Below are 56,108 nucleotides of genomic sequence, written 5' to 3'. Positions count from 1 at the left end.
GCTTGGCCGCTTGGCCGCTTGGCCGCTTGGCCGCTTGGCCGCTTGGCGCTCGGCGCTTAAATCACACTCCCCAGCTCGAAGATCGGCAGATACATCGAGATCACCAGGCCGCCGACCAGCACGCCCAGCACCACGATGATGAAGGGCTCGAGCAGCGAGGTGAGGGTATCCACCTTGTTGTCGACCTCCTCCTCGTAGTAGTCCGCCACCCGGTTGAGCATGGCATCCAGCGAGCCGGCCTCCTCGCCGATGCCCACCATCTGCACCGCCAGCGCCGGGAACTGGTCCGTCATGCGCATCGCGAAGTTGAGCTGCTGGCCGGTGGCCACGTCCTCGCGGATCTGGGCGATGGCGCGCTCGTAGACCATGTTGCCCGCCGCACCTTCGGCCGTTTCCAGCGCCTCCACCAGCGGCACGCCGGCGCCGAAGGTGGTGGCCAGGGTGCGTGAATAGCGCGCCACCGAGGATTTATCCAGAATGTCGCCGATCACCGGCACGCGCAGCGAGAGCGCATGCATGCGATAGCGAAAGGCCTCGGAGCGCTTCATGGCGGCGCGCAGCAGGAAGATGAAGGCCGCCAGGCCCAGCACCCCCCACCACCAGTACTGCTGGGCAAACTCCGACATGGCGATGGTCATGCGGGTCATGGCCGGCAACTCGGCGCCGAAGCCCTGGAAGAGGCTCTCGAACTGCGGCACCACCTTGATCAACAGCAGGGCGGTGACGCCGATGCCCACGGCGATCACCGCCGCCGGGTACCAGAGCGCCTTCTTGACGCGGCCCTTGAGCGATTCGATCTTCTCCTTGTAAGCCGCCACCCGCTCGAGCATGCTGTCCAGCGAACCGGACTGCTCCCCGGCCTCCACCAGATTGGCGAACAGCCGGTCGAACTGTTGGGGATGTCGCCTGAGTGCCTCTGAGAAGCTGGAGCCGGCCGCCACGTCGTTCATCAGCTCCTGCACCAGGGCACTCATCGCCGGCTTCTTGAGACTCTCCGCCACCACCTGGAAGGCCTGCAGCACCGGTACGCCGGCGCGGATCATGGTCGCCATCTGGCGGGCGAAGAGCATGATGTCCTTGGGCTTGATCGAACCCATGCCGCCGCCGATGGCACTCTTGCGGCGGATATTCTTGATCGCGATGCTCTGGCCCTTGAGCAGCTTTTCCACCTCGCCGCGCTTGGGCGCGATCATCTCGCCACCCATCTTGCGGCCATTGGGCCCCAGCCCCGTCCACCGCCAGCGGTAGAGCTTGGTCTTCTGCGGCTTGCGCATGGTTCTCGTTGCCATCTTCGTCGTCCCTGTCCCTGCGTTTTGGTGATTGGAGCTGTTTTTGTGGTCTGTGCTCCTAAAGCCTCGGTGCTGCTGTAGCCATTGTGGGAGCTGTCGGTTCGACGCTTCGACTTGCACGGCAATTTTGTGCTCTCCGCCTTTCGCGGTGCGAGCACCGCTCCCACAATAATATTGGCCGCTTGGCCGCTTGGCCGCTTGTCAGTCCTTGGTTATCCGGTTGATCTCGGCCAGGCTGGTCAGTCCCTGCATCACCTTCAGGATCCCGCTGCGGCGCAGGTCCGGGTGGCCCTCCTTGCGCGCCTGGGTGTCGAAGTCGCGGGAGTTGCCTTCGGTCATGATCAGGTGGCTCATGTCGTCACTGATCGGCACCACTTCGTAGATGCCCACCCGCCCCTTGAAGCCCTGGGTGCATTTCTTGCATCCCACCGGCTCGTAGATGGTGGCATTGGCCACTTCGTCGTCGGTGAAGCCCTGCTGGCGCAGTACCTCGTGCGGGATGTCCGCCGGCTGCTTGCACTGCTTGCAAAGCCGCCGCGCCAGGCGCTGGGCGATGATCAGGCTCACCGAACTGGCGATATTGAACGGCGCCACGCCCATGTTGGCCAGGCGGCTCAGCGTCTCCGCCGCCGAGTTGGTGTGCACGGTGCTGAGCACCAGGTGACCGGTCTGGGAGGCCTTGACGGCGATCTCGGCGGTCTCCAGGTCGCGGATCTCGCCGACCATCACCACGTCCGGATCCTGGCGCAGGAAGGCGCGCAGGGCGCTGGCGAAGGTCAGGCCGATCTTGGGCAGCACGTTCACCTGGTTGACTCCCGGCACCTTGATCTCCACCGGATCCTCGGCGGTGCAGATGTTGCGTTCCACCTGGTTGAGAATATTGATGCCGGTGTAGAGGGTTACCGTCTTGCCGCTGCCGGTGGGGCCGGTGACGAGGATCATGCCCTGGGGGTCGTCGAGCACGCTCTCGTACATGGCGCGCTGCTCGGGCGTGAAGCCCAGCTGTTCGATGCCCATCTGCGCCGAGCTGGGGTCGAGGATGCGCAGCACCACCTTCTCGCCGTATACGGTGGGCAGCGAGTTGACGCGAAAGTCGATGGAGCGGGTGGTGGAGAGCTTGAGCTTGATGGCGCCGTCCTGGGGCAGGCGGCGTTCCGAGATATCCAGCCTCGACATCACCTTGAGGCGCGCCGAGATGCGCGTGCGCATGGCAAAGGGCGGGTGGGCCACGTCGTGGAGAATGCCGTCGATGCGAAAGCGCACCCGGTAGCTGGTCTCGTAGGGCTCGAAGTGGATATCCGAGGCGCCGCGATGGATCGCATCCAGCAGGATCTTGTTGACGAACTTGACGATGGGGGCGTCGTCGCCGGCCGCGGCCACCGCCGCCTGCTCGTCGCTGGCGTCGACCACGCCCTCATCAAAGGCCAGCTGACCCACGGCCTCGTCGACATCGCCCAGGGCATCGAGCATGCTCTTCTCGCTGTTGGCGAGATAGCTCTCCAATACCGGGCCGAGCTGGTCCACCGGGGCGAGAATGCCCTCCGGCGTCAGGCCGGTGGCAAACTGCAACTCGTCGAGCAGGGCCAGCGTGGAGGGGTAGGGCACGGCCACGGTCAGCTGATGCGCGTGGCGCACCAGCGGCAGCACGCCCAGCCGGCGCAGGATCTTGTCCGGGTACTCCTTGGCGGGCGGCAGGCTTTCCAGGCGGATGGCGTCCAGGTCGATGATCGGCAGGCCATACTCCCGGGCCGCGGTTAGCGTGGCCAGGCGGGCCGGCACCATGCCCGCCTCGATCAGATGCTGCAGCAGCGACATCTCGCCCTCGCGAGCCTCTGTCTCGGCGCGCACAGCGGCTGCCTCGCTCATCCGGCCATCGCTGACCATGCGCCGCGCCAGGCCACGCAGCCCGCTGCGATGAGTGGCGCCATGCAGCGCCGAAGTCGCGGGCTCAGGCGGCGGTGGGGGCTTCTCGGGAGAGGGGGGGCGGTAGTCGTTCATGGCGCCTCATGAAGTAGCAGCAGTTCGACAGCTCCGCTGATTCTAGCCCCTCAGGCCACCCCCCGCCCAGCGCTGTACCACGGCCTTTCAACCCTTTGCCTGCCCGGGACCTCAACCGGCCGTATGAGAAATGGCACGACTCGCCCAGTGCAGGTAGCAGATCGTCGGTAAAAATTCTTGCAGCGTTGCAAAGCGTAAAGTAATGTAAGTGTAGGGTCGGCCCCGGAATCATGCCGATCCAGCGCAAGAACGTACAGAAATGGTGGTAGGGCAAAGGGCCCTTGTGGGAGCGCTCGGTTCGACGTATCGACTTGCAGCTCGATGATCATGCCCCCTAGGATGATCAGGGCACCTAGACTCAGCCACCCAACGAAACACCGCAACGGCCACACGCAACCCAGAGCAGACGGCCAGCGGCAACCAGCAAGGGGCACCATCATGAAGAAACAAGGCATGCAGAAGTATGTGAAGACCGGGCAGGGCGGTTTTACCCTGATCGAGCTGATGATCGTCGTGGCGATTATCGGTATCTTGGCGGCGATTGCGATTCCCGCTTATCAGGACTATATTACAAGAGCTAGGGTGACGGAGGGCCTAAGCTTAGCAGCCTCAGCAAAAACAACTGTTGCCGAAAATGCTTTTTCAGGTGAGACATATAGCCAAGGCTTTACAGCGCCAAGTGCTACAGATTATGTTACATCTGTAGCAATTAGCGATACAACTGGTGAGATTACGATTACATATACAACCACTGTTGCCGAATCTGGTAGTAACGTGCTTTACCTTACTCCTACTCAGGCAAGCGGTTCAACTGCATCCGCTTTGCCTGATTCTAGTAGCACCTATACTCCACCCAAAGGCCGTATCGCGTGGGAGTGTAGAGCTGCTGGTTCATCAGGTGTTGGAACCGTAGGAACTTTGCCAGCTGCGGCGGCTCCTGCAGAATGTCGATAAGCTAATCGCGATTTGACCTATCTCGCCTGATTCATCCAGCGGCCGGCACAATGTCGACTGCTGGATTTTTTATTTGATAAAAATCACTGGTTCAATCAGATCGTCATTTATCATTTTTAGTGTTATTTTTTTCGATAGTCTGATTGGAAATATTGATCTCGGGAAATAAATATTTCACCCTTTTGGCTACTATTTTTTCTTGGCTTTTATAGAAACTCTCGGCTTCGAGTAGATTAAGGTAGAGTTCGGGTCCAGGTACCATCCTTGCCTCCTCTTCTGCCCACTCCTGATAGTCCTGCACCGCCCCTCCCATTCTTAGTGCTCGTGCCGCGGCGAGCTGTTGCGTCATGACGAGAAACTCTAGATCATGTGGAATACCGAAAGGGTTGATTACCCGATTCAAGGCGCCTGTATTTTTTCCTTGTGTTTCCAAAACAGATTTCACCTGCCATAGCGTATGCAGGTGCGTCGCCATGAAAACGCCTAGTACTGGCACTGCCAAACAAGCTACTACCCGGATCCCGAAGGTATAACGGTTGTGCTTCTCTTTCGTCTGCCAACAAAGGTTTACCACCATGCCCAGCAACAACAGAAATGCCAACCAGTGCCCTAATGAGTGGTAGAACGGCAGCTCCGTCATGCTATGCAGCCCAAGCGGCAGCAGCAGGGCGGTGAGCATCAACCTTTCTCCTCGCGGGCCATGTACCCTTAAACGCCAGGCCACCCAACCCGCGAAGGCCAGTATTGCCAACATCGGCAGCAGCCCGCCCTCAATCCCCCAGTAGAGCAACTCGTTATGCGGGTGGCTGTAGTGCTCCTTGAGGGTTGCACGGCCTTCCTCGGCGGTGCGCCAGTCTGCATGGCTGTGCAGGAAATCATGCTGAAACCGGCCATAGCCCCAGCCGGTGATGGGCTTCTCGGCGATCATGCGCAGGCTGTGTTCATAGACCTGAGGGCGGTAGCCTTGGGACGAAATCGATTCGGCACTTCGTCCGCCTTTATCTTCGCCAGGGCTGAACATGACGACCATTGCCAGCAGGCAGCCTGCGGCCAAGGTGCCTGCCCAGGCCCTGAAACGGGAGCGGTCAAGGTGCCAAAGGTGCAGGAGTACCATGGGTACCGCGATGAATGCCGCCAGCCAGCCCGCACGTGAAGCAATCACCAGTATCAGGGCCGGCATGAAGAGTGGGGCCAGCAGGATGACGCCGCGCTCAAGCTTGTTGTCGCGCGCTTCCCCGAAGAGCCAGGCCGAGACCACCAGGCCCGTCACGAGGAAGCTGGCCATCACATTGACCTGCTGGAAGATGCCATAGGGTCTGCCAGTCGCCGGGTTGTACCCCAGCCAGTTGCCTTGCTCGAGCAGGTAGAACTGTACATAGCCCAGTGCAGTTTCCAGCAGGGCTCCAAGCAGCATCGCGATGCCCAGCCACCACCAGTCGCGGCGGGTCAGTTGCAACTGGGCGAGCCCCAGCAGCAGGATGGCCCCGGCGGTGACGGTGAGCATCCGCGGCAGGGCAATCAGCGAGGCCTCGTTCCAGGTCCACAGGAAGGGCAGCCATAGGGCCAGCAGCAGCAACCCGAGCCCGATATGGAACTTGCTGTAGCGGATCACCCCGCGAGTGGCGGGCCACATGGAGAGCGCCATCATCAGGCCGACGCCCATCCAGACGGTGGCATTGAAGGGCAGGCGTAACCCCGAGCCACCCATATTGGGGAAGGTGATATGCAGCAGCACGGTAAAGGTGAAGATCGCCGTGCCGATGAACCACTTGATCAGGCGGCGGTTGGGGGCGGTGTCGGTGGTCATGGCAGTCCCTGCGGCCCGAAGGGCTTAGTTTTCTCATACCGATTCGTATCGGAATGTAAGCCGCCAGTGTCGCGGGGCAGGCAATCGATGTAAAGCGCAGCACGATGCGGTGCCGGCGTTTTAGCCTTCTGCTTGCCCCTTGCCCCTTGCCCCTTGCCCCTTTCTCTTCCGCCCTGAATGTTGCACTGCACCAAAATGCCTGTTATTGTGCACTGCATCAGAGCGGGGATCTCCCGCTCCATGTCATCCAGAACCAGGAGGTTCCCTCATGACCAACGCATTCGCTTTTGACACCAAGCAGTTTGACACCGCTCAGCTCGAGTCCATGTTCTTCGCTCCAGCACGCGCCTTCGCTTCTCTCTCCGTCGATTACACCGAGAAGCTGGTCAACGCCCAACTCGAGGCCACCAAGGCCTACACCGACACCAGCCTGGCGCAGCTGCGCAGCCTGGTGGACGTCAAGGACGCCGAAGGCCTGAAAAGCTACATGGAAGGCCAGCAGAAGGTCGCCCAAGAGCTGACCGAGCGCATGAAGGGCGATGCCGAGAAGGCCGTGGCCCTGCAGCAGGAGTTCGTCGAGGAAAGCCAGAAGCTGACCGAGAGCAGCGTCAAGCAAGCTCAGGAAAGCACCAAGGAAGCCACCGAGACCGCCACCAAGGCCGTCAAGGAAGCTGCTCCCAAGGCTGCCAAGTAAGCGTTAGATCCCCGGCCTTCGGGCCTGGACATCGCAAGACTCAAGCACGCCGCCGATCGATGATCGGCGGCGTGCTTGTGTGGGCGAGGACAAGGGGGGTATTTCCAGTTAGTGCGGGGGTTTGTCCTTGATTTCCTCAAAGGGGGCCGTTCAGAACCCCCAGCGCACCCGGAACGACAGACCCACCACCACGAACAGCACCGAGAGCACGGTGACGGCGAGGATATGCCAGCCCATCAGCGGCAGGGTGGCGGGCGAGAGGCGCGGGATGACCCGGAAGCGGGCGTGGGCCGCCACCAGGGCGGTGAGGCCGAGCAGCACGAGTTTTGCCTGGATCAGCTGCGCCACTGGGCCACCTTCGGCCGAGAACCACAGCGCCAGGGAGGGCATCTTCTGCCACGCCAGCCATAGCCCGGTGATGATCTGGACTACCAGCGCCGGCATGCCGAGCTTCTCGTAGCCCTCCTCGAACCAGTGAAGCGCCGCTACGTCACGCCCGCGCAGCACCCGCGGCAGGATGGTTATCGCCAGTATCAGGTGGCCGCCGGTCCAGATGGTGGCGCCCAGTAGGTGCAGCAACAGTAGAATGGCGGTCATGGCGGCTTCCGAGTTCCTTTACTCCGCGAGAGGCCAGGCCATCAGATACGGCGCTTACAGATAGAAGCGCGGCATGCGGGCCACGTGGCGGCTCCGGGTGCTCAGGGAGCGTTCGGTGCTGCGGCGGCGCTTCGCCGAGCGTAGCGGGCTCGCGGGGAGGGGCTGGTCCCAGATGGTAGCGATCTGCTTGACGTGCACCGTGACTCTCCGGGGCTCTGACGGCCCTGTTGGTTATGAACGGCTGGATGTGAGCGTGTTGGCCATTATACCGGAGGTCAAACGCTTGTCTACGACTAAGGTCGAAGGTCGAAGGTCGAAGGTCGAAGTGATCTTACCCAGCAATTGTGGACACCGATCTAAGCGATCATTCGGGCCTCGAAGGCCTCTGGGCTGATCATCCCAATCGCACTGTGCCGGCGCTGCCGGTTGTAGTCCAGCTCGATGAACTCGAACACCTGTCGCCGCATGGCTTCCCTGGTTTCGAAGCTCTCTCCATGGATCGCCTCGACCTTGAGGCTATGGAAAAAGCTCTCGGCACAGGCGTTGTCGTAACAGTTGCCCTTGGCACTCATGCTGCAACGCAGCTCGTGCCGGGTCAGCAGGGACTGGTATAGCGTCGAACAATACTGGCTGCCACGGTCACTATGCACGATCACGTTCTTGGGCATCTTGCGACTCCACAGGGCCATCTGGAGGGCATCGCCGACAAGGTCAGCGGTCATGCGCTCGCTCATCGCCCAGCCGATCACCTTGCGCGAGTAGAGGTCGATCAGCACCGCCAGATAAAGCCATCCTTCCCCGGTCGCAAGATACGTGATGTCGCCGACCCACTTTTGGTTCGGTGACACTGCGGTGAAGTCCTGCTGCAGCAAGTTGGGTGCCACCGGCAGCGAGTGCCGGGAGTTCGTAGTGGCCTTGAACTTCCGTGCCGCCTTGGCTCGCAGGCCTTGCCGTTGGAGGCTGGCGGCGACCGTCTTGGGGTTCAAGGGCAGGCCCTCGTCGTGTAGATCCAATGCCAGTCTGGGGGCGCCGGAGCGCCCCTTCCGGTAGTGGTAGGCAAGGGCCACCCGCTGGTTGATCTCGGTCTGCCGTTGGCGACGAGCCGAGGGGATGTTGTCGCTCTTCAACCAGGCGTAGTAGCCGCTGCGGGCAACACCAAGGACCGAGCACATGCGCTGGATACTGAACACCTCGCGGTGCTGGCGGATGAAGGTGTACTTCACTTCAGGTTCTTCGCAAAGTACACTGCCTTTTTTGTGATCGCTAATTCCTCCGATATTTCAGCTAGTTGGCGTTTGAGTCGAGCATTCTCTTCGGCCAAGGCTTGCTCACGTTCAGAGGCGTTCTGCTTTTGCTGGACCTTGGCCCGCCACTGGTAGAGCTGGCTGGGCTGAAGGCCAAGATCACGGGCGGCGGCTGTGACACCGACGCGATCAGCAAGAGCCAAAGCCTCCTCACGGTAGGCATCGGAGTGTCGTGCGCGGGTCTTCTTCATCGGGGTAGCTTGCTTCGCCATGGGTCACCTCGTTGCAGTGTACTGCGTTAACGGGGTGTCCACTGCTACTGGGTAGGATCACTAGGCCGAGATTATTTGGGTGATTGAGGGTTGATGTTGTGGGAGCTGTGCTTGCACGGCGAAAAGCGGCTGGCAGAGAATCGCCGTGCAAGCACAGCTCCCACAATACCCCCATGACTCCCACAATACTTCCAGGACTCCCACAATAGCGCCATGGCTAAAGCGCCTACTCCCAACTGCGGTCGTAGTCGTCCCAATAGCGGCCGAGGTCGCGTTCCTCGGTGAGGTCGTAGAGCTGGTAGCGGCGGTTCAGGCGGGCGCCACCGTCGCGGGTGAGGGGCTGCCAGGCGATACTGGCGCGGTTGCGGCTGGAGCGCACGAAGAAGGCGTCCAGGGGGATGGAGAGGTACAGCGCCTTGTCGAAGCTGCCCTCGCCGAAGGCATCGCCGGCATCGGTGAAGGTGGCCCAGGCGCCGATGCGCACGCCGTTGTCGAATTCCCGGGAAAGGTCCAGGGTGGTGCCGACATCGCCGGCGAGGTAGCGCCCTACGCTGATCTTGGCCAGCACGTCCTCGATGCCGGTTTCCAGGTAAGCGCTCAGGTGGCCGGTCCAGGCGTCATAGTCGCGTAGGCCGAACTGCTGGTCGAACTCGCGCTGGCGCACCCAGTTGAGGTCCGCGCCTAGGGCCAGCGGACTATTGAAGGGCCGGTAGAGCAGCTCGCCTCCGGCACCGGCATACATCATTTCCAGCAGCCCCGCATAGCCCATGGCGTACCAGTCATCGCCGAGCTGGGCGGTGCGGGTGTACTGCAGGTTGCTGATACCCACATCGGCGTCGGCCAGGTAGTCGCCTAGATAGGTGCGTACCCGCGGCAGGTCGGAGTCGGCGATGTAGTCGTAGTCGTCGAGGTTGTCGGCGAGTGTCGCAGTCAGGCTCCCGGAGAACCAGCCATTGGGGTCGGTGGTGACCTCCGCCGCTGCATAGGCCGAGAGGCGGTACAGATAGCCGTCCGGGCCGCCAAAGTTCTGTTCGATGGCGGGCCCGGCCTGCCAGCTGAAGCGCCGGGGCTCGGCCTGGTAGAGCAGTTCTCCGCCAGGCTTGTCCAGATGGGCGTGTGCATAGAGGCCGTAGCGGTGGTTGTCCGCCTGTTCGCTCGACGCCGCTGCAGCAGTGAAGGCTGCCCGGTCGTGGACGTCCTCGCGGAGGTCGAGTCCGCGGTTCTGCCAGCGGTAGCGGAAGGTCTCCACCGCCTCCTCGGTATTGGCGTCGAGGATTCGGCCGGCGCGTGCCTCGCTCTTCGCCAGGTTGCGATAGGTGGTGGCTTCGCCGGTCACGGTCAGGTCGTCACCCTGCTGGCGGATCTCACGCACGAGGATGCCGGCGTTATCCCGCAGGCGGCTCGCCACCGCTGGCCAGTCTGCCTCGGGCGAGGCATCGAGCGGCTGGGGTGGCGGGTCACGCTTCACCTGGGCGAGCCCCGCCAGGTTGGTGGAGAAGCTCACCCCGGCCATGGCGGTATTGCCGCGCTGCCAGCCGGCACGCAATTCGATATTGTCAGTGAGCCGGTAGCGAGCTCCCAGGTTGATGCGTGAATTCTGGGCCTGGTCGTTGCGCTGCGGCTCACTGGCGTAGTCGTTGCCTTCCACCTCCAGCTGCAGCACCAGGGGCTCCCAGGGAGTCTGGTACTCCACGCCTCCGAAGAATGCCATCGGGCCGCGGAACAGCTGGTCCAGGGCGAACTCGCCGCCTTGGTCGCCGCCGGCATCGGCAGGGCGCTCATCAAAGCGCTCGTCCAGCCAGCCCAAAGGAGACCCGACGTCACCGGCATTACCCAGGTACCCCCATCCCAGGCCCAGCGTGACATCGAGGTCATACCAGCGCTTGCTGGCCACCAGGTATTCTGCGCCGAACTGCGTGGTGCCACCGGCATCGCGCAGGCCCACGGCCAACTGCGGCCAGTAGCGGCTCTCCTCGCGCAGCCGAAACTTGGCGTCGATACCCTTGTCGAGGTAATCCCGTTCCCCGGCAATGCTCGGGCCGAAGAGGCGGTTCTCCACCGAGACATAGCGGAAGCCCGCTTCCAGCCATTCGGTGGGTTGCACGAACACCGAATAGCGGCGATACGGGGCAGTCCGACTCCAACTCGCCGCGAAATGGCCGGGCTCGCTCATGCGCGCGCTGGGCGTCTGCATCAGCCCGACGCCGCCGAAGTCGCTCTGGCCGAGTCCCAATCGCTCGGGACTGCCAGCGCCAAGCGCGGGAGCTGCCGCGACGGTAAGAGGGAGGAAAGTAAAAAGGAGAAAGTGAAAAGTGGGCTGTCGCACCTTGCTTCCTTGTTTGCCTTGTTCTTTTTTCAACATCTAAAGCCCCTTTGTACTTTCACCTTTCTTGCTTTCTACTTTCCCTTTTCTACGCATTCCCTTGACCCCTTGCCCCTTGATCACTTGCCGCCTGGGAGCTTGTAGCTTGCGGCTAGCCCCCTCGCTCCCTGCATGCCTTCGGCTCATTTCACCTCCCACTGGGTGCAGTCGTCGCCGGGGAGGCGGCTGGCGAGCCAGGCGACGAGTTCGCGGTTGATGAGGTCGCCTTCGCGGGTGCCGCCAAGGCCCCGGTCAGGGAGTTGAATGACGACCCTGGCACCAGGCGCCAGCGGGGCGGTCTGGTGGTTCCAGGCGGCAATGCCGCGCTCGTGCTGTTCGCCAGTGGGCGCGATGACCACGGCGGTGTCGATTCCCCCGGTAGCCTCGGGGGGCAGGGCGTCCAGGACATTATCCAGTGTCATGCCCGGTTGCCAGTCCAACCGCTCGACCCCGTGCCGTGTCCAGGCTTCGATCCAGCCTGGTGGCGTGCAGGTGCCGAGCAGGGTGATGTCCGCCATCGCGGGATTGTGGCGCAAGTCACTCGCCAACTCGGGCAGGCCCAATGGCTCAGGGGAGCGAGCGGGCAGGGCTTCGTATTCGGCCAGTGCCTGGCCCCAGACTGCTAGCCACCGGCCCGTAGGTCGGTCGCCGTGGGCCGTCACCACCGCTGCCAGCCCCGTTAACTCGGCCTCGAGGCGCGCCTGACGAGCCTCCAGGTCAGCGGCATCGCTGTCGCGCAGTGCATAGCTGTAGGCCCAGTCGAAGGGCGGCTGGTCGTGGCTCTGGCGCGCTTCCTGCCAGGCCAGCCAGGCCTCCACCAGAGAGGGCGGTACCATCGCCGGCTGGGCCTGGGAAACTAAAGGGAGCGTGGCCAGAACGGCGGCCAGTAACAGGTTTCTGCACATGGAAAAGGCTGCCTTGGGAATTACCACCAGTGACGGGCGACCTGCCACTGCATTGTCGGGGCGCCGGGCCAGGGCGACTCACGTACTGCCCAGAGATGGCGGCTGACCGGGTCACGCCAGAAGGTCGAAGAGGTCGTCTTGCCACTGGGCCAGGTGAGGGACGCTTCGCAGCGCTCAAGCGCCCGTTTCCCCAAGGGGAGCTCGACCCTCTCGGCGTCTGCGCAGCGCATCTCGCCACTTGCCTCGCCTCGCCGTACCTCTCCGCCGCTATCGCGCCAGTGGCGTACCAGCGTGAACGGATAGGGGGCGTCCTGGCGCCAGGGCAAAGCGTCGCCATAGTGGGTGCCCAGGAGATCTTCGGGTAGTCCTGCGGTGGCATGCAGGCCGCCATCATGCAGCTCGAGAACGCCGCCGCCGCGAGAGGGCCAGTAGCTGATATCGCCCACCTGGGCGCCCATCACCAGCAGGCCCTGAACATCGCCCAGACGGGCCGACAGCGTGGCGTGGGGAACTGATGCGGCCTGTTCACTTATGCGGTCGTCAGTCGGCCACAGCGCCTGAAGTGAGGCCCCCAGTGGCGTTGCCCCCGAGCTGGCACAGCCGACCAGCAGCAGCGGCAGGGCGCAAAGCAAGACCGCCCGCAGGCGGTCTCGATAGTTACCTGTTTTCGACCTTCGGTACATGATCAGTTGGTACCAGTGGTCCCCGTGGTGCCGGAGCTGCCATCGTCACCGCCGCCACCCGCAGCACTGACGCCGACTCCCACCGCCACGGCCCCAGCGACGGCCAGGCCGGTGAGGGCCGCGGTGGAAAGGCCGGTAGCGGCAGCCAGGCCGGCCAGGCCGCCGGAGGTGGCAGCACCGCCAGCGGCGACGCCGGTCGCGGAAGCCGCGCCAGCTCCCGCACCCGCACTTGCCCCAGCGCCCGTACCGGTTCCGGCACCCGTCGCGGTGCCAGTTTCCGACTGGGCCATGGCCAGCGGCGACGCCAACATCCCGGTGATAGCGATCAATGCAGTGGTTTTCTTGAACATCGTGTCTTCCCCTCGTGTTGCGTAAAGCAGCTAATACGATTTGGCTGCCAATCCTGACATCTCAGCGTGAGTCATGGTAAGTCCTTAACACGATGATGTCTTGGCTGTATTGGAAAAAATAGGCATGACATGCTTCAGAAATGGGGGCTGCAGGTGCCCTTTTGTAGGAGATCTCGTACATTACGCCGTTTGCCATCCTCGGACATTGCAAATCTCCTACCGCCGCATGTAGAGTCCTCACCTTCTCAGACACCACTACTCAACAGCTAATTTCTATTATTAGCTGTTCGTAACTAATGTTTACACGACGTCGAACAGCGACCGGCCGCGGGGATACGCCACACCCTGGGGCGGTAGCGTGCTCGAACGCTCTGGTCATCCCCTATCACAGGCTTCCCCTTATTTTTATGCGCCGTTCATCGTTCATCAATCTGCTGCTGGCACTGAGTGGTGCCATCCTCCTGTCCGGCTGCGCCTATTCGCCAGGTAGCCATTTCCAATCCCGCACCGAGAGCGCCCCTGTCGACGATCTCGTCGATATTGAGCCCATCACCCTTGGGCTGATCAATGCCCAGCGTCCGGCGCTGGATGCCGATCGGCTCAGTGAGGTCAGCAAGGAGCAGCGCGCGCAGATCGAGGCCTATGACTACCGCATCGGCAAGGGCGACGTGCTGAGCATCATCGTCTACGACCATCCGGAGCTGACGATCCCCACCGGCAGCGAGCGCAGTGCAGCGGAGGCCGGCAACACCGTCCATCAGGATGGCACCATCTTCTATCCCTTCATTGGGGACGTCGATGTGGTGGGACGGACCGTCACGGAGGTGCGTGACGAGATCGCGCGGCGTCTCGATCCCTTTATCGCCGAGCCACAGGTCGAGGTGAAGATCGCCGCCTTCAATTCGCAGGAGGTCAAGGTCACAGGGGAGGTCAGCGAGCCCGGGCGCTTGCCGATCACCAATGTGCCGATGACCGTGCTGGATGCCATCAGCTTGGCCGGCGGGCTCGCCCCAGGGGCCAACTGGCATGACGTTATCCTGCTGCGCGACGGCAACCGGCGCTCGCTGTCGCTCTACGACATGCTCAACGAGGGCGACCTCAGCGAGGATCTGCTGCTGGGTGACGGCGACGTTCTGCATGTGCCGGACCTGGGCAGCCAGCAGGTCTTCGTGATGGGGGAGGTGGGTGAGCCACAGGCCCTGCCCATGGGGCGTTCGCGCATCAGCTTGACCGAGGCGCTCAGCCGCGCCGGGAGCTTCGACGAGGCGCAAGCCGACGCCAGCGGCATCTTCGTCTTCCGGCGCCACGCGGGGCGCAGCGACAAACTGGCGACCGTCTATCAGCTGGACGCGCGTAATGCCGCCGCCATGGTGCTGGGTACCGAGTTCCTTCTCGAGCCGACCGACGTCGTCTACGTCACCACGACGTCACTGGGCCGCTGGAACCGCGTGATCAATCAGCTGCTGCCAACGGTCACCGCCGTTTACCAGGTCACTCGGACAACGCGTGATGTCAACGACCTGCGAGATGATATCTGATGTTCCAGCACATTCTGGTCGTCTGCACCGGTAACATCTGCCGGAGTCCGGTGGCTTCAGCCATGTTGGCCGCGGCTATGCCCGGCCGGCGGGTCACGTCCGCCGGGCTGGGTGCCCTGGTTGGCCACGGCGTCGAGCCCATGGCTCGAAAGCTCGCCGAGGCCGACGGACTGTTCGTGGCCGACCACCAGGCTCGCCAACTCACCGGCGAGATGTTGACCGAGGCCGACATGATTCTCGTGATGAGCGAAGGCCAGCGCCACGCCGTCGCCGACCTGGCCCCGCAAGCCCTGGGCAAGACCCTGCTGCTCGGTAAGTGGCTCGACGGTGGCAAGGGCCGCGAGATCCCCGACCCCTATCGCAAGAGCCGCAAGGCGTTTGAGCACGTCCATCAGCTGCTCAAGGACGCGACTACTGCCTGGGCCAATAGGCTGTAGGAACAAACCTCCCCCATCTTCTTGACTCCTTGCTCTCTTTCAAAGTGCTCCCATGACAGACACACCAGCCTCACCTCAGCGCTCGGCTCCTGCCTTGGCCGATGACGAAATCGACCTTGGCCGCCTCTTCGGCATCCTGCTGGACCACAAGTGGTGGATCATCGGCATTACCTTCCTGTTTGCTTTGGGGGGGGGGGCCTATGCCTTGCTTTCCACGCCGATCTACCGGGCGGATGCGCTGGTTCAGGTGGAAAACAAGGCAGGCATGAGCAACCCGCTTGAAGATGTGCGTGCCATGCTCGGCGAGGAGCCGAGCGCCGATGCGCAATTGGGCATCCTACGTTCCCGACTGGTGCTGGGGCGCGCGGTGGACCAGGAGCGTCTTGATCTGGTGGTCAAGCCGCAACGCGTGCCGGTCATCGGTGATTTTCTGGTGCGCCTGGGCATCGAGCGGCCAGGCTTCGCCGAGAGCAGCGTGTGGGCAGAGGAAGCGATCAACATTGGCGATTTCCAGGTAGATTCGCCGCTACTCGGCCGGGCATTCACGCTGACGACGGGCAAGGAGGGGCACTATCGGCTCAGCATGGAGGGCGAGCCACTGGGTGAGGGCGAGGTTGGCGTCGATAGTCGCTTCCTGAATGGCCAGATCATGCTGCGGGTGGCCGAGATCGTTGCGTCGCCAGGGGCCGAGTTCACCTTGGTCAAACGCTCCCGCCTGGCCGCCATCAATGACCTGCGCTCACGTTTCAGCGTCAGCCAGCAGGGCAAGGATAGTGGCCTGCTCGACCTGACGCTGACCGACCCCGACGCCCAGCGAGCCGTGCGTTCCCTGGATGCCATCACTCAGGTGTATCTGACGCAGAACATCCAACGACAGAGCGCCGAGGCCGAGCAGAGCCTGGATTTCCTCGAGGGCCAGGAGCCGGAAATCCGCGCACAGTTGCGTGCCGCCGAAGACGAGTTGAACGACTATCGTACCGAACGCGATAGCGTCGACCTCTCGCTGGAGACCCAGTCGATTCTGGAACGCCTGGTCAACCTGGAGGCGCAACTCAACGAACTGGAGTTCACTGAGTCGGAGGTGTCCCGTCGCTTCTCTCCCAGCCACCCGACCTACTCGGCCCTGATGGAGAAGAAGCAGCAGCTGATCAATGAGCGCGAGCGGCTCAACGAGCGCATCGATAGGCTACCGGAAACCCAGCAACAGGTTCTGCGCCATACCCGCGACGTGGAACTCAATCAGGAAATCTACCTGCAACTGCGCAACAAGATCCAGGAGATGAAGATTGCCAAGGCCAGCACCGTGGGCAACGTGCGCATTCTCGATCCGGCGGTGGTCCAACCCGCCCCGGTCGAGCCGAAGAAGCCCCTGATAGTGGTGCTGGCGACATTGCTGGGTGGCATGCTCTCGGTGGGTATCGTACTGGTGCGGGGGATGCTGCGCCGTGGCGTGGAGTCTCCGGATCAGATCGAGGATGTCGGTTTGCCGGTCTATGCCAGCGTACCGCTCTCCGATGAGCAGCAGAAACTGGTTCAGCGGGTGAAACGCCGTCATGCGCGTCATGGCCACGATATCGTCACCGGTATCCTGGCTGAGCGCGCCCCCGCCGACACTGCCGTGGAGGCGCTGAGGGGGCTGCGCACCAGCCTGCACTTCGCCATGCTGGAAGCCGGAAACAATCGCCTGATGATTACCGGGCCGAGCCCCGGGATCGGCAAGAGCTTCCTCGCGGTCAACCTGGCCACTGTGTGTGCGATGGGTGGCCAGAAGGTGCTGGTCGTGGACGCGGACATGCGCAAGGGCCATATCCACCATGCCTTCGGGGCCAGCAGCGAGAGCGGGCTTTCGGAACTGCTTTCCGGGAAGACGAACTGGGATCAGGTGGTACGCGACAGTGGCATCGAAAACCTGAGTTATGTCACGCGTGGTACGGCGCCCCCCAACCCTGCCGAGCTGTTCATGCACGCCAGCTTCACCGCTTTCCTCGAACAGGCCAGCAGCGAATTCGACCTGGTGATCCTCGACACGCCCCCGGTGCTGGCCGTGACCGATGCTTCTCTGGTTGGCAAGCAGTGTGGCACCAGCTTGATGGTCGCTCGCTTCCAGTTGAACCCGGCCAAGGAACTAGAGATTGCCACGCGCCGCCTCGAGACTGCCGGCGTTACCGTCAAGGGCGCCATCCTGAACGCCGTGGAGCGCAAGGCCGCCACCCGCTACGGCTATGGCTACTACAACTACGCGTACAAGTAGGAGCAAGAAGCAAGGAGCAATAGACGGCAGTAATAGCAGCACACGTTTTGACGCCTCGACGTGCTGCGCGATTGGCAGCGGGGGCCCGTAGCCACTGCACCTGTATCGATAAAACAACGGGGAGCCTTCAAGTAAAAAACGTCGGTCGAGGGAAAGGCTCAGCCAAGAACATTAGGGATATACAGATGCCCGTGGAGCGGGCGAGGGAACATCATGGACACCATCCTAGCCCCACAGAGGCGGCACTCCCGTTTCTTCGAGCGCTTGCTGCTCAACCGCAAGTTCCAGCTGCTGCTGGGTTTCACTATCGTGATTCTGTTCCCCACGCTCTTTGCCTGGGGGTGGAGTTTTCAAGGCACGCCCTCTCGCTGGGCCACTCTGTTGGCCATGCTGATGGCATACTGGTTCGCGTTGACTACTGTGCAACGCATGAGCCGACTGCCGGGCACCCGTGCCTATTTGCTCAGTATTCCTGTCACCTCGGTTTGCTTTGCCGTCGCGTTCCTCATGCTTCAATTCACGAACATCGAGCCGGATACCGACCTCTACTTCACCAGCTTCCTGCTTACCACGCTCTTTTGCACCGCCGGCTACTGGGTTGGCGGGCGCTATCGCGTGCTCAAACTGGCAGTAGTGCCCTTCGGGAAAGCTCCCGAACTATGCCATAACCACGGCGTGGATTGGCGGCGACTCAGTGAACCAAGCCTGGATAGCGTTCGAGTGGACGGTGTGGTCGCCGATCTGCGCGCCCAGCTTCCTGCCGAGTGGGAGCGCTTCCTGGCCGACTGTACCCTCAACCGTATTCCCGTCTATCATTCCACTACCGCTTACGAACAGCTTACCGGCCGCGTGCAACTCAGCCACCTCTACGAGAATCGCTATGGCAGCCTGCAGCCCGACGAAGGCTATGAACTGCTGAAACGCATGCTCGACTTCCTCGCGGTAATTGCGCTATTGCCGTTAGCGCTCCCCTTGATGGCCGCAACCGCCATCGCTATCCGTCTGGAAAGCCCCGGATCCGTGCTGTTTACGCAGCAGCGTATGGGATTTCACTGCCGACCGTTTACTGTCTATAAATTTCGCAGCATGTATATCGGCCACGAAGGGAGGGGCTTTACGGAAGACAGCGAAGACTCCCGCATCACTCGGGTCGGCCGAGTGGTCCGCAAGTACCGCCTGGACGAGCTTCCCCAGTTATTCAATGTATTGAAAGGCGACATGAGCCTGATCGGTCCGCGACCGGAATCCATGGAACTGGCAGCATGGTACCAACACGATGTTGCATTCTTTCATTATCGCCATGTCGTCCGGCCAGGGATCTCGGGCTGGGCGCAGGTCGAGCAGGGTTACGCGGCCGAGGTTGACGGCATGAATCGCAAGCTGGAATATGATTTTTACTATATCAAAAACTTCTCTTTCTGGCTGGATGCGCTGATCGCGATCAGGACCGTCAAGACAGTGTTGACGGGCTTTGGTAGTCGATAAACGGTTTATAGCACTTGAGTTTTTATGTTTTCTTTTTTATTAATATTTTTTATAAATTAGTGAATAAAGCTTTTGATAACCCCGACTTATAGATAGGGCTCCAGGCGTATGGCACAGGAGACAATTGTGAAAAGCCCGATTCATCGAAGTAATAGAGCTCGTGTTCACCCAGGTCTTCCCGCTGCTGGAGCACCTTGAGGAAGCCCTGTGTGTTGCGGAAATCCATTCCGTCACGCCGTGCCTTCAATGAATGCCGAATACGTTTGAAGCTGAGCCTATTTTTTTCAGCGCCCTGCGGAGCGTCACCATGCTGATGTTTTCCCCGTCTCTTCCTGAAAGTGGGCATGCAAGGAGCGGAGCTGATGTGGCTGTTCGGCGACCAGTTACTGCAGTCGCCGGTGGTCGTTGTAATCCAAGACCGGCGTGCGGCCACTGCGCGGCTTGTCGATCAACCCATCGAGCCCCGCCGCTTCCCACTGTTTAAGCCATCGAGATACGGCATCACGGCGGACCTGCAAGATCTCACTGATCTGGCCGATGGTATGGCCTTGATCACTCAGCAAGATGGCATGCGCACGTCGGCGTAGGGCGCGCTTCTCACCATGGTGATAGGCGGAAGACAACATCTGCTGCTTGGGTTCAGTGAGAGTGGCAACGAAGCGCCTTGCCATGGTTACGTCCGTGTCAGGTATTCTACACACATTATTCACGAAAACTTTAGATTAGGCACTTAGCATATTAATATCATTTAGGTGGCTATTTAAAGTTCAGTTTTATTTATATTATATTCGCTACTACTTTAATGTCTAGCCATAATCAATCGAAATACTTGATGTATTATATAAATAGTAAGCTACAGTAAGTTGGCTATGCAAGATGTTGGTAAATTCGTGACCTGGTACAATGGATACTGAAATTATTGAACTTCTGACTGATGGAAATTCATGAAACTCCTTATCACCGGCGGTGCGGGCTTTATCGGCTCGGCCCTTATACGCCACATCATTGCCAACACCAACGACCGCGTGGTCAACGTCGACAAGCTGACCTACGCTGGCAACCTGGAATCCCTGGCCGAGGTGAGCGACAGTTCTCGCTACGCCTTCGAGCAGGTAGACATCTGCGACCGCACAGAACTTGAGCGCGTATTTGTCGAGCACCAGCCGGATGCGGTGATGCACCTTGCAGCCGAGAGCCACGTGGACCGCTCCATCGATGGTCCCGCCGCCTTTATCGAGACCAACATCGTCGGTACTTACACCCTGTTGGAAGTCACCCGGGCCTACTGGAATTGCCTGGATGCCAAGCGCAGCGATGTGTTTCGCTTTCACCATATCTCCACTGACGAGGTCTATGGTGACCTAGAAGGCCCCGAGGGGCTGTTTACCGAAGAGACCTCCTACGCGCCAAGTTCACCCTACTCGGCCAGCAAGGCCGGCTCGGACCACCTCGTACGCTCCTGGCAGCGCACCTACGGCCTGCCGACGGTGATTACCAACTGCTCCAACAACTACGGCCCCTATCACTTCCCCGAGAAGCTGATTCCACTGGTGATCCTAAACGCCTTGGAAGGCAAGGTGCTGCCTGTCTACGGCAAAGGGGAGCAGATCCGCGACTGGCTCTATGTGGAAGACCACGCTCGTGCCCTCTACAAGGTGGTGACTGAAGGCGAGGTAGGGGAGACCTACAATATCGGCGGCCACAACGAGAAGCAGAACATTGAGGTGGTGAATACCATTTGTGTGCTGCTAGATGAGCTGGCTCCGTCGCACCACGCCCCCTATGCCAACCTGATCACCCATGTGACGGATCGGCCCGGCCACGACCTGCGCTATGCCATCGACGCCGGCAAGATCGAGCGCGACCTCGGCTGGCGCCCGGAAGAGACCTTCGAAACCGGCATTCGCAAAACCGTGCAGTGGTACCTCGATAACCTGGAATGGTGCCGCCGCGTGCAAGACGGTAGCTACCAGCGCGAGCGGCTGGGCGTTGCCCAGTAGGCCGCGGATCATACCCAAAGTTTCTGCCAAGGTAGCGACTCGCTGGTCAGACCCCGGCGGCGGGCTGTTCGGTTGGTAATGACCGTTCTGCGATCCTGATGGCACAAGCGGGGTCTGACCCAAGGGACTACGTCAGCGCTCTGAGATGCAGCTTGGTCGCGGTTCTGACCGAAAGGCGGACAGTACTCAGCTAATACGCAATATACGGCTCTTCGTCGTTGGGTGTGGAATTCGCCCCCTGAGCTGGGCCAGGATATGACCTCCACGACGACGGGAGGCATGGCATGGATGGCACCCAGATTCTGACCCTCGGCCTGGGCCTGGAAGCGCCCTGGATCCTCAAGGACCAGCACCTGGACACCTCCGTGTCACCCCACCGTCTGGATATCTATGTCGAGGCCGAGCGCGGCAGCCTCTACCCCTGCCCGGAGTGCGGCGAGGCCTGCCCGGCCCATGACTTCGCCGAGAAGACTTGGCGGCACCTGAACTTCTTCCAGCACCACTGTTACCTGCATGCCCGCGTGCCTCGTACCAAATGCCCCGAGCATGGCGTCAAGCGCATCGAGGTGCCCTGGGCCCGGCCGGGCAGCGACTTCACCCTGCTGTTCGAGCAGGCCGCCATGTCACTGGTCAATGAGATGCCGGTGCTGGCGGTCTCCCGGCAACTGGAGATCTCTGACAAGCGCCGGTGGCGCATCGTGCACCATTACGTGGGCCGCATGCTGGGTGAGCTGGATCTGTCCAACGTGGCCACTGTCGGCGTGGACGAAACGGCCTCACGACGGGGGCAGCGCTACGTCACGGTGTTCCTCGACATGCAGCGCAAGCAGGCGCCGGTGATCTTCGCTGTGCCCGGGCATGGCAAGGCCGCTATCACGGCCTTCAGCGCCTTCCTGGCGTCGCATGGCGGCGACCCGGATAATGTGTGTCGAGGTGGTTTGCGACATGTCTCAGGCCTGTCTGAGCGGCGTTGCCGAGAACCTCCCCAACGCCGAGGTGACGGTCGACTGGTTCCATATCATGCAGACCTTCACCAAAGCGCTGGACGAGGTTCGTAAGAAAGAGCGCCGTGAGAAGGGGCACCCCAAAGCCCTCCGGTGGGCGGTCTTGAAGAACCTGGATAACGGCAACCTGACGGCCAACCAGATCACCGCCCTCCAGGAGCTGGTGGCCGACCAAGGGGCCACCGGCGATGCCTGGGTGAGCTGCGCTGGATTCAGAAGGCGCCGACGCCGCGCGCCGCCCGGTGGCGTATCACGAACTACCTCAAGGTCATGCGCGAGGCAGTCACCAATCAGCCACTGCTCACGCCGATAGCGAAGGCCTTGACGACGCTGGAACGCCACGCAGAGCAGGTGGTAAGGCGCTGGATCTCCGACCTGACAAACGCCCGTCTGGAAGGCATGAACGGCTTGTTTCACGCGGCCCGATCACGCGCACGCGGCTACCGGAACGAGGCCAACTTCATCGCGATGATCTACCTGATCGGCAGCCCCGTGGGGCGCCTGCTTGATCAGGCCAAATCCACATGAAACGACGAAGAACCCAATATACCGGTGACCTGACAAGGAAGACATCACTATGGCACGTAAAGGCATCATCCTCGCCGGTGGCTCCGGCACCAGGTTGTACCCCCTCACTATGGGGGTCTCAAAGCAGCTGCTGCCGATCTACGACAAGCCGATGATCTACTACCCGCTGTCAGTGCTGATGCTGACCGGTATCCGCGAAGTGCTGATCATCACCACGCCGGAAGACATTGACAGCTTCGAGCGTCTGCTAGGCGACGGCAGCCAGTTTGGTATCGAGCTCAGTTATGTCAAGCAGCCCAGTCCTGATGGCCTTGCCCAAGCCTTTATCATCGGTGAGGACTTTATTGGCAGCGACAGCGTTTGCCTGATGCTGGGCGACAATATCTTCTACGGTCAAGGCTTTACGCCTAAATTGCTGCAAGCGACGAGCCAGCAGAGCGGTGCCACGGTGTTCGGCTACCAGGTCAAGGATCCTGAGCGTTTTGGTGTCGTTGAGTTTGATGAACAGCAGCGTGCCATCTCTATTGAGGAGAAACCGGCCAAGCCCAGATCACACTTTGCGGTCACAGGGCTCTACTTCTACGACAATGATGTGATCGAGATCGCGAAGCGTGTCGAGCCATCGCACCGCGGTGAGCTGGAAATCACCAGCATTAACCAGGCCTATCTGGAACGCGGCGACATCAACGTCGAGCTGCTGGGCCGCGGGTTCGCGTGGCTGGATACCGGCACTCACGAGAGCTTGCTGGAAGCCGCCCAGTTCGTCGAAACCATAGAGAAGAGGCAGGGCTACAAGATCGCCTGCTTGGAAGAGATAGCCTGGCGCAACGGCTGGATGAGTAAGGCCAAGTTGATGGCCGCAGGCGAGCGCCTGGCCAAGAATGGCTATGGGCAGTATCTGCTCTCCCTGATTGAAGACGAATAAGTCTTTCCCCGATTTCCCCTTGTCGAAGGTTTACTCCTCCATGATTCCAGTGACCAAGCCCTACCTGCCCAGCCGTGAAAAGCTGGACCGCTATATTGACGGCATCTATGAGCGTCAGTTGCTGACGAACAACGGCCCACTGGTAGAGGAACTGACGCGGCGCCTGGAGGAGCACCTGGAGGTCGAGAACCTGCTGCTGGTTTCCAACGGTACCCTGGCGTTGCAGATCGCCTATCGAGCGCTGGGAATCAGCGGCGGTGAAGCATCTGCCGAAGCGATCACGACCCCCTTTACCTTTGTGGCCACAGCCAGCTCGCTGAAGTGGGAAGGGGTGGATCCGGTTTTCGTGGATATCGACGCAGATACCTGGTGCCTGGATCCTGAGCTGGTTGAGTCAGCCATTTCGCCCCGCACCCGCGCCATTGTGCCGGTTCACGTTTTTGGCAACGCCTGTGACGTGGAATCCATCGATGATATTGGCCGCTTGCACGGATTGAAGGTGGTTTACGACGCCTCCCACGCGTTCGGCGTGGACTACAAAGGCGAAAGTCTTCTCAAACACGGCGATGCCGCCACCCTCAGCTTTCACGCCACTAAGCTGTTCCACACAGGCGAGGGTGGTGCCATTATCTTCAAGCGCAAGGAAGACTTAGAGCGCGCCAAGAAAATGATCAACTTCGGCATCACCGGGCCGGAGAGTATTGAAGAGCTGGGCATTAACGCCAAGATGAACGAATTGCAGGCGGCGATGGGTTTGTGCGTGCTGGATGAAATGGAAACTAACATGGCCGCGCGGCACGCAGTTTGGGAAACCTACGAACGTGAACTTGCTGCATCAGTACAACTGCAAAAGCAGAGTAGTAACCTGACCTACAATTCAGCCTACTTTCCCGCAGTATTCGAGAGTGAGTCGGTGGCAGTGCAGATGGCAGATTTTCTGAAAGAAAACGGAATTCTGGCCCGCCGTTACTTCTTCCCCTCGCTGGAAACAGTAGATATTTTAGGTCACAAGGATCGTCAGCCAGTTTCCAGTGACATAGCCGGGAGAATCCTCTGTCTGCCTATCTACTCAGAGCTCACATCCACAGAGCAAAGGAGAATCGTTACTCTGGTTCGCAGGTGCGGGTGACCAATACTGTGAATGTTTCTGAGTGGTTAGAAGAACGAGCTAATTTCAAGACCATATAAGTACTCGCCCTAGCTTTAGGTTAACGCGGCTTATTCATGAGGGCGACCTGAAAACGAAGATAAGTGGCTATTCAAAATTAATCGCGTGGTCAGATCCGTAGCCACCGAGTAGGCGATAGACCTCGTTGCAGAGACGATCAAACGAGAGGTAGGCACTTAACGGCAGCCATGCGTATTTCATCTGCCGCCACAGAATCTCAATCAGATTCAGCTCTGGCGAGTAAGCCGATAGGTAGACCAGGTGCACGCGATGCGACATCCACTCCACTATCTTCTGTCTGAAGGCCTTGGAGCGATGCATGCTGGCATTATCGAGCACCACGACGGCGAAGGTATCGGGGTCTTTCTGGGACACAAACTGGTCAAATGCTTCGATGACCGTCTCGGTCGTCACCGGTTCCGTGGTGGTGTGGTAGACCAGCTTCCCTGCTCGGCTGAGGAACCCCAGGACGTTCAGCCTTCGGCTATGAGAGTAGGCGGTCACTTCGAAGGGCTGACCAATGGGACTCCACGCGTATGGAACCGACGAAGATTGTGAAAAGTCCAACTCATCAAAGTAGTAAAGCTCGTGTTCGCCTTGGTCTTCCCGCTGCTTAAGCACCTCGAGGAGGCCTTGAGTGTTGCGGAAATCCGCTTCGTCACGCCGTGCCTTCAGGGAATGCCGAATGCGCTTGAAGCTGAGATCATTTTTTTTTCAACGCCCGGCGAAGGGTCACCGTGCTGACCGTCTTGCCGGTCTCTTCTTGAAAGCGAGCCTGTAAGGATCGAATCTGGTGAGGCTGCTCGGCGACCATCTCCTGTAGTCGCTGGTGGTCGTGCTCATCCAGGATTGGTGTGCGACCACTGCGGGGCTTGTCGATGAGCCCGTCGAGCCCCGACGCCTCCCACTGTTTGAGCCATCGAGATACGGCATCGCGTCGGACCTGCAGTATCTCACTGATCTGGTCGATGGTATGGCCTTGATCACTCAGCAGGATGGCATGCGCTCGTCGACGTAGGGCACGCTTCTCACCATGATGATAGGCGGAGGTCAGCGTCTGCTGTTCAGATTCAGTAAGAGGGGCAACGAAGCGCCTTGCCATGGTTCCGTCCGTGTCAGATATCCTTACGCGCATTATACACGAAAACTTTAGACTAGGCACTTAGCGGATGGTATCCTCCTGAAAAATCAGTGTGTTCCGCCAAGAACCTGATCCAAGAGAACCATCCGCTATGGGTGAAAGCCTATCCACCTGGACGCCCTCCTGCAACGGCTCTGTCCGTGTCGAGCTGAGCGGCCATCGAACCACCAGCGACAGCGGCGCTCTGCTGCTGCGTGAAGCCCTCGACAACAGCGGCGTGATTGAGGCGCTCGAAGACAACCTGGTCGATCCGCGCCATCCGCTGCGCATCCGCCACTCGCTGGCCAGCCAGCTGCGTACCCTGGTGCTGCAACGCGCCATGGGTTGGATCGACCTCAGCGATACCGACGCGCTGCGGCGTGACCTGCTCTGGCAGCTGGCCTGCAGCGATGCACGAGGGATGACGCCCCTGGCCCAGGACCGGCCCTCTCAAGCCACGTTGTCGCGGCTGCTGACCTGCCTCGGGCGTAACGACAATATCGATGCCGTGCACGAAGGCCTGCTGCGACTGGTGGTCTGGCGCCTGACCTCGCTGAAGAACGGCGAGCGCCCCGAGCAGCTGACCTTGGACATCGACGGCCTGCCGATCGAGGTCCACGGGCATCAGGGCGGCTCGGCGTTTCACGGGCTTTACGGGGCACGGATCTACTCGCCGCTGGTCGCCTCGCTAGCTGAAACCGGCGACATGGTGGGCGGCCTGCTGCGGGAGGGCAACGCCGGCCCGGCCGAGAATGCCGATACCTGGATCCCGCACCTTGTACGGCGGCTCAACGAGAGTACCGGGGCCCGGGTACGGGTACGCATCGACGCCGGTTTCACCGACAACGCGACGCTGGAGGCCCTGGAAGAGCGCAACATCGAGTACTTGGGGCGGCTGCGCAGTCACTCGGGCCTCCAGAAGCTGGCGGCACCGTACCTGAAACGGCCTCGAGGCCGCCCGCCCGAGCAACCTCGGGAGTGGTGCCACGACCTGGAGTACCAAGCCGGTTCCTGGCCAGCGCCACGGCGCGTGGTGCTGGTGGTGCAGGAACGTCCCGATGATCTGCTGCTGCATGCCTTCTTCCTGGTCACCAACCTCGGCAAGTTCGACTGGCCGCCGGAGAAGGTCCTGGCGCTCTACCGCAAACGCGGCAGCGCCGAGGCCCACATGGGCGAGGTGAAGTCGGCGCTCGACGTACACCTCTCATCGACGGATCGGGGTGCCTCCACCGTCCAGAACGTGATGGCCCGCAACGAGGTAAATCTGCTGCTGAACCTCTATGCCTACCAGGTCCTGCATGGGCTGCGGCGCTTGCTGGAGAGCCGCACGCACCAGGGATGGAGCCTGAGCCGGATGCGCGAACAGGTGCTCAAGGTCGCCGCCACGCTATCGCTGCATGCCCGGCGCATTACCGTTCACCTCGGCGATGCCGCCGACAAATGGTGGCCCACCTTGCTGAAGGGGCTGCCTCGGCTGACGGCGCTGGTCTGACACTCGACCTCACCGTGATCCAATCAGCCACAGAGCGGCCACCATGGAGGCCGACGATCACGGCTGCGCCGGCGTCAGATATCTATTCTCAATAGTTATGAAGTGACTGCCCATAAGCCGAATGGGGAATAAGTCAACCGGCTACTCAGTCGCCTGATGACATCGAAGCGGGCCGATACTGGCAGCCTCTCGGTTCAGCACCCTCTTTCGGCACCCTGATGAATGAGGCGGGGTTAACTCAATGAAAGTTTTTTTTCTTACTGATAATAAAATTTGGTTCGATTTTCTAGAAGCTTGGAAAAAAAAACGGCGGGAGAATATTCTGATTTACTGTTCTCCGGCCGGTGCACAGATATTTTCAGAGGAGATTGATTCCAGTCGGATATCGATACTTGATGTTAAAAATAGCTTTGATGAAGTAAAGGTTGAGTTTGATATAGGCTTTTCATGCCACTGCAAGCAAATTTTCCCGAAATCCTTGGTCGAAATCATTCCTTGTTTTAATTTCCACCCAGGCCTGAATCCTTATAATAGGGGTTGGTTTCCGCAAGTTTTCTCTATCATCAACGGAATGCCGGTTGGTGCTACTTTGCATAAAATGGATTCCAAGATTGACCATGGGCCGGTGATCGCACAGAGAGCTATCTCTATTAATTCGTGGGATACATCAAAGTCTGTTTATGAGCGAGTACTAGATGCAGAGTTTGAGTTATTCGATATTTGGATCGAACGTCTTCTGACAGGAGATTTTGAGGAAATAGAGCTGAACGACGAGGGGAACTACAATTCTATATCAGACTTCAATGACCTTTGTGAAATAGACCTAGATCGTAAAGTTAGCCTAAGAGAGGCAATTGACTTCTTTCGAGCAATGTCTTTTGAAGGATACGATAATGCATATTTTTATGATGAAGATGGCCGAAAAGTGTTTGTATCATTAAGCCTGAAAGTTGTTCAATGAAAATCCTTCACTTAGCCACAGACGAAAAGTTTCTGGACCACGCTATCCCCGTGTTCGAAAAAGTGTATCCGGGCGCAAATGACGTTTACGTCTTTGCTGAAAAAACTCCACTAAAGTATGTGAAGCTTAATCCTGATTATATAGAAACAAAAAGAAGTCGTTTTTTTTATAAGAAGCCAAAGTTGGACAAAAAAGCATACACAAAATATGATTTGATCATATTTCATTCTTTAGGGGTTTCTACCTATCCGGAGCTGAAGAATGTTCCAGACGATACGCCAACGGTCTGGCTCGGCTGGGGGTTTGATTACTATAATGAATTGCTAAAAAATTTCCCACTGCATCTTGATGCCACACAGAAAATATATAGTCGTCTGTTAGCAAGTAACAAAAAGCGTAGAGTCGCTGCGTTGGTCAAAGACTTTTTGCATTTTTTTTGGTCACGAAACGACAAAATTCGAGCGGTTGAGAAAATATCAGTATTTTCCCCGGTTCTCCCAGAAGAGTACGAGTTAGTAAAAAAATCTAGAGATTGGAAATGTTTTCCAAAATACGCTTCTTGGAATTACGGCACGATGGAAGACAATCTCGTTAAAGGATTTGAAGGCGAAACCGTTACCGGTAATGCCATTCTCGTCGGTAATAGCGCTACATACACAGGGAATCACGCGGATGTTTTCGACTTACTCCAAAAGTTAAAGGTTAACGATAGGAAAGTAGTTGCGCCGCTGAGTTACGGTGATCCTCAACTGGCGAAAGAATTGACTTGTATGGGTCGGGAGTATTTTTCAATTCACTTTGAGCCACTGATAGATTTCATGCCCATTGAAGACTACGTCTCCATCATCAAAAAGTGCGGCTATGTGATTATGAATCACATCCGCCAACAGGCGGTTGGCAATATAGTGATTATGCTTTACCTAGGCGCACGAGTGTTCGTGAGACATGAAAACCCTGTATATGACTTCTTCAAGAAATCCGGTGTGGTAATCTCCACCGTTCAAGAGCTGGAGGCGGATCCGGGGCTACTGAACCAGCCGCTGACAGAAGACGAGCGGCGCTGCAATAAGGTATTTGTTAGTGATTACTGGTCTCGTGATAAAGCTTATGAGCGGACACGAGAACTTGTAGAGATGGCACTTATCAAAGGTAGTGTTGCAAGTCCAGCTGTTTTGAGTGATACAGTAAAGTGACCCCTAGGAAAATCGCCGCCTTCGCCATCGGCCCTATCGGCGGAGCTCTGCTTGGGCTAATTTCGCTACCGATCATTACGTGGTTCTTCTCCCAAGAAGATGTGGGAAGAATGGCCATGCTACAGGTGACCATCGGTTTCAGTACGCTCCTTTTTAGTCTGGGTCTCGATCAGGCCTATGTGCGCGAGTTTCATGAGGTTATTGATAAGTCATCACTGCTGAAAGGGGCTTTGTTTCCGGGCCTCATCTTGCTCGTCACCGCACTGACGACATTGTTGGTGTTTGGCGGTACCTTAGCCAGCTGGCTATTTGAGATCCCAGAGTGGCATCTCAGCTTACTGGCATCAACTGCATTGCTGGCGGCATTCATCTCTCGCTTTCTGTCCTTGGTATTGAGAATGAATGAGCAGGGCTTGGCCTATTCGATGAGCCAGCTACTTCCCAAGCTTCTACTGCTAGCTGTGATTGGCACTTATGTGGTGATAGGCGCTAAAAAGTCCCTTACCAATCTTGTCATTGCCAATACGTCTGCTCTGGTTTTTGTTTGCATAGTGTTTGCCTACAATACGCGGCGTGAATTGCTAGCCAGCGTGACGGCGTCCCTGGATATCGAGCATCTGAAGCATATGCTCCGCTTCGGTTTGCCATTGATACTGGGCGGCATCGCGTTTTGGGGGCTCACCGCTATCGATAAAATATTTCTGCGCACTCTTGCTAGCTTTGAAGAGCTTGGCTTGTACTCGGTGGCTGTAAGTTTCGCTGCAGCAGCCACCATCCTGCAAAGCGTGTTTTCGACCATTTGGGCACCTACCGTATATAAATGGGCGAGCAAAGGTGAAGGGTTAGAAAATGTTCACAAGGTGATTCGCTATATTCTAGCCCTTGTGGTAATTGGTTTCTGCTTGGCAGGATTGCTTTCTTGGGTTATCACTTTCTTTCTGCCCCCTAAATATGATGCCGTACAATGGATCGTCGTATCCTGTTTAGGATTTCCTTTGCTTTATACGCTCTCCGAAACCACCGTGGTGGGAATTGGAATTTCTAGACGCAGCAGTTTTGGCATGGTAGCGGCGATTTTAAGTTTTGCTATAAATCTATTCGGCAACTGGCTTTTGATCCCTCATTTTGGAGCCGCTGGAGCAGCGGTTAGCACCTGCATTTCTTTTTGGGTGTTTTTCGTTCTTAGGACTGAATTTTCTATCTACCTTTGGAAAAGCTTGCCTAGGCTGCTGCTCTATGCCTTTACTCTGGCCTGCGTTTCCGGAGCCGCGATGTTCACCCTTTGGGGAAAGCCACTTAGCAGCTTGATGGCGGCATACTGGATACTTCTCCTGTGTGCTGCAGTCTATACTTTCATGAGTGAAATAAGAAATGCTGCGGCATATGTTTTTGAAAAGTGTAAGGCGAGAAAAGTCATTTGCAGATTATAGTTCAATTTATTTATTTCTTTTTAGGTTGGCGATAAACCTCCTTGTCGGACCTTGAAGAGGCCGCCGCGATCACCTTTCGGCGCACCACCTGGCTCGCCCTGTATGACTGCCTCTTTGCGCTCCAGCGCTTTATCCCTCATCTGACGAGGTCGAGCCTGCATCGGCTGTATTGGCGCCACGGCATCAGCCGGCTACCTCGTCAGACCGATGAGGCAACGGACAAGCCGTCATTCAAACACTACCCGATCGGCTACCTGCATATGGACATCTGCGAGGTCCGCACCGGGGAGGGCAAGCCGTATCTGTTCGTGGCCGTCGACCGCACCTCCAAGTTTGTGTATGCCCGGCTCTATCGCAAGGCACAGCGGGAACAGGCGGCTGAGTTCCTCGAAGACGTGCTGCAACAGCTGCCGTATCGGGTTCACACCGTACTGACAGATAACGGGCTACCTGCGGTTGCCGTGGCATCATGGACAAAAAGATCCTTGCCGATGTCAGCATAGCTCAGACATCAGCAAGGTAAATCATTCCTGGCAGCCCGCCATATCCGTATCGGTGGCTCACCATAGTGACAGGAGTCCGAACCAAGGTGTTCGGCTCGACAGGGCTTAACAGAGGCTCATGGCATCCTGGCGGGCGGGCTCAACCATTATCTACGGGGTCCTTGCGGCCCTACGGCTTTGTAGAGAAGTCCCGCCGCCAGGAATGCAGTACTCATGATAGCCGCGATAGTCGACGTCATGCTTGATCAGGGCATGTGCCACCCGGGCCATCTTCACCGCCACGGCCGTTAGCGCTTTCCGCCTAAGGTCTCCATTGGAGGGATCTGTCCCGATGTAGCGGTCGAATTTGGTGCGAAAGCTGTTTTCTCGCATCCGGAGGCGACTGTCGCCGCGAGCCAGTAGGCATAGCGCAGCCGAGCATTGCCACGCTTGGCTAGTCGATAACGACTACACGTGTTGCCGCTCTGCGACGCGGCGAGGTTGAAACCACAAAACTTCAAGTATTGGCGATGGTGCGAGAAACGCCGCAAGTCCCCGCTCTCCGCCAAAATCATCAAGGCAATGATTGGCCCCACGCCGGGAAGCGTCTGAAGGCGAGCGAAGTCCTTGTTATCTCTCATGCACGTCGTTGCCATCGCCTCCAAGGCCTGACGTTGCTCGGTCAGTGAGAGGTACTGCTTCACCTGAAGCCGGAAAGTGTGCACCGCGGGAGAATCCGGCACGACCGGCAGGCCCATGCTGGTCTGAGCTGCTTCGTAGATGCCTTCTAGAAACTGCTGCTTGGCTACCTTGCGCCCCACGCTCTCCCAGGCGGCTTCGACAAACGCCTCGCGGGTCAACGCAGTGATATTGGCTGGTGTGGGAAACGCCAGCAGGAAATGACAGAACCAGTGGGCTCGGGAAGCACTGAGATAGCGTTCCATCTCCGGGAAGTACAGCGCCAAGTAGTGGTTGACCAGGCTATGCTGGCAGCGTGTTCGGGCTCGAGCGACCTGCTGGTAGGTATTCGAGATCTCCTGGAGGTCGAAGTATCCTTCGTGGAGGGGATCATGAAAGGGATGTGTCATGCCTTGGGTCAGCAGATACATCAGAACACGCGCATCCTTTCGGTCATGCTTGTCCCACGAGGTATACAAGGCCTCTCGAACCCGAGCGCCTGCCAAAGATGAGGCGAGGTGCACCGATATCCCTGCCTGAGCCAGCCGGTAGGCAATAGGCCGATGAAAGTCCGCTGTGGGCTCCAGCACGGCCAGCACAGGGGCGTCCTGCTGTTGCAAGAATTGAATCAGGTCGTCGTGCCCAGCGCGTGTGTTGGGCATTTTAAGCACCTTTTCACGACCATCGGGCCAGCGAACCAGTACATCGTGGTAACGCTTGGCAATATCGATCGCGACACACACGGTGTCTGGCATAAGCTGAGTGGAGGCAGCCATCGTCGGTCTCCTTGTGATGATGTGGGTCACACAAGGATCTCTTAGGCCACGATGGCTGCCGCTAACCAGAATGTTCCGTAGGTACTACGGCTCGCAGTTTGCCAAGCGACCAGGGACAGAATCCTACAAGCCGCATCGCTTTGATGTGGTCTGCCATCAGCATGGCATCGAGCATCGCCTGACACGCCCCTTCCATCCATGGACCAACGGACAGGTTGAACGGGTGAATCGCACCATCAAGGAAGCGACCATTCGCAGCTTTCATTACGCCACCTTAGGTGAGCTGAGTGCCCATCTAAAGGACTATCTCTGGGCGTATAACAGTGCTCGCCCGCTTCGTGCGCTCAAGGGAAAAACGCCCATTGGGTTCATTCTCGAACGCTGGCAGGATGACCCCGAGAGATTCCATGATGACCCTGTCCACTACTTCCCGGGACCATACACCTAGCGAGAGCACCTCACCGATCGTCACAAGCCCTTGATTCTGCATTCAGATAGTAAGACTATAAGGTGCCAGGTGTTCCTGGAGAAGCTCTACGACCTGGGCATCACGCCGTCGTACAGCCGGCCGAGAGTCAGCAATGACAACGCCTTCTCGGAGTTGCTGTTTCGTACCTGCCAGTACCGCCCCGATTACCCGGTGGACGGCTACGAGGATCTGTCAGCGGCGTAGCGCTGGGTGATGGGCTTCGTGCAGTGGTACAACCACGAGCACCGCCACATCGCCATCCGATTCGTCACCCCGGCTGAGCGGCATGCCGGCCAGGATGACGCGGTACTGGCAAGGCGGGATGCCATCTATGCTGATGCCAAACGTCAACACCCTGGGCGTTGGAGCGTTGCCACGCGGAACTGGACGCCTCGCCGAACGGCCTGGCTGAACCCTGACCAGGAAGACCCGATCTTTCAGCAGGATCAGCAGTTAGAAGCTGCCTGATACCGTCTTCCAACAAGCTTGACAGGCATCGGTGGTCATCTAGCAGCTTTTGCTCATAGATGACCCGATGCTGACACCATCTCTTATGCACCATTTATCGATCGTTCCCGATTTTCGCCAGGCCTGTAAAGTGCAGCATCAGCTTTCGGATATTCTTTTTTTGACGGTCTGTGCGGTGATTTGTGGAGCAGAAGGTTGGGACGAAATCCAGGGTTTTGGCCACGCAAAGATCTATTTTTTCCGCCAGTACGGCGATTTTGAGGCTGGAGTGCACAGCCATGACACCTTGGCCAGGGTGATGGCCAAGGTGAATGCTGAACAGCTCCATACCGCGTTTGCCGAGTGGGTGAAGGCCTGCCATGTCGTGACGGAGGGTGCCGTGGTGGCCATTGATGGCAAGACGCTGCGAGGGTCGTACTGCCGAGGGAAGGGCAAGGGTGCGTTCCATATGGTCAGTGCCTTCAGCGCGGCGAATGGTGTGGTGCTGGGCCAGGTCAAGACGGCGGAAAAATCCAACGAGATCACGGCGATTCCCGAGCTGCTCAAGCTACTGAATCTGCAAGGCTGCCTGGTGACGATTGATGCCAAGGTGTGCTAGAAGAAGATCGCCACGCAAGTCCTGCAGAAGGGCGCGGATTTCCTGCTGTCAGTGAAGGACAACCAGCCGGCCTTGGCTGACGCCTTCGAGGCAGCGTTCCCCATGACCAAGGTGGTCAACTTTGAGGGAGATGCGTATGTCACGGACGAGAAGAACCGAGGCCGACAGGAGACGAGGTACCATATCGTTAGCGAAGTTACTGAAGAGTTTCAGGAGCTTAGCTATGAGTGGCCAGGGCTGAAGTCGGTAGGTGTGGTGATGAGTTTCCGCCAGGAAGGGAACGAGGTGCCAGAAATACCGATGATCCGTTACTACATCAGCTCAGCGGAGCTGAGCGCCAAGAAGCTCGCCGAAGCGGCCCGCCAGCATTGGTTTGTCGAGAATAAGCTCCACTGGTCGCTGGATGTGGCGCTTCGCGAAGATGCCTGCAAAATCCACCGTGGTCAGGCTGCTGAAAACCTCGCCAGGATTCGCCATATCGCCTTGAATTACCTGAAAGGGGAGACTCGTTTCAAAGGCGGCATCCGGCGAAAACAGAAGAAAGCCGCACTGGATGAGACCTATCTGGCAGACATTCTCGCGGTGTGACGGTTTTCATGCGTTTTCCCTGATTCCACACCCAACGACGAAGAGCCCATTTTTATGTCTTTCTCAGCGAGGTATAGTTCTTGAGTATATATAATAAGAAGGTGTCTTTTTTCATTGTTTTTGCATTTTATTTTTTTTCAGTTTTCCTTCTTAACTTTTATGTTTCTGGAGATCAGTATTATTATCATATGTTTTATGATGCCGCTAGTAATGGCAGTCTTCAAGATGCAATTAATCTTGGCCGTAGAATGCTCAGCGCTGGTGAGCCGATATCCCTGAGCATTCTTTGGGTTGGAGCGAAGTTAGGAGTTCCAAAAAATTTATATGTTTCCTTCTTGAATATAATTCTTTTTTTAGGTGTTTATCGTCTTTGCTGGAAGTATAGGTGCCCATGGTATGCCTTTATTCTTCTTGTGGCCAGCTATTATTTTATTGTATTAATGACTGGAGCGGAAAAACTTAAAATTGGCTATATTTTTATTATTTGGTCACTTGTTTCCTCAGGATACCTTCGATATATTCTTGTGGTATTGTCCATCACATCCCATTTTCAAATGCTAGCTTTCATAGCAGTTTTTTATTTTAAAGAAACAGTTTCTCAGGTCAATCAGATCCTTAAAAATGGAAAAACCAGCAAGCGTTTTATTTTTCTTGTGGTTTCCTCAGGTTTGGTTATTATTCCAATTTTTTGGCTTCTTTCAGAGGTGGTATTATCTAAAATAATCAGCTATTATGATGGGGAGTTAAAATTTTTTGATGCAGTCAATGTTGTTTTTTTGTTTATTATTTCTTTTATTGTTTTCCGCAGATGGGATTATCGGGTGTGGTCTGTTCTTTTGTTTGCGCCGTTTGCAATTGTGCTTGGCGATTCTAGAGTCAATATAATGGCAGTTTCTTTTTGCTTTTATTTTTTTTTAGTATACAGGAAGATGTCAAATCTATTTGTTTTGTCTTTGTTAGGATATTTTGTATTTAAATCATTTTTCTTCGTGGAATCAATTTTTATAAATGGCCATGGTTTCGGGTGAGTATGGGCGCTCTCAAGTTCTAAACAAAGCGCTATTATAGGGGGGCAGCTTGCGCACTTAACGTAGTTGTCAGTGTGCCCTGCACGTGCCCCACGCCCCAAGGGCGACACCCAGCGGCACCGCGTGACACGTCTCAATGCCTGTTGGAGCTGGGACGTGGTGCGCCACGAGGCGCCTTGGAAACGTGCAGTGATGAAAGAGCACTGCCGTTGGTCTGTCGCAGCAGATCGATAGAAGCTGAGGGCAGCTCGACCTCCGGTACGGGAGCAAGAGCGGCAAGCAGCCCTGACGACGCGGAGTCGTGCCGGCACTACCAGACGGTGCGGGATCTGCTAGCGAGACAGGACGGTGTACGAGAGGAAACCGTGCCATAAAGCCCCTCAAGAGACATCCACCCCTCTAACTTGATAGATGTGGGCGGGCGATGCCTGTCAAGCTTGTTGGAAGACGGGATCAGGCAGCTTCTAACTGCTGATCCTGCTGAAAGACCGGATCTTCCAACAAGCTTGACAGGCATCGCGGGCAGCACAGCGGGATGTGATCGAATACATCGAGATGGAGTACAACAGCTGCCGGCTCCACTCGACCCTCGGCTACCAGACGCCGAGGGAGCTTGAATTGGCAGCTGCGGCTTGAAAATGTGTTCGCTCTGACTTGACCAGAACAATCGTCGCCGGAGAGAGTGGGCAGGACTCAATCCCATTGCTTGTGCAGCTTGATGTCCATGAACCTGCTCCCGGATAAAGTGCTGTAGAAGCTCTCTGGTTGTCAGCTGAGGATAACTCATATAGCCCCTTTTATCATCCGGGACCCTATAAGCATCTGAGATTCTACACCTAGTAATTCAGACTGGCAAGATTTGGTGACAGGTCCACTACATGATTCGCGAATTTTTAGACAATGAGTTACTTTCCTCATGGCGATACTGATTACGGGCGGAGCCGGCTATATCGGCTCGCACACCGCGGTTGAATTGCTGCAGAAAGACTACGAGGTGGTGGTGCTCGACAATCTTGTCAATGGTGCCCGTGAAGCACTATACCGAGTAGAGGCCATTACCGGAAGGCGTGTGCACTTTATCGAAGGTGATGTGCGTGATCGAATACTGTTGGATCGGCTGTTTGTCGAATATGAAATCAAAGCGGTTATCCACTTCGCTGGCCTGAAGGCTGTGGGAAAAAGTTTAGAAAAGCCCCTAGCTTACTACGATACCAATGTTTATGGCACACTGGTACTTTGCCAGGCTATGGCATCGGCTGGAGTGTATCGGCTGGTGTTCAGTTCTTCGGCCACAGTCTACGGGCTGGATGCTTCTGTGCCTTATGAGGAGACCATGCCGCGGGGGGTTACCTCCAACCCCTATGGCAGCTCCAAGGCGATGGCGGAGCAGGTACTGACCGACTTGTGCCGTGCCGATGAACGCTGGTCTGTGGTATTGCTACGTTACTTCAACCCCATCGGCGCGCATCCTTCAGGGCAGATTGGCGAGGATCCCCGAGGCCTTCCCAACAATCTAATGCCATTCATCGCGCAGGTGGCGGTAGGGCGTCTGCCGCAGCTTCAGATCTTCGGAGATGACTATCCTACCCATGATGGCTCCTGCGTTCGAGACTATCTGCATGTCATGGACTTAGCCGCCGGGCATGTTGCATCACTTACTAGACTTGATACGACAGGAGTGCATATCTACAACCTAGGTACAGGGGAAGGTGTTTCGGTACTGGAGATGGTCAGGACATTCGAAAAGGTGACTGGCGAGCGGGTGCCGTATAGTATCGCCCCGCGCCGCGAAGGCGACATTGCCGCCTTCTGGGCCGATGCCAGCAAGGCTGAGCGTGAGTTGGGCTGGCGCGCCGAGCGCGGGCTCGTGATGATGGTACGTGATACTTGGAATTGGCAATCCAAAAACCCTCAAGGCTACCTCCTTCAATAGAATTGTACTTGGAACTTGAGGTAGCCGTAGCTAATCAAGATAAGCTCTCAGTTTTTTAAAGAGAAGTTTTTGTGAAAATACTGTATGTCGCTAAAGTTCTTAAATACAAAAATGCAGGCGTTAACAAAAAAATTGTTTCTCAAGTTAAGCATTGGCGTAGCCAAGGTTGCCATGTTGAGTTGGTGTTGATTACCAAAGATTCTGGAGTATCTGATGTCTTTGAGTCACTTAACCCATATGTGCTGGATCGACGAGGCACGTGGTCTACTCATGTTAAAGATTATGAGTTAGAGCGGACAGTACGACGGTTGAAGCCAGCTGTTATATATTTCAGGCTGGCTAATCTTCCTTACTTTAGTCTTGGTTCTATATTCCGCTATCCAACTGTTGTAGAAATTAATACAAGGATAAGTGAAGAGCTTTCTGTTTCCTATGGGCTTGTGAAGAGGCTTATGCTTAAGCTACAGTTTAATAACGTAGTTAATCTTGCTTCGGGATATGTTGGCGTCACATCAGAGTGCTTGTTGGGCTTGCCTGAAAAAAATAAGATACAAATTGGTAATTCTATTTCGTTTGATGAGGAGTTATATCAGGCTGCTATTCAAACGCCCAAGGTTGTAAATTCATGTGTATTTATTGGAAGCGAGGGTTGCGCTTGGCATGGGGTGGACAGATTAATGCGCCTTGCTTTTGAATGCCCCGAATTTGAGTTTTGGATTGTAGGCTACAATCGGAGTTATGTTGAATCTAAAATTTCAAAGGAGATTCCAGATAATGTTAAAATTTATGGTTATATGATAGGGAATGAACTTGATCGCCTGATGAAGAGCGCATCAATAGGTATTGGTGCATTAGCGATGGATAGGAATTCAATGAGCCACTCTTCTTCATTGAAAAATAGAGATTATCTCCAGTATGGGCTGTCAATAGTTATTCAAGGTGGTGACCCAGATATTGATGGTCTTTCAAGTGTTTTCCAGCTCCCACTAAAATTTTCTAGCGCATGTTTTAGAGATTTACTTCATAGGGCTGAAGCCCTGAGCAGGAAAAAAAGTTTGTTATTGTCGATAAAGGAAGATGTTGTAAAGGGTGTTTCTTCTGATGTGCTAGAGAGAAAACGTCTCAATTTTATTAAAAAAACATTAACTTTTAATAAAGAATTAAGAGTGAAATAAAGCTCGCATGAGTGTAGGGAATCTCCACGTCGGTCGTTGGAGCGACCATATTTAATGCGACTCTCTAGACTAATTTTTAGTCTATTAATTTAAAAAGAGTGGAAAAATGCTGTGCATTGACTTTAGTCCGATTAAAAGCGGCGGTGGAGCCCAGTTAGCCTTAAATTTTTTGGATCATTTAAAAGAAAATAACAACTTCGATGGTTGTTTTTTGTTGATTTCTGAAAAGTTTCCTTTTAAGAGTAGGGTTCCATCAGAATTTCCTGTTATATTGGCTCCCTCTTCTCCAGTTAAAAGAGTACTCTTTGAAAATTGCCGATTACGAAAAATTTTTTATGCAAAAGGCATTGATAAAGTATATACTTTTTTTGGCCCTGGGCTTCCTTGCATGCAAGGCATTAAACAAGTAGTTGGAGTAGCATACCCTATTATTTGTAATGATGAGTCTCAATATTGGCAGTATTTGGATAAAAAAGTATATTTCAGGAAAAAAATAGTAAACTTTTTTAGAAAGAAAAGGTTGAAAAGATCTGACTATTTGGTTTTTGAAACTGAGGTGATGCGTAATCGGTGTGTTAATATTCTGCCTTACAATGTAGAGAAAACATTTGTTATTCCTCCAACTCCAACTAAATACGTGACTGAGTCTTCTCGACCCTTCATGCAAGGGGGGGGGTTGAAGCTTTTAGTTCTTAGTGGGCTTGATTATCATAAAAATATTTGGCGTTTGATTGAGGTTTCAATTTTGGCAAGAAAAAAATCAATAAAATTCAACGTCGTTATTTCTTCAACAAAAAAACAGTTTTTAGTTAAGTATAATAGATTGGTAACCGATAAATTTTTAAAAATTATAGATGACTATTTCGAATTTCTTGGCCCTATACCCTCTGATGAAATCCAGAGAGCATATGATTCAGTAGATGTGGTTATAAACATTTCTGACCTTGAGAGTTTTAGTAATAATTATATGGAGGCTTGGCTTGCACGAAAACCTATAATAGCTAGTGATAGAGATTTTTCTAGGCATATATGTGGAGGTTCAGCAGTTTATGTAGAGCCGCATGCTCCCAGTTCTTTACTAGATGCGATAGAGCTTTTTTTAAATTCGGAGATAGATATTTCAAAAATGAAGGAAGAGGGGGTTGAGCGAATAAAAAGACTTCCTAGTCTTAATCAGAAAGTATCAATGCTTGAGGGGGTCTTGCGGTGAGGTTTTTTTTATTAATTACCTACGAAGCTGTTGCAAGAGTGATCTTTTCTTTACCTCGATATCGGTTGTTCAATTTCTTTAAAAAAAACCTTCTAATGTTGGTTGGCGCTAAAATTGGCCGAAATGTAATTTTTTATCCTGGTGTATGGGTTAATCCTGGATATAACCTCTCTGTTGGTGATCATGTTGATCTCGCTCTTGATGTTATTATTTCAACAAAAGGTGGAGTAAAAATAGGTGATCGCGTTCTTGTCGGTTATAGAACTCAAATTTTATCTTCCAACCATATGATTCCAGATAATAAGGGCAGGATTTTTGGTGCTGGGCATAGCTACGCCCCTGTAGAAATAGAAGATGATGTTTGGATTGGTGCTAATTGTGTTATCTTACCTGGAGTTAAAATTGGTCGAGGCGCGGTTGTCGCAGCTTCTTCAATAGTTACGAAAGACGTTTCAAGCTTCTCCGTTGTCGGCGGGAATCCTGCAAGAATTATAAGATTAAGGAGTTGACTGTGAAGCAAGTTCTTCAAGATCTAGCCAACGGCACCACCATCCTTATTGAAGCTCCATCACCCCGTACCAGTGCCGGTAGCCTGCTGATTTCAACGTCCACTACCTTAGTATCTGCTGGTACCGAAAGGATGCTGGTGGATTTCGGCCGTGCTTCTTACCTGCAGAAGGCTCGCCAGCAGCCCGAGAAAGTCAAAATGGTGCTGGAGAAGGTCCAGACCGCTGGATTGATGAGCACGGTAGATGCGGTCCGCTCCAAGCTGGCTCAGCCGCTGCCGCTGGGCTATTGCAATGTCGGGGTGGTGAGCGAGGTAGGCAAGGGTGTAGGTGGCTTCAAGCCCGGTGATCGTGTGGCGTCAAACGGGCCCCATGCCGAGATCATCAAGGTGCCGCAGAACCTCTGCGCGCGCATTCCCGACAATGTCAGCGACGAGCAGGCGGCCTTTACCGTGATGGGCAGCATCGGCCTGCAGGGCATCCGCCTGGCGCAGCCGACCCTGGGCGAGGCCTTTGTGGTCACCGGGGTGGGGTTGATCGGCCTTCTCACCGTGCAACTGCTGCGGGCTCACGGTTGCCGCGTGCTGGCTATCGATTTCGATGCCGCCAAGTTGGCCCTGGCCGAGCAGTTCGGCGCCGAGACCTGCAACCCCGCGCAGGGCGAGGACCCGGTGGCGGCGGGCATGGCCTTCAGCCGTGGCCATGGCGTCGACGGGGTTATTATCACCGCCTCCACCCAGTCCAACGATCCGGTCACCCAAGCGGCACGCATGAGCCGCCAGCGTGGGCGGATCATCCTGGTCGGCGTCACCGGGCTGGAACTCAATCGTGCCGATTTCTACGAGAAGGAACTCAGCTTCCAGGTCTCCTGCTCCTACGGCCCGGGCCGCTACGACCCGTCCTACGAGGAAGAAGGCCATGACTACCCGCTGGGATTCGTGCGCTGGACCGAGCAGCGCAACTTCGAGGCGGTGCTGGATATGCTGGCCATCGGCCAGCTGAATGTCGAACCGCTGATCACTCATCGCTTCGCCTTCGACAAGGCGCCGGACGCCTACCGGGTACTGAGTGAGGAGCGCGCGGCACTGGGTATCCTGCTTGAGTACGATGCTCCGCTGGCGCAGCGTGCGGTCTCGTCTGTCACGCTCAACCGCGAGGCCCACTTCGATGCCGCCCAGCCGGTGCTGGGCATGATCGGCGCCGGCAACTATGCCTCGCGGGTGCTGATCCCCGCCTTCAAGGCGGCCGGAGCCCAGCTGCATACCCTGGTCACCGCCGGTGGCATCAACGGGGTCATTCATGGCGAGAAGGCCGGCTTCGCCGAGGCGTCCACGGATATGGCGGCCTTGCTGGCAAGCGACACCGTCAACACCCTGGCCATCGTGACGCGCCACGATACCCATGCGAACTTCGTCGGCCAGGCGCTGGCGGCGGGCAAGCATGTATTCGTCGAGAAGCCCCTGGCGATCACCGCCGAGGGGCTGGCCGAGGTGGAGGCGGCCTACCATACCGCCTATGCCAGCGGGCGAAGCCCCCACCTGATGGTCGGCTTCAATCGCCGCTTCTCGCCCCAGGTGCAGAAGATGAAAGCACTGCTGGGCGCGGTGAAAGAGCCCAAGAGCTTCATCATGACCATGAATGCCGGGGCCATTCCCCCCGAGCACTGGACCCAGGACCCGGCAGTGGGCGGTGGTCGCATCATCGGTGAGGCCTGCCACTTCATCGACCTGATGCGCTTCCTGGCCGGAAGCCCCATTGTCTCGGTGCAGGCACGGCGCATGGGCGACAATCCCGGCATGGCGATCACCGAGGACAAGGCGGCCATCATCCTGGGCTTCGCCGATGGCTCCTTCGGCACCATCCACTACCTGGCCAATGGCGCAGCGAGCTTCCCCAAGGAGCGAGTCGAGGTGTTCGCCGCCGGGCGCGTGCTGCAGCTCGACAATTTCCGCAAGCTCAAGGGCTTCGGGTGGCCGGGCTTTCGCAAGCTCAACCTGTGGAAGCAGGACAAGGGCCAGAAGGCCTGCACGGCGGCATTTCTTTCTGCCATCGCGGAGGGCAAGCCCACGCCCATCGCCGCCGAGGAGATCTTCGAGGTAGCGCGGGTAAGCATTGAGGTCGCCGAGTCACTGCGACACATGGACAGCGTTCAGGCCAAGGAGGCGAATACCGATGCATGAGGCCGAAACAACCATCAAGACGCTATGCGTTTTCGGCACGCGCCCGGAAGCGATCAAGATGGCACCGCTGGCCCTGGCCCTGCAGGCCGACCCGCGTTTCGAGCATCGCCTCTGTGTGACCGGCCAGCATCGCGAGATGCTCGATCAGGTGTTGGGCCTGTTCGAGCTGGTGCCCGACCATGACCTGGCAGTGATGCGCCCTGGACAGGATCTCACCGATGTCACATCAACCATCTTGCAGGGCATGCGTAGTGTGCTGCAGGCCGAGCGGCCCGATGTGGTGCTAGTGCATGGCGATACCGCCACCACCTTCGCTGCGACCCTGGCGGCCTACTATCAGCAGATTCCGGTCGCCCACGTGGAAGCGGGGCTGCGCACCGGTAACCTCTACTCGCCGTGGCCGGAGGAGGCCAACCGCAAGCTCACCGGCGCGCTGGCAGCACTGCACTTTGCCCCCACCGAGCTGTCCCGCCAGAACCTGCTGGAAGAGGGCATCGCTCCCGAGACGGTCAAGATAACCGGCAATACCGTGGTGGATGCGCTGTTTGCGGTGGTTGCCAAGCTGGACGCCCGGCCCGAGCTGGCCCAACTGGAGCAGGTGCCTGTTGGCCTTGGTGCACGAGGCCCGTCTCGGCAGAAGCTGATCCTGGTGACCGGGCATCGCCGAGAGAGCTTCGGCGGCGGCTTCGAGCGTATCTGCCAGGCGTTGCGTGAGACGGCGGTTCGCCACCCCGAGGTGCAGATCGTCTATCCGGTGCACCTCAATCCCAACGTTCAGGAGCCGGTCAATCGGCTGCTGGCCGATATCACCAACGTGCATCTGATCGAGCCGCTGGACTACCTGCCGTTCGTCGGCCTGATGAACCGCGCAGATATCATCCTTACCGATTCTGGTGGCATCCAGGAAGAGGCGCCGTCGCTGGGCAAGCCGGTGCTGGTGATGCGCGACACCACCGAGCGGCCTGAGGCGGTGGATGCCTGCACCGTCAAGCTGGTGGGCACCGACGTGGCGGCCATTACCCGCGAACTGAATACCCTGCTGGAGGATCCAGCTGCCTACGAAGCGATGAGCCGCGCCCATAACCCCTATGGCGACGGCAAGGCCTGTGCCCGGATCCTGGACGCCCTGGCCACCCAGTATTCGTAATTCCTTTCTTCAAGCACTGGACGCTCCCATGACTTTCAATACGATCTCCGTGATCGGGCTGGGCTATATTGGCCTGCCCACCGCCGCCGTTATCGCCTCGCGTCGCAAGCCGGTAATCGGCGTGGATATCAGCCAACGGACGGTGGACACCATCAACCGCGGCGAAATCCATATCGTCGAGCCCGAACTGGATATGGTGGTGCATGGGGCCGTGCACGAAGGCTATCTGCGCGCGACCACCACGCCGGAACCGGCTGATGCCTTCCTGATCGCGGTGCCCACGCCCTTCAAGCGTGAGGAGGGTAGGGAGCATGTGCCCGATCTGACCTATATCCGCGCGGCCAGTCAGTCAATTGCCCCGGTGCTCAAGAAGGGCGACCTGGTGATTCTGGAGTCCACCTCGCCGGTGGGCGCGACAGAAAGCATGGAAGCCTGGCTCGCCGAGGCGCGGCCGGACCTGACCTTTCCCAGCCAGCAGGGCGAGGCCTCGGACATCCGCTTGGCCCACTGCCCCGAGCGCGTGTTGCCCGGTCATGTGGTGCGCGAGCTGGTGGACAACGACCGGGTGATCGGCGGGATGACGCCGCGCTGTTCCGAGGCCGCCTGCGCGCTCTATCAGCTGTTCGTGCAGGGCGAGTGTATCACTACCACCGCGCGCACCGCCGAGATGGCCAAGCTGACCGAGAATAGCTTCCGCGACGTGAACATTGCCTTCGCCAACGAGCTTTCGATCATCTGCGACAAGCTCGATATCAATGTCTGGGAGCTGATTCGCCTGGCCAACCGGCACCCGCGGGTGAATATCCTGCAGCCAGGGCCCGGGGTGGGCGGCCACTGCATCGCTGTGGACCCCTGGTTCATCGTTAGCGAGACCCCGGAGCAGGCGCGGCTGATTCGCACCGCCCGCGAGGTCAACGACGGCAAGCCCGAGTGGGTGATCGACAAGGTCAACCAGGCGGTGGGGCAGCTCCTCGGCCAGCATCCTGATCGCACCGCCCGCGACGTCACCGTGGCGTGCCTTGGGTTGGCGTTCAAGCCGGATATCGACGACCTACGCGAAAGCCCGGCGTTGGCGATTACCCAATCGCTGAAGGCCCAGCTGCCCGGCAAGCTGATGGTGGTGGAGCCCAACATCGAGGCGCTGCCGGCAAGCCTTGAGGGCGCCAAGCTCACTAGCATCGATACGGCCCTGAGCGAGGCCGATATCATCGTGCTGCTGGTCGATCACAAGGCGTTCAAGAAAATCGGCCGCGAACGGCTGGACGGCCACTACCTGGTGGACACCCGCGGGGTGTGGACGGGGCAGATTCGTCGTCGCACCGATTCGGGGGTCATGGAGCCCGCCTGAAGGGGCGTCCTGCGGCTGGCGCATAGCCGGATTGCACGTTACACTCAAATAGCTAACCATGATGGTTAGGAGAGGTGGGCGGTGCCGATCTATGACCTGAACGATGTCCATGCGGCGGCAAGGCAGCTACGAATTGAATATCGGGGACGCAAGGTCATGCGCGATGTGGCGAACCTGAGGTACGAACTTGAGGATGTTGCTGACTGTCTGTCGAAGCTGAGCGAGGCGGAATTCAGCAAGAGCCATTTTCGGCAAGCCGCACCCGATGATGATGAGTACATTTGTAGCCATCCACGGCCGGATAGCCAAGATGGAGAGACGGATCAGCTATACGTGAAATTTTGCTTGATCAATAACTGCCTGGTCGTGGATCTGGGTTCTTTCCATCTGGCGCAGTTTTGAGAAGAGGTGGCATCATGGGACATTGCAAACTGTGCGGTTCCCACGAGATTCAGCAATATACCGAAGTAGAGCCGGTGAAGTATAAAGAAACCGTGCTACAAGTGCCGATGGAGTATTCGGTATGTGCCGAATGCGAAAGGGAGTTTGTCGCAACGGAGCAGATTCGACGTAATGATGCTGCTGTCCGCGATGCGAAGCGTGCTCAAGATGGCCTGCTGACCGGTAGTGACATTGTTCGCTTGCGCAGTGAGCTCAAGCTCAATCAGGAAGTGGCGGCTCTACTATTTGGCGGGGGGAGAAATGCCTTCTCCAAATACGAAAGGGGTGAAGTGACCCAAAGCGCTTCGATGGATAGATTGCTTCGTTTGTGCTACCGCCACCCGGAACTGGTCGAAGATTTGAAAGCCTTGAGTCACCGCTCTTGTGCTTTTCGGATGCGTGTTATCGGCCACCAGGTATCCGGCGGATCAGGCGATACCGAGTCCTGGGAGACCCACCCTCCAGATGCCGGTGATGCCGTGGACAGCAGCGATTTTTCACACTATCGCGTCAAGACCTTGGTCGTAGAAGAGTTGCAGTATGGATAAGCAACTGATTGCCGAGGCAGCGGAACAAGTAGAGATTGTCGATATCTATCTCTATAGCTCTACCGTGAGCCGGCATGATGAAATTCATCAGAATAATATTCCCGAAGGAATGGTGCAGCAGGATAAGCTGGCCGTTTCTGTCGATCTACTGGAGCTTATTGAGTCCGTCGAGGATGGGGCCGATAGCCTGCTGAGGGCTCGTATCGATTATGGGGTGAGATTTGTACTTCTGCCTGTGACAGGCGATGAAGATTCGGTACATGTGCTGGCTGAGATCACGGCTTGCTTTGCTGCGACCTACCGCTACCGAGATGGCCTTTCCGAAGCGGCAATCAGTGAATTCATGCGATACAATGCCGTACATAACACTTGGCCGTTCTGGCGTGAGCACGCATTGCGGATGTCGGCGGAAGCACGCTTGCCACGTCCCACCATTCCCTTGATGAAACCGGTGAGTTGACGAACCTCTTCTATCGAGGATTCAAGAATCGACGATGGTGTGATAGTTAACCGCCGAGGCTGAGTCTTCGGCGTTATTTTTTTGGCCTTGAAAACGGAACTTTTAATGTTGTCGCGTTACTCGCGCCTGTTACACACCATCCGCTACCTCAAGCCTCGGCAGATCGGCTGGCGGCTCTATTACCGCTTGCTGCGACGCCGCGTGCATCGGCAGGCCATAGCCCCGCTGAAGCCGGTGGAACAGCGCCAATGGATCGGCGCCTGGTCGGCACCGGCCTGGATGACGTCTTGTCGGGTAAGAGCCGATGAGTTCGAGTTTCTCGGCGAGCGCGGTGCGCTGAGGGAAGCCGCCGACTGGAATGCTCAGTCTAAAAGCAAGCTATGGCTGTATAACCTGCACTACCTGGATGACCTTTGCGCAAGGGGTGCGGAGGGTCGTCTTGCCGAGCACTGCGACCTGGTGGCGCGCTGGGTGGACGAGAACCCACCGCTTGCGGGTAATGGCTGGGAGCCCTATACGCTCTCGCTGCGGTTGGTCAATCTGGTCAAGTGGCTAAGTGGGCCGGCGTGGCAGGGCGAGGAGTCGGTGCCCGATGCCTGGCGGGCAAGCCTTGCACGCCAGGCCCAGGCGCTCTCGGCACAGCGTGAGTACCACATCCTCGCTAACCACTTGTTTGCCAATGGCAAGGCGCTGACCTTCGCGGGGGCCTTTCTGGAGGGTGACGCGGCCGAGCGCTGGTTGAAGCAAGGCCTGGCCATTCTCGATGCCGAGATTCCCGAGCAGTTTCTGGCCGATGGCGGGCATTTCGAACGCTCGCCGATGTATCAGGCCACCCTGCTGTGGGACCTGGCGGATCTGATCAACCTGGCAGAGTGCAGCGGCTTGCCGGCTCTTCAGGCGCGGGCGCCGACCTGGCGCGAGGCTCTGGCCAAGGGCTTGGCGTGGCTCGAGATGATGACTCATCCGGATGGTGAGATCGGCTTCTTCAATGACGCCGCCTTCGGCATCGCCCCGAATCTGACCGATCTGCAGTGCTATGCCGACCAGCTGAGGCTGACGGCATCGGGGCAAGGGACCTTAGCGGTTGCTATTGAACAGAGCCGCCTGCCGTTTGTCGTCCGGCATGCGCAGCCAAGCGGCTATGTGGCGGTAGAGTTGGAGGAGGGGGGGAAGGCGCTGCTAGACCTTGCGCCGGTAGGGCCGGACTATCAGCCTGGCCATGCCCATGCCGATACCCTGAGCTTCGAACTCAGCCTATTTGGCCAGCGTGTGCTGGTCAATTCCGGTACATCACAGTATGGCGAGGATGCCGAACGCCATCGCCAGCGTGGTACCGCCGCCCATAACACCGTCACGGTAGAGGGCGAGAACTCCTCCGAGGTATGGGCAGGCTTTCGCGTTGCACGGCGTGCCAGATCGGGACCGGTGGAAATCGCGACCCAGGCCCAGGAGCTGACAGTCGCGGGAAGCCATGACGGCTACCGCCGTCTGCCAGACAGGGTGATGCACCACCGTGCGTGGCACTTTCGGGAAGGTGAGCTCCGTATCCATGACCACCTCGAGGGTTGCTGCCAACACGCTGAGGCGCGTTTCCATTGCCATATCGAGGTATCGGTCGCGCTGGACGATCCCCAGCATGGGGTCTTGACCCTGCCCGATGGGCGAGAGGTGGCGTTAGCCATTGAAGGCGGCGATGCTCACATCGAGGCGACCACCTGGCACCCTCGCTTCGGCGAGTCCATCCCCAACTCCTGTCTGGTTGTGGCGCTCACATCGAGTGAGTGCGTTACCTCGTTCCGCTGGGGCTGAATCCCCTGCCTCGCTATTCTTTGCCTCTTCAAGACACATGCCATGCGTATCCTGTTTCTTTCTGACAATTTCCCCCCCGAAACTAACGCGCCCGCCAATCGGCTCTACGATCATGCTGTGCGCTGGGTCCAGGCTGGCCATGAGGTCACGGTGGTCACCTGTGCGCCCAACTTCCCGGAAGGTGAGGTTTTTTCCGGTTACCGCAACCGTTGGCATTCGGTGGAACAGTGGGAAGGCATTCGGGTAGTGCGGGTCAAGAGCTATATCACCTCCAATGAGGGCTTCCTCAGGCGTACCCTGGACTACGTCTCCTTCATGGTCAGCGGCTTTATTGGTGGCCTGTTCCAGAAGAAGCCCGACCTCATCGTAGCGAGCTCGCCGCAATTCTTCGCCGCCGTGGGGGGCTGGGCCCTGGCGGCGGTGCGCCGCAAGCCGTTCGTATTCGAGCTGCGTGACCTCTGGCCGGCTTCCATTGTGGCTGTTGGAGCGATGGAAGAGAGCCGCACCATTCGAGTGCTCGAGAAGCTCGAGCTGTTCCTCTACCGGCGTGCTAGGCGCGTGGTAGCGGTCACCCAGGCCTTCAAGCAGGACCTGGTGGAGCGTGGCATCGACGGCGACAAGATTGACGTGGTGCTCAATGGCGTGGACCTGACGCGCTATCAGCCCATGCCGGCTGATGAGCAGCTGCGCCGTGAGCATGGGCTGGAGGGCAAGTTCGTGGTGGGCTATCTGGGCACTCATGGCATGGCCCATGCGCTGGATAAGGTACTCGAGGCGGCCGAGCGGCTGCGACATTGCGAAGACATCGTCTTCCTGTTCGTGGGTGCGGGTGCAGCCAAGGCCGAGCTCGAGGCCCGGGTTCAAGGGCTGGGGCTTACGAACGTGCGCTTCGTGCCGCGCCAACCCAAGGACGCCATGCCCGGCTACTGGTCGCTGTGCGACCTGGCGCTAATCCCTCTGCGCGACACTCCGGTGTTCGAGAGCGTGATCCCCTCCAAGATGTTCGAATGCATGGCCATGGGCATCCCGGTACTGATGTCGTTGCCGGAAGGTGAGGCCACCGGCATCCTGCACGACGCCGGTGCTGGTGTATGCGTGCCGCCGGAAGACCCCGCCGCCATGGCGGAAGCCATTGAAACGCTGAAGGATGATACTGCGCAGCGAGAGGCCCTACGTGACAGCGGTCTCGCTGCTGCTCAGACCTATTCGCGGGATCGTCAGTCAGAGAAGATGCTGGCGGTGTTGGAAAGGGCCGCAGGACGAGATGTTGGCGGTGAAGCGGGCAGCACACGCAACGCCAGCGAGCGAGGCTGATGTATTGCCCAACATGAGTGTCCATTCAAGAGGGAATATTTTAACGATTGATCAGGAGTAAAAGAGAGCATGTCGATTTTGGTCACCGGCGGCGCCGGCTATATCGGCTCGCATACCGTGGTCGAGCTGCTGCAGGCAGGCCGCGAGGTGGTGGTATTCGACAATCTGGTCAATGGCTCCCGCGAGGCCTTGCAGCGGGTCGAGGCGATCACCGGCAAGGGCGTGCACTTCATCGAAGGCGACGTGCGCGATCGCGCGCTGCTGAATCGGCTGTTTGCCGAGCATGAGATAGACGCAGTGATTCACTTCGCCGGGTTGAAGGCGGTGGGCGAGAGCGCCGAGCAGCCGTTGGCCTATTACGATACCAACGTGCATGGCTCATTGGTGCTTTGCCAGGCCATGGCCGCGGCGGAAGTGTATAAGCTCGTGTTCAGCTCCTGGGCTACCGTCTACGGGCCGGACGCGCCGGTGCCCCATGTGGAAAGCATGCCGCGGGGGCGCACGTCCAACCCCTATGGCAGTTCCAAGGCGATGGTGGAGCAGGCGCTGACCGACTTGTGCCATGCTGATGCACGCTGGTCGGTGGCGCTGCTGCGCTACTTCAACCCCATCGGCGCCCACCCTTCGGGGCTGATTGGCGAGGATCCGCGCGGCATCCCCAATAACCTGATGCCGTTTATCGCCCAGGTGGCGGTGGGGCGTCGGCCCGGGCTTGCCATCTTCGGTGATGACTACCCGACCCAGGACGGCACCTGCGTGCGCGACTACCTGCATGTGATGGACCTGGCCGCCGGGCATGTGGCCTCACTGGCGTGCCTCGAGCAGCCGGGGGTGCATATCTACAACTTAGGCACCGGGCAGGGCGTCTCGGTGCTGGAGATGGTTAGGACCTTCGAACAGGTGACCGGTCAGCGCGTGCCGTATCGCATCGCGCCGCGCCGTGACGGCGATCTTGCCGCCTTCTGGGCCGATGCCGGCAAGGCAGAACGCGAGTTGGGTTGGCGCGCCGAGCGCGGGCTCGAGGAGATGCTGCGCGACACCTGGCGCTGGCAGGAAAGGAACCCACAAGGCTATGGCGCAGGCTGAGCCCAAGGTCGATAACGTCATGAAAGCAGCCCGGCCAAGTGCCGGGCTGCTGCGTTTTGGGACTCAATCCTCCAGTGAAAAGAAATCCCCCGCATTGTCTTCGAAGGCATCGGCAATCCTAATGTAGCGCTCGAAAGTTCTCTGATCGCGGTGCCCGCTCACTCGTTTGATCTGAAGGTCGCTCTTGCCACGTAGATGCGCTTCGGTAATGAATCCTGCCCGGAAGCTATGCGGCGTGTACCCCTCTGAGATCAGATCGGCCTTCTCCATGGCCTGTTTCATTCGGACATAGACGTTGCCTGACGACATGCGGCCCGCTCCCAGATTTCCCTTGCAGGTAATACCACGAAAGATCGCACCACGAGTGATGCCGGAGGCGGCGAGCCAGGTTTCGAGCGTCGCGACGGGACAATAGGCGGTGTTCGCAGGTGCACGCGGGATGCTCTTGGTCTCGATGCGCCCTGTTCGATTCGCTTTGCTGTGATGCAGCGTAATGGTGACACCCTGAGGCAGCCATTGGAGGTCCTCGACGGCGATCGCCACGATTTCGCTGCGCCGGAATGCCCCATAGAAGCTCAGCAGGAATAGAGCACTGTCACGCAGCCCATGCAGTGACTCACTGCCAATGACCTCCAGCAGGCGATGTAGCTCCTTGAGGCGCAGAGCAGGGGCGGACGCCTGTCGCGTATCACGACTCTTCTTGATACCCCGCAAGACACTGCGCACCGCCATGGTTTTGACGGGCGAGGGGAGGTTCATATATCGGTGCCACGTGTGCAGCGAATTGGCATACCGCTCCAGCGTGGCGGGCTTCTTGCCCAAGGCATTCTGTGCGGACAAGTAATTGGCGATATCGGTGTCCGTGGCAGGCAGGGGGCCACCGGCTGTCTGATAGATTCGGATATCGGCCCGCATGGCGCGCACGCTGTTGGCCGAAACACTCTGGGCGAGCAGGCGCCGAGCCTCACGTGAGAGCCCCTCATGGCTGACGGAAAGTCCTGAGCGGGCGGAGTGCTGTGTCGAGCGGGCGAGTTTTCGAAGTTGTTTTTTGGATGTCATAACGATGCACCTTGGACAAAGGGGGCGTCAGTAGGGCAGATACTGCCTGCCACTGACCTCACTGCGTAAGTGTCATGCCAAGCCCATCCCGGCGACGTCACATTGAACGTCCAGCGCTGAGACGGGCAGCAGCCGGCGATGAGGGCCTGTCACGCGACGTGGTCGACGATGAGCCGCCGGCTGATTAGGACAACAGCCGCAAGGCCACCAGGCGTTCAAAGAAGGCTCGCGAGAAGGCCACATCCGGATCCAGCTGCTCGGCGCTGCCGGCGGTGTCCAAGGCAAGCTGCGTCGATGTCTCACCTTCCTGACGGGCTCTGGCAGCCTCCGCGCTGTCATCGAGCGGTGCCGCATCCTGTGGCGTCAACGACGGTGTTGGCGCCCTGTTGGCCGTGGGGGCTGCCGGATCTGAAGCCGTCTCCGGCATCGGAAAGGAGACCGTGGCCAGGTCCTCAGGCAGGTCATCGGCCACACGCCTTGCATAGCGTCTCAGGTGCGGCTCATTGAGGGCGTACAGGAAGCAGTCGGCGTCATCGTTCCCCTGCCGACGGATAATCCTGCCCAGTACCTGCCGGAAATGCTGCTCGGTGCGAATATGGCTCAGGTAACAGCACACCCGCAGGCGTGGTATGTCGACGCCTTCGCTGACCATGCCGACCGAGACGATCCACTGGGTGCTGTCATCGCGGAAGGCGTGCAGACGGGCATGGGCATTGGGCGCCTTGCTGGTGACCAGGCACACCGATTGCTGCCGATCCTCCAGGGCCTCCGCAATCGCTTCGGCATGCACGATGTCGGAGGCGACAACGAGGCCCGCCGCGTCCATGTCCCCCTGGCGAAGGCATGCCAGCTGCTCGCAGCCCAGGTCCAACAGGTGTCGCATCGGCTCGTCATGCCGCAGTAGGCTGCCGTAGTGCATCGCCGGGTGCTTCAGCAGGTGGGGAATGCTGGTGAACCGACGGGTTTCGCGTCGTCCGCTGCGGGCGTGGTAGCGGGTGAGGCGGATCGAGCGGTTGTCGATCAGCTGCAAACGAGGATGGCGACACACGCCATCCTGAATCGCCTGGGTGAGGGTGTAGATGAAATCTGGCTGAAGCTGCTGACGAGGTGGTGGCGTCGCGGCATCGTCGGCAGGGGCGTCATCGACAGGGGTGTCAAGATACCGCAACAGCGGCAGGCAGCTACCGTCGGTGCGCCAGGGGGTACCCGAGAGGGCCAGAGTGAAGCGCACTTGACGCTCAAGGGCCATCAAGGCCATGCCCCACTGGTTGGCGCTCTCGCGTGCGTCGGCGTGCCCCGCGGCATGGTGGCTTTCATCCCAGATCAGCAGCACCCTGGCGTCGCGTCCCAAGCGCTGCAGCTCCTCCAGGCAGTTTCGCAGGGCCTGGTAGGTGAGGGCGGTCCCGCTCGCCCCCAGCCGGCCATGCATGGCTTTCCCGGTCACCTGGGCCAGTGTTTCGGCCGCACGCTCCACGACCGAGGCCGTCGGCCCGAGGTAGAGCACATAATCGATATCCCCGCGTGCCATCAGCTCCCGTGTCAGCACCGCCGCCATCAGCATCTTGCCGGCGCCGGGTGTGGCCTGACACAGGAAATGGGCATGGGACGGGGACAGGGTGGCCAGGGCCTGGTCGATGCAGGCGGCCTGCCAGGGACGAAGTGCCGGTAGCTCACGAGGGTGTCCGGTCATCTGGTGGTGTGATGCGCTCATGATGAGACCTCCTTGTCAGCCATTGAGTGATGCAGGGTGACGACGGCATCCAGCGCCCCTTTCAGTTCACCACCCCGGCGGAGGGCAGCGTCATGCAGCGGTTCGATCTGGGCGTGCCGCTCGGGGAATTTCTGCAGGATGTGGCCGTAGTGGTTGGCTTCCCCCAGGGCGGCATTCATCTCGAGTTTCAGGCGATGGCGTTCACGAGACAGGAAATCGGCAAACGCCTCCACGCTGTCCGTCTCACTTGTGGCCGATGAGGGGGCATCATCCGTGATGTACTGATCCGCATCACCGCCGTGACTCGCTGACATGGCTGGCGCCCCTGGGCTGGAGACAGGGTCGGCAGGCAGGTCGATGATCTGGTAGACGGGGCGGTGCTTGCCTTGGACACCGACACGCTGTGCCAGCCCTTGCCGTTTCAGTGACCGAAGACGATCACGTGCCCGCAGGTAGATGGCCTTGCTGTCCGCCGTCTCAAGCTCGGGGTACTTGAGCAGTTGGTCGCGTAGCTCGCAGGCGGTGACGGGCTCCCCTGACTGCGCGCAGTGGGCCAGCAGCGCCGTGAGACGATCGGCAATCATGCCGGAGAAGGTATGCCGAGAGGGGGCGGGAGTGGGGCTTTGCGGTGCCATCATGATTCCACCTCCCACGGGGCATCAGTACCCTCGAGGTCAGCGGCTTGTGCCAAGGCGGCTGTCTTGCGCATATGAGCATGATATCGGCGGTAGCGAACGGTTTCGCTGCAGTTGGATGCCAAGGCTGACATGGCCATGGCGCGGTGGGCAGCAGCGCGCGCACGGCGGCTACTGCGTTGGGGGGATGGGGACAGATAGATCATGGGTAGGGCTCCTTGGATGTTGGAGCCACCCCCGCTGTCGCCAAGCAGTGATGGGGGCGGCCGTACGCGGGTTGGCGAACCGGCATCCAAGGGAACCGGCAGACCCGAAGGTCTCCCACGCACGACCGCCATAGACACATGGCAGACACAAAAAAAGCGCCAGCCATGGCAAGGGCGCTTGTGCGCCTTGGATAATTCGGGTCGCCAAACCCGGTCGAACATTTTGGCTCGACAGCTTTAAGTTAGCAGAACACTTGTCTTGCGTAAACCCTCGCCAACATCATGAAAAGGCGGGCGACTCGAGGCCCGGAGAGCCTCATCAAGTCGGCAGAAACCTCAAGCCATCGAGGGAAGAGGGGAGCGGGAGTCTGGCTGAGCCGAGTCAGGTGGAGGTCCCGACACCCCACGCCAGTTATTTGCTCGTGGTTGTTGAGATAACGGGCTTCGCCCTCAGTCTTTCACGCGGATGCTCGGCCGGGGACAGCGTGAAGGGCTCCAGCGAGTGGGTTCGCCAAGGGCGGACACATGGATACCGTACGTTGTTGGGTATGCCAAGGAGGCTTTCCTGGATGGAGTCATAACCACCCTGAGCGCAGGGCCGTCACAGATTGACCCTGCCTTCATCCCCTATGATCACAGGGCGCAGCATGTTGACGTGCAACCACGTCTCGCGCAGTTCGGTGAGGTCCCCTCGGGCGATGACGTCCAGCGGTGACCGGCCATTGAAGCCTTCGTTGTGGTTGACCATCGACATGAAGCCGTACACGTTCGACGGGTTGTCGAAGATCACTCGCAACGCAGCATGGATGTTGAGTATGTAGCTGATCCGGGTCAGGTGGTCTTCATCCAGGTTGACCTGCCATTCGGGCTCACGGCGCCTGGCAAGCGCATAGTTGTCAGGAGAGACTCGCAGGATCGCTGTGCCCTGCTCACAGCTGGCCCCCCACTTCTCCAGGATCGTGACGGCTACCTGTAGTCCCGTGGTGGTCTTGTTCTTGTTCGACATCGCCATCTCCCCCCTACACGGATACTTCTACCTCAACTTTGGCACTGACGCGGGCCCCCTGGATATCGGCTGACGTGGACTCGCGACACCCGCTTGAGTGGGTGCCCGCTCCCGACTATGGCTTGCGCGCATCAAGCTCCAGATCCTACCTAGCCCCGGCAGGCAGATCGTGGATGCCGTCGCCAGGCGGCTGGCCCGTCAACGTAAGCGGTGAGAGCAGGCCGCGGCCTCGTCTCCGGCCTATGGAGTGAGGCCGTCGCCGCTAGGGAACCGCTGAACAATGCTGTTCTGGGTAGTTGAAGAGCCAAAATGGCCCGATCATCGCTTCAGCGATCCCTACCTGACCACCTCAGGTGGTCTGTTTTACCCGACAGCCGGGTTATCCGGCTGCCAGGCCGGATTCAAGACACACTGACCCCGTCAACGCATCCCTGGCATCGTCCTGCCAACACCAGATTGCCGAGAGCAAACAGGGTGAACAGCTGCGCCTGGTTCTTGGCCAGCCCCTTGTAGCGAACCTTCCGATAGCCAAAGAGGTTCTTGATGACATGAAACGGATG

The 56,108-nt window shown here is 58.0% G+C and carries 44 protein-coding genes and 7 pseudogenes; 34 read left to right on the top strand and 17 right to left on the bottom strand.

Features of this window, described 5'->3' with window-relative positions; genetic code table 11:
- Positions 1-56: 56 nt before the first annotated feature.
- Both BMY30_RS01620 and pilB read right to left on the bottom strand, forming a co-directional pair.
- Positions 57-1,289: a type II secretion system F family protein gene (locus BMY30_RS01620; RefSeq protein ID WP_089709948.1), complete on the bottom strand. Its 1,233-nt coding sequence runs from the start codon at positions 1,287-1,289 to the stop codon at positions 57-59.
- Between the two features lie 201 nt (positions 1,290-1,490).
- Positions 1,491-3,287: a type IV-A pilus assembly ATPase PilB gene (pilB, locus tag BMY30_RS01615; RefSeq protein WP_089709946.1), complete on the bottom strand. Its 1,797-nt coding sequence runs from the start codon at positions 3,285-3,287 to the stop codon at positions 1,491-1,493.
- Positions 3,288-3,740: 453 nt separating this feature from the next.
- On the opposite strand from pilB, the gene BMY30_RS01610 reads away from it, so the two are divergent.
- Entirely contained in the window at positions 3,741-4,241 is a 501-nt protein-coding gene (locus BMY30_RS01610; protein WP_089710322.1) for a pilin, read from the top strand.
- A gap of 103 nt (positions 4,242-4,344) precedes the next feature.
- On the opposite strand, the gene BMY30_RS01605 is transcribed toward BMY30_RS01610, so the two are convergent.
- Positions 4,345-6,048: a PglL family O-oligosaccharyltransferase gene (locus BMY30_RS01605; RefSeq protein WP_089709944.1), complete on the bottom strand. Its 1,704-nt coding sequence runs from the start codon at positions 6,046-6,048 to the stop codon at positions 4,345-4,347.
- 268 nt (positions 6,049-6,316) lie between these two features.
- On the opposite strand from BMY30_RS01605, the gene BMY30_RS01600 reads away from it, so the two are divergent.
- The gene (locus BMY30_RS01600) at positions 6,317-6,742 is read left to right on the top strand and encodes a phasin family protein (protein ID WP_089709942.1); all 426 of its coding nucleotides are present in this window, start codon (positions 6,317-6,319) and stop codon (positions 6,740-6,742) included.
- A gap of 150 nt (positions 6,743-6,892) precedes the next feature.
- On the opposite strand, the gene BMY30_RS01595 is transcribed toward BMY30_RS01600, so the two are convergent.
- The 6 genes and pseudogenes from BMY30_RS01595 to BMY30_RS17775 all read right to left on the bottom strand — a co-directional run bounded on the left by BMY30_RS01595 (position 6,893) and on the right by BMY30_RS17775 (position 13,155).
- On the bottom strand, positions 6,893-7,339 hold the full coding sequence (locus tag BMY30_RS01595) for a CopD family protein (protein WP_089709940.1): 447 nt from the start codon (positions 7,337-7,339) through the stop codon (positions 6,893-6,895).
- 356 nt (positions 7,340-7,695) lie between these two features.
- Positions 7,696-8,855 (bottom strand): annotated as a pseudogene (locus tag BMY30_RS01590) (IS3 family transposase).
- A gap of 226 nt (positions 8,856-9,081) precedes the next feature.
- Entirely contained in the window at positions 9,082-11,181 is a 2,100-nt protein-coding gene (locus BMY30_RS01585) for a YjbH domain-containing protein (protein ID WP_244516090.1), read from the bottom strand.
- Between the two features lie 179 nt (positions 11,182-11,360).
- The gene (locus tag BMY30_RS01580) at positions 11,361-12,122 is read right to left on the bottom strand and encodes a capsule biosynthesis GfcC family protein (RefSeq protein ID WP_089709936.1); all 762 of its coding nucleotides are present in this window, start codon (positions 12,120-12,122) and stop codon (positions 11,361-11,363) included.
- Positions 12,123-12,142: 20 nt separating this feature from the next.
- Positions 12,143-12,805, bottom strand: coding sequence for a YjbF family lipoprotein (locus BMY30_RS01575; RefSeq protein ID WP_089709934.1), 663 nt, complete (start codon positions 12,803-12,805; stop codon positions 12,143-12,145).
- Between the two features lie 2 nt (positions 12,806-12,807).
- Positions 12,808-13,155 (bottom strand): hypothetical protein, encoded by a 348-nt coding sequence (locus tag BMY30_RS17775; protein WP_089709933.1) that lies wholly within the window; start codon positions 13,153-13,155, stop codon positions 12,808-12,810.
- Positions 13,156-13,562: 407 nt separating this feature from the next.
- Between BMY30_RS17775 and BMY30_RS01565 the strand changes: the two genes are divergently transcribed.
- The 4 genes from BMY30_RS01565 (at position 13,563) to BMY30_RS01550 (ending at position 18,866) form a co-directional block, all read left to right on the top strand.
- The gene (locus tag BMY30_RS01565) at positions 13,563-14,693 is read left to right on the top strand and encodes a polysaccharide export protein (RefSeq protein ID WP_089709931.1); all 1,131 of its coding nucleotides are present in this window, start codon (positions 13,563-13,565) and stop codon (positions 14,691-14,693) included.
- Positions 14,693-15,130 carry a low molecular weight protein-tyrosine-phosphatase gene (locus BMY30_RS01560; RefSeq protein ID WP_089709929.1) on the top strand — a complete coding sequence of 146 codons (438 nt, stop codon included), beginning with the start codon at positions 14,693-14,695 and terminating at the stop codon, positions 15,128-15,130. The genes BMY30_RS01565 and BMY30_RS01560 overlap by 1 nt, the downstream gene beginning before the upstream one ends.
- Positions 15,131-15,182: 52 nt before the next feature.
- Positions 15,183-17,381, top strand: coding sequence for a polysaccharide biosynthesis tyrosine autokinase (locus BMY30_RS01555; protein ID WP_089709927.1), 2,199 nt, complete (start codon positions 15,183-15,185; stop codon positions 17,379-17,381).
- Positions 17,382-17,594: 213 nt separating this feature from the next.
- Positions 17,595-18,866, top strand: a complete 1,272-nt coding sequence (locus BMY30_RS01550) for an exopolysaccharide biosynthesis polyprenyl glycosylphosphotransferase (protein WP_089709925.1) — start codon at positions 17,595-17,597, stop codon at positions 18,864-18,866.
- A gap of 91 nt (positions 18,867-18,957) precedes the next feature.
- Here BMY30_RS01550 and BMY30_RS01545 read toward each other — a convergent pair.
- A pseudogene (locus BMY30_RS01545) lies at positions 18,958-19,537 on the bottom strand (IS630 family transposase); the annotation flags it as partial.
- Positions 19,538-19,810: 273 nt separating this feature from the next.
- On the opposite strand from BMY30_RS01545, the gene rfbB reads away from it, so the two are divergent.
- The 5 genes and pseudogenes from rfbB (at position 19,811) to BMY30_RS01525 (ending at position 24,452) form a co-directional block, all read left to right on the top strand.
- A complete protein-coding gene (rfbB, locus tag BMY30_RS01540) occupies positions 19,811-20,866 on the top strand; it encodes a dTDP-glucose 4,6-dehydratase (RefSeq protein WP_089709923.1) in 1,056 nt (351 codons plus the stop codon).
- A gap of 284 nt (positions 20,867-21,150) precedes the next feature.
- Positions 21,151-21,924, top strand: a complete 774-nt coding sequence (locus tag BMY30_RS18425; protein ID WP_425283415.1) for a helix-turn-helix domain-containing protein — start codon at positions 21,151-21,153, stop codon at positions 21,922-21,924.
- Positions 21,812-22,398 (top strand): annotated as a pseudogene (locus BMY30_RS18420) (ISL3 family transposase). Before BMY30_RS18425 ends, BMY30_RS18420 begins: the two are co-directional and overlap by 113 nt.
- Before the next feature lie 49 nt (positions 22,399-22,447).
- On the top strand, positions 22,448-23,323 hold the full coding sequence (gene rfbA / locus BMY30_RS01530; protein WP_170840042.1) for a glucose-1-phosphate thymidylyltransferase RfbA: 876 nt from the start codon (positions 22,448-22,450) through the stop codon (positions 23,321-23,323).
- 40 nt (positions 23,324-23,363) lie between these two features.
- Positions 23,364-24,452, top strand: coding sequence for a DegT/DnrJ/EryC1/StrS family aminotransferase (locus BMY30_RS01525; protein WP_089709918.1), 1,089 nt, complete (start codon positions 23,364-23,366; stop codon positions 24,450-24,452).
- A gap of 126 nt (positions 24,453-24,578) precedes the next feature.
- Here the strand turns inward: BMY30_RS01525 and BMY30_RS01520 are convergent.
- Positions 24,579-25,593 (bottom strand): IS630 family transposase gene (locus tag BMY30_RS01520; RefSeq protein WP_089709916.1). Its coding sequence is split into 2 segments (ribosomal slippage): positions 24,579-25,205 and positions 25,207-25,593, totalling 1,014 coding nucleotides; the frame shifts between segments, so codons are not numbered across the junction.
- Between the two features lie 91 nt (positions 25,594-25,684).
- On the opposite strand from BMY30_RS01520, the gene BMY30_RS01515 reads away from it, so the two are divergent.
- From BMY30_RS01515 to BMY30_RS01495, 5 genes are all read left to right on the top strand, one after another.
- Positions 25,685-27,103 (top strand): IS1380 family transposase, encoded by a 1,419-nt coding sequence (locus BMY30_RS01515; RefSeq protein ID WP_089709914.1) that lies wholly within the window; start codon positions 25,685-25,687, stop codon positions 27,101-27,103.
- A 241-nt stretch (positions 27,104-27,344) separates the two neighbouring features.
- Positions 27,345-28,064 carry a dTDP-4-amino-4,6-dideoxyglucose formyltransferase gene (locus BMY30_RS01510; protein WP_089709912.1) on the top strand — a complete coding sequence of 240 codons (720 nt, stop codon included), beginning with the start codon at positions 27,345-27,347 and terminating at the stop codon, positions 28,062-28,064.
- Complete coding sequence (locus BMY30_RS01505; protein WP_089709910.1) at positions 28,061-29,257, top strand: TDP-N-acetylfucosamine:lipid II N-acetylfucosaminyltransferase family protein; 1,197 nt, start codon at positions 28,061-28,063, stop codon at positions 29,255-29,257. Before BMY30_RS01510 ends, BMY30_RS01505 begins: the two co-directional genes overlap by 4 nt.
- Positions 29,254-30,687: an oligosaccharide flippase family protein gene (locus BMY30_RS01500; protein ID WP_089709907.1), complete on the top strand. Its 1,434-nt coding sequence runs from the start codon at positions 29,254-29,256 to the stop codon at positions 30,685-30,687. Before BMY30_RS01505 ends, BMY30_RS01500 begins: the two co-directional genes overlap by 4 nt.
- A gap of 41 nt (positions 30,688-30,728) precedes the next feature.
- Positions 30,729-31,190, top strand: coding sequence for a DDE-type integrase/transposase/recombinase (locus BMY30_RS01495; RefSeq protein ID WP_089709905.1), 462 nt, complete (start codon positions 30,729-30,731; stop codon positions 31,188-31,190).
- A 150-nt stretch (positions 31,191-31,340) separates the two neighbouring features.
- Here the strand turns inward: BMY30_RS01495 and BMY30_RS01490 are convergent.
- Positions 31,341-32,623 (bottom strand): annotated as a pseudogene (locus BMY30_RS01490) (IS110 family RNA-guided transposase).
- 70 nt (positions 32,624-32,693) lie between these two features.
- Between BMY30_RS01490 and BMY30_RS18415 the strand changes: the two are divergent.
- The 18 genes and pseudogenes from BMY30_RS18415 (at position 32,694) to galE (BMY30_RS01415) (ending at position 50,931) form a co-directional block, all read left to right on the top strand.
- Positions 32,694-33,071 carry an integrase core domain-containing protein gene (locus BMY30_RS18415; protein WP_170840041.1) on the top strand — a complete coding sequence of 126 codons (378 nt, stop codon included), beginning with the start codon at positions 32,694-32,696 and terminating at the stop codon, positions 33,069-33,071.
- Between the two features lie 69 nt (positions 33,072-33,140).
- Positions 33,141-33,296: a transposase family protein gene (locus BMY30_RS17490; RefSeq protein WP_139195450.1), complete on the top strand. Its 156-nt coding sequence runs from the start codon at positions 33,141-33,143 to the stop codon at positions 33,294-33,296.
- Between the two features lie 9 nt (positions 33,297-33,305).
- Positions 33,306-33,560: a hypothetical protein gene (locus BMY30_RS01480; protein WP_089709902.1), complete on the top strand. Its 255-nt coding sequence runs from the start codon at positions 33,306-33,308 to the stop codon at positions 33,558-33,560.
- Positions 33,561-33,627: 67 nt separating this feature from the next.
- Positions 33,628-34,746 (top strand): annotated as a pseudogene (locus BMY30_RS01475) (ISAs1 family transposase).
- An 80-nt stretch (positions 34,747-34,826) separates the two neighbouring features.
- Positions 34,827-35,774, top strand: coding sequence for a hypothetical protein (locus BMY30_RS17485; protein WP_139195449.1), 948 nt, complete (start codon positions 34,827-34,829; stop codon positions 35,772-35,774).
- A 916-nt stretch (positions 35,775-36,690) separates the two neighbouring features.
- The gene (gene galE / locus BMY30_RS01470) at positions 36,691-37,707 is read left to right on the top strand and encodes a UDP-glucose 4-epimerase GalE (protein ID WP_089709900.1); all 1,017 of its coding nucleotides are present in this window, start codon (positions 36,691-36,693) and stop codon (positions 37,705-37,707) included.
- Between the two features lie 71 nt (positions 37,708-37,778).
- Positions 37,779-38,882 carry a glycosyltransferase family protein gene (locus BMY30_RS17475; protein WP_139195448.1) on the top strand — a complete coding sequence of 368 codons (1,104 nt, stop codon included), beginning with the start codon at positions 37,779-37,781 and terminating at the stop codon, positions 38,880-38,882.
- A gap of 106 nt (positions 38,883-38,988) precedes the next feature.
- Positions 38,989-40,092 (top strand): glycosyltransferase, encoded by a 1,104-nt coding sequence (locus tag BMY30_RS01465; protein WP_089709898.1) that lies wholly within the window; start codon positions 38,989-38,991, stop codon positions 40,090-40,092.
- Positions 40,093-40,436: 344 nt separating this feature from the next.
- Positions 40,437-40,595, top strand: a pseudogene (locus BMY30_RS18410) (DapH/DapD/GlmU-related protein); the annotation flags it as partial.
- A gap of 137 nt (positions 40,596-40,732) precedes the next feature.
- Positions 40,733-42,778, top strand: a complete 2,046-nt coding sequence (locus BMY30_RS01455) for a bi-domain-containing oxidoreductase (protein ID WP_244516088.1) — start codon at positions 40,733-40,735, stop codon at positions 42,776-42,778.
- Positions 42,771-43,925, top strand: a complete 1,155-nt coding sequence (gene wecB, locus BMY30_RS01450) for a non-hydrolyzing UDP-N-acetylglucosamine 2-epimerase (protein ID WP_211607193.1) — start codon at positions 42,771-42,773, stop codon at positions 43,923-43,925. Before BMY30_RS01455 ends, wecB begins: the two co-directional genes overlap by 8 nt.
- A gap of 28 nt (positions 43,926-43,953) precedes the next feature.
- Positions 43,954-45,273 carry a UDP-N-acetyl-D-mannosamine dehydrogenase gene (gene wecC / locus BMY30_RS01445; RefSeq protein ID WP_089709892.1) on the top strand — a complete coding sequence of 440 codons (1,320 nt, stop codon included), beginning with the start codon at positions 43,954-43,956 and terminating at the stop codon, positions 45,271-45,273.
- Between the two features lie 81 nt (positions 45,274-45,354).
- A complete protein-coding gene (locus BMY30_RS01440) occupies positions 45,355-45,675 on the top strand; it encodes a type II toxin-antitoxin system MqsR family toxin (protein ID WP_089709889.1) in 321 nt (106 codons plus the stop codon).
- 14 nt (positions 45,676-45,689) lie between these two features.
- Positions 45,690-46,262 (top strand): type II toxin-antitoxin system MqsA family antitoxin, encoded by a 573-nt coding sequence (locus BMY30_RS01435; RefSeq protein WP_089709888.1) that lies wholly within the window; start codon positions 45,690-45,692, stop codon positions 46,260-46,262.
- Positions 46,255-46,722: a hypothetical protein gene (locus tag BMY30_RS01430; protein ID WP_089709884.1), complete on the top strand. Its 468-nt coding sequence runs from the start codon at positions 46,255-46,257 to the stop codon at positions 46,720-46,722. The genes BMY30_RS01435 and BMY30_RS01430 overlap by 8 nt, the downstream gene beginning before the upstream one ends.
- Positions 46,723-46,827: 105 nt before the next feature.
- On the top strand, positions 46,828-48,531 hold the full coding sequence (locus BMY30_RS01425; RefSeq protein WP_089709882.1) for a heparinase II/III family protein: 1,704 nt from the start codon (positions 46,828-46,830) through the stop codon (positions 48,529-48,531).
- Positions 48,532-48,573: 42 nt separating this feature from the next.
- A complete protein-coding gene (locus BMY30_RS01420) occupies positions 48,574-49,845 on the top strand; it encodes a glycosyltransferase family 4 protein (RefSeq protein ID WP_089709880.1) in 1,272 nt (423 codons plus the stop codon).
- A gap of 69 nt (positions 49,846-49,914) precedes the next feature.
- The gene (gene galE, locus BMY30_RS01415; protein ID WP_089709878.1) at positions 49,915-50,931 is read left to right on the top strand and encodes a UDP-glucose 4-epimerase GalE; all 1,017 of its coding nucleotides are present in this window, start codon (positions 49,915-49,917) and stop codon (positions 50,929-50,931) included.
- Positions 50,932-50,994: 63 nt separating this feature from the next.
- Here the strand turns inward: galE (BMY30_RS01415) and BMY30_RS01410 are convergent, their stop codons facing one another.
- The 5 genes and pseudogenes from BMY30_RS01410 to BMY30_RS17470 all read right to left on the bottom strand — a co-directional run.
- Positions 50,995-51,990 carry a site-specific integrase gene (locus BMY30_RS01410; RefSeq protein WP_244516087.1) on the bottom strand — a complete coding sequence of 332 codons (996 nt, stop codon included), beginning with the start codon at positions 51,988-51,990 and terminating at the stop codon, positions 50,995-50,997.
- A gap of 184 nt (positions 51,991-52,174) precedes the next feature.
- On the bottom strand, positions 52,175-53,701 hold the full coding sequence (locus tag BMY30_RS01405; protein WP_089709874.1) for a DEAD/DEAH box helicase family protein: 1,527 nt from the start codon (positions 53,699-53,701) through the stop codon (positions 52,175-52,177).
- Positions 53,698-54,339: a hypothetical protein gene (locus tag BMY30_RS01400; RefSeq protein WP_139195447.1), complete on the bottom strand. Its 642-nt coding sequence runs from the start codon at positions 54,337-54,339 to the stop codon at positions 53,698-53,700. Before BMY30_RS01400 ends, BMY30_RS01405 begins: the two co-directional genes overlap by 4 nt.
- Before the next feature lie 804 nt (positions 54,340-55,143).
- Positions 55,144-55,548 (bottom strand): hypothetical protein, encoded by a 405-nt coding sequence (locus BMY30_RS01390; protein ID WP_089709870.1) that lies wholly within the window; start codon positions 55,546-55,548, stop codon positions 55,144-55,146.
- Positions 55,549-55,949: 401 nt separating this feature from the next.
- A pseudogene (locus BMY30_RS17470) lies at positions 55,950-56,108 on the bottom strand (IS5/IS1182 family transposase); the annotation flags it as partial.

It is taken from the genome of Halomonas daqiaonensis (assembly GCF_900109725.1).
Lineage (GTDB): Bacteria > Pseudomonadota > Gammaproteobacteria > Pseudomonadales > Halomonadaceae > Halomonas > Halomonas daqiaonensis.
This window is presented reverse-complemented; position numbering and strand designations above follow the sequence as displayed.

Coding starts and splice junctions, on each gene's coding strand:
- BMY30_RS01620 (WP_089709948.1), bottom strand. CDS start 1,289: ATGGCAACGAGAACCATGCGCAAGCCGCAGAAGACCAAGCTCTACCGC.
- pilB (WP_089709946.1), bottom strand. CDS start 3,287: ATGAACGACTACCGCCCCCCCTCTCCCGAGAAGCCCCCACCGCCGCCT.
- BMY30_RS01610 (WP_089710322.1), top strand. CDS start 3,741: ATGCAGAAGTATGTGAAGACCGGGCAGGGCGGTTTTACCCTGATCGAG.
- BMY30_RS01605 (WP_089709944.1), bottom strand. CDS start 6,048: ATGACCACCGACACCGCCCCCAACCGCCGCCTGATCAAGTGGTTCATC.
- BMY30_RS01600 (WP_089709942.1), top strand. CDS start 6,317: ATGACCAACGCATTCGCTTTTGACACCAAGCAGTTTGACACCGCTCAG.
- BMY30_RS01595 (WP_089709940.1), bottom strand. CDS start 7,339: ATGACCGCCATTCTACTGTTGCTGCACCTACTGGGCGCCACCATCTGG.
- BMY30_RS01580 (WP_089709936.1), bottom strand. CDS start 12,122: ATGTGCAGAAACCTGTTACTGGCCGCCGTTCTGGCCACGCTCCCTTTA.
- BMY30_RS01575 (WP_089709934.1), bottom strand. CDS start 12,805: ATGTACCGAAGGTCGAAAACAGGTAACTATCGAGACCGCCTGCGGGCG.
- BMY30_RS17775 (WP_089709933.1), bottom strand. CDS start 13,155: ATGTTCAAGAAAACCACTGCATTGATCGCTATCACCGGGATGTTGGCG.
- BMY30_RS01565 (WP_089709931.1), top strand. CDS start 13,563: ATGCGCCGTTCATCGTTCATCAATCTGCTGCTGGCACTGAGTGGTGCC.
- BMY30_RS01560 (WP_089709929.1), top strand. CDS start 14,693: ATGTTCCAGCACATTCTGGTCGTCTGCACCGGTAACATCTGCCGGAGT.
- BMY30_RS01555 (WP_089709927.1), top strand. CDS start 15,183: ATGACAGACACACCAGCCTCACCTCAGCGCTCGGCTCCTGCCTTGGCC.
- BMY30_RS01550 (WP_089709925.1), top strand. CDS start 17,595: ATGGACACCATCCTAGCCCCACAGAGGCGGCACTCCCGTTTCTTCGAG.
- rfbB (WP_089709923.1), top strand. CDS start 19,811: ATGAAACTCCTTATCACCGGCGGTGCGGGCTTTATCGGCTCGGCCCTT.
- BMY30_RS18425 (WP_425283415.1), top strand. CDS start 21,151: ATGGATGGCACCCAGATTCTGACCCTCGGCCTGGGCCTGGAAGCGCCC.
- rfbA (WP_170840042.1), top strand. CDS start 22,448: ATGGCACGTAAAGGCATCATCCTCGCCGGTGGCTCCGGCACCAGGTTG.
- BMY30_RS01525 (WP_089709918.1), top strand. CDS start 23,364: ATGATTCCAGTGACCAAGCCCTACCTGCCCAGCCGTGAAAAGCTGGAC.
- BMY30_RS01510 (WP_089709912.1), top strand. CDS start 27,345: ATGAAAGTTTTTTTTCTTACTGATAATAAAATTTGGTTCGATTTTCTA.
- BMY30_RS01505 (WP_089709910.1), top strand. CDS start 28,061: ATGAAAATCCTTCACTTAGCCACAGACGAAAAGTTTCTGGACCACGCT.
- BMY30_RS18415 (WP_170840041.1), top strand. CDS start 32,694: ATGTTCCGTAGGTACTACGGCTCGCAGTTTGCCAAGCGACCAGGGACA.
- BMY30_RS01480 (WP_089709902.1), top strand. CDS start 33,306: ATGGGCTTCGTGCAGTGGTACAACCACGAGCACCGCCACATCGCCATC.
- galE (WP_089709900.1), top strand. CDS start 36,691: ATGGCGATACTGATTACGGGCGGAGCCGGCTATATCGGCTCGCACACC.
- BMY30_RS01465 (WP_089709898.1), top strand. CDS start 38,989: ATGCTGTGCATTGACTTTAGTCCGATTAAAAGCGGCGGTGGAGCCCAG.
- BMY30_RS01455 (WP_244516088.1), top strand. CDS start 40,733: ATGCTGGTGGATTTCGGCCGTGCTTCTTACCTGCAGAAGGCTCGCCAG.
- wecB (WP_211607193.1), top strand. CDS start 42,771: ATGCATGAGGCCGAAACAACCATCAAGACGCTATGCGTTTTCGGCACG.
- wecC (WP_089709892.1), top strand. CDS start 43,954: ATGACTTTCAATACGATCTCCGTGATCGGGCTGGGCTATATTGGCCTG.
- BMY30_RS01435 (WP_089709888.1), top strand. CDS start 45,690: ATGGGACATTGCAAACTGTGCGGTTCCCACGAGATTCAGCAATATACC.
- BMY30_RS01430 (WP_089709884.1), top strand. CDS start 46,255: ATGGATAAGCAACTGATTGCCGAGGCAGCGGAACAAGTAGAGATTGTC.
- BMY30_RS01425 (WP_089709882.1), top strand. CDS start 46,828: ATGTTGTCGCGTTACTCGCGCCTGTTACACACCATCCGCTACCTCAAG.
- BMY30_RS01420 (WP_089709880.1), top strand. CDS start 48,574: ATGCGTATCCTGTTTCTTTCTGACAATTTCCCCCCCGAAACTAACGCG.
- galE (WP_089709878.1), top strand. CDS start 49,915: ATGTCGATTTTGGTCACCGGCGGCGCCGGCTATATCGGCTCGCATACC.
- BMY30_RS01410 (WP_244516087.1), bottom strand. CDS start 51,990: ATGACATCCAAAAAACAACTTCGAAAACTCGCCCGCTCGACACAGCAC.
- BMY30_RS01405 (WP_089709874.1), bottom strand. CDS start 53,701: ATGAGCGCATCACACCACCAGATGACCGGACACCCTCGTGAGCTACCG.
- BMY30_RS01400 (WP_139195447.1), bottom strand. CDS start 54,339: ATGATGGCACCGCAAAGCCCCACTCCCGCCCCCTCTCGGCATACCTTC.
- BMY30_RS01390 (WP_089709870.1), bottom strand. CDS start 55,548: ATGTCGAACAAGAACAAGACCACCACGGGACTACAGGTAGCCGTCACG.